The sequence below is a fragment of the Streptomyces sp. NPDC005574 genome (genome assembly GCF_040605435.1).
Classification (GTDB): domain Bacteria; phylum Actinomycetota; class Actinomycetes; order Streptomycetales; family Streptomycetaceae; genus Streptomyces.
Window position 1 is genome coordinate 1 of the sequence record NZ_JBEXCW010000049.1, and the last position, 50,547, is coordinate 50,547.

Annotated in this window: 44 protein-coding genes, 1 tRNA gene and 1 pseudogene; 23 read left to right on the forward strand and 23 right to left on the reverse strand. The window is 71.8% G+C overall.

The genetic code is table 11. The features are described 5' to 3' along the window. Window positions 1-374: 374 nt before the first annotated feature. Complete coding sequence (locus ABZT03_RS26885) at window positions 375-812, reverse strand: MarR family transcriptional regulator (protein ID WP_356043633.1); 438 nt, start codon at window positions 810-812, stop codon at window positions 375-377. 113 nt (window positions 813-925) lie between these two features. Here ABZT03_RS26885 and ABZT03_RS26890 point away from each other — a divergent pair, with 113 nt between their 5' ends. Further along, the gene (locus ABZT03_RS26890; protein ID WP_356043636.1) at window positions 926-1,948 is read left to right on the forward strand and encodes an NADP-dependent oxidoreductase; all 1,023 of its coding nucleotides are present in this window, start codon (window positions 926-928) and stop codon (window positions 1,946-1,948) included. 106 nt (window positions 1,949-2,054) lie between these two features. Here the strand turns inward: ABZT03_RS26890 and ABZT03_RS26895 are convergent, their stop codons facing one another. Next, the gene (locus ABZT03_RS26895) at window positions 2,055-3,206 is read right to left on the reverse strand and encodes a serine hydrolase domain-containing protein (protein WP_356043639.1); all 1,152 of its coding nucleotides are present in this window, start codon (window positions 3,204-3,206) and stop codon (window positions 2,055-2,057) included. Between the two features lie 326 nt (window positions 3,207-3,532). Here ABZT03_RS26895 and ABZT03_RS26900 point away from each other — a divergent pair, with 326 nt between their 5' ends. Next, window positions 3,533-4,348 carry an EI24 domain-containing protein gene (locus ABZT03_RS26900; protein WP_356043642.1) on the forward strand — a complete coding sequence of 272 codons (816 nt, stop codon included), beginning with the start codon at window positions 3,533-3,535 and terminating at the stop codon, window positions 4,346-4,348. On the opposite strand, the gene ABZT03_RS26905 is transcribed toward ABZT03_RS26900, so the two are convergent. Continuing rightward, the gene (locus ABZT03_RS26905; RefSeq protein WP_356043645.1) at window positions 4,329-5,591 is read right to left on the reverse strand and encodes a pyroglutamyl peptidase; all 1,263 of its coding nucleotides are present in this window, start codon (window positions 5,589-5,591) and stop codon (window positions 4,329-4,331) included. The genes ABZT03_RS26900 and ABZT03_RS26905 overlap by 20 nt on opposite strands. A gap of 118 nt (window positions 5,592-5,709) precedes the next feature. Next, window positions 5,710-6,285 carry a TetR/AcrR family transcriptional regulator gene (locus tag ABZT03_RS26910; protein WP_356043646.1) on the reverse strand — a complete coding sequence of 192 codons (576 nt, stop codon included), beginning with the start codon at window positions 6,283-6,285 and terminating at the stop codon, window positions 5,710-5,712. Window positions 6,286-6,388: 103 nt separating this feature from the next. Between ABZT03_RS26910 and ABZT03_RS26915 the strand changes: the two genes are divergently transcribed. After that, window positions 6,389-8,836 carry a glycoside hydrolase family 3 C-terminal domain-containing protein gene (locus ABZT03_RS26915; RefSeq protein WP_356043649.1) on the forward strand — a complete coding sequence of 816 codons (2,448 nt, stop codon included), beginning with the start codon at window positions 6,389-6,391 and terminating at the stop codon, window positions 8,834-8,836. Window positions 8,837-8,933: 97 nt separating this feature from the next. Here ABZT03_RS26915 and ABZT03_RS26920 read toward each other — a convergent pair whose 3' ends face one another. Together ABZT03_RS26920 and ABZT03_RS26925 are read right to left on the reverse strand one after the other, a co-directional pair. Next, complete coding sequence (locus tag ABZT03_RS26920) at window positions 8,934-9,905, reverse strand: aldose epimerase family protein (protein ID WP_356043652.1); 972 nt, start codon at window positions 9,903-9,905, stop codon at window positions 8,934-8,936. 37 nt (window positions 9,906-9,942) lie between these two features. After that, window positions 9,943-10,833, reverse strand: a complete 891-nt coding sequence (locus tag ABZT03_RS26925; RefSeq protein WP_356043654.1) for an SGNH/GDSL hydrolase family protein — start codon at window positions 10,831-10,833, stop codon at window positions 9,943-9,945. A 270-nt stretch (window positions 10,834-11,103) separates the two neighbouring features. Between ABZT03_RS26925 and ABZT03_RS26930 the strand changes: the two genes are divergently transcribed. Next, window positions 11,104-11,598: a DUF3145 domain-containing protein gene (locus ABZT03_RS26930; protein ID WP_356043656.1), complete on the forward strand. Its 495-nt coding sequence runs from the start codon at window positions 11,104-11,106 to the stop codon at window positions 11,596-11,598. Between the two features lie 96 nt (window positions 11,599-11,694). Here the strand turns inward: ABZT03_RS26930 and fabF are convergent, their stop codons facing one another. The 5 genes from fabF to fasR all read right to left on the reverse strand — a co-directional run bounded on the left by fabF (window position 11,695) and on the right by fasR (window position 16,672). Beyond that, window positions 11,695-12,966, reverse strand: coding sequence for a beta-ketoacyl-ACP synthase II (gene fabF / locus ABZT03_RS26935; protein WP_356043659.1), 1,272 nt, complete (start codon window positions 12,964-12,966; stop codon window positions 11,695-11,697). 100 nt (window positions 12,967-13,066) lie between these two features. Next, the gene (locus ABZT03_RS26940; protein WP_037735848.1) at window positions 13,067-13,315 is read right to left on the reverse strand and encodes an acyl carrier protein; all 249 of its coding nucleotides are present in this window, start codon (window positions 13,313-13,315) and stop codon (window positions 13,067-13,069) included. A 105-nt stretch (window positions 13,316-13,420) separates the two neighbouring features. Further along, on the reverse strand, window positions 13,421-14,416 hold the full coding sequence (locus ABZT03_RS26945; protein WP_356043662.1) for a ketoacyl-ACP synthase III: 996 nt from the start codon (window positions 14,414-14,416) through the stop codon (window positions 13,421-13,423). Between the two features lie 22 nt (window positions 14,417-14,438). Further along, entirely contained in the window at window positions 14,439-15,377 is a 939-nt protein-coding gene (locus ABZT03_RS26950; protein WP_356043664.1) for an ACP S-malonyltransferase, read from the reverse strand. 89 nt (window positions 15,378-15,466) lie between these two features. Then, window positions 15,467-16,672, reverse strand: a complete 1,206-nt coding sequence (gene fasR, locus ABZT03_RS26955) for a fatty acid biosynthesis transcriptional regulator FasR (RefSeq protein WP_356043666.1) — start codon at window positions 16,670-16,672, stop codon at window positions 15,467-15,469. 736 nt (window positions 16,673-17,408) lie between these two features. Between fasR and ABZT03_RS26960 the strand changes: the two genes are divergently transcribed. Then, window positions 17,409-18,062: a pirin family protein gene (locus ABZT03_RS26960; RefSeq protein WP_356043669.1), complete on the forward strand. Its 654-nt coding sequence runs from the start codon at window positions 17,409-17,411 to the stop codon at window positions 18,060-18,062. Here ABZT03_RS26960 and ABZT03_RS26965 read toward each other — a convergent pair. Together ABZT03_RS26965 and ABZT03_RS26970 are read right to left on the reverse strand one after the other, a co-directional pair. Continuing rightward, window positions 18,059-18,886, reverse strand: coding sequence for a serine hydrolase domain-containing protein (locus tag ABZT03_RS26965; protein WP_356043672.1), 828 nt, complete (start codon window positions 18,884-18,886; stop codon window positions 18,059-18,061). The genes ABZT03_RS26960 and ABZT03_RS26965 overlap by 4 nt on opposite strands. A gap of 18 nt (window positions 18,887-18,904) precedes the next feature. Further along, entirely contained in the window at window positions 18,905-19,372 is a 468-nt protein-coding gene (locus ABZT03_RS26970) for a GNAT family N-acetyltransferase (RefSeq protein WP_356043675.1), read from the reverse strand. A gap of 97 nt (window positions 19,373-19,469) precedes the next feature. Here ABZT03_RS26970 and ABZT03_RS26975 point away from each other — a divergent pair, with 97 nt between their 5' ends. Together ABZT03_RS26975 and ABZT03_RS26980 are read left to right on the forward strand one after the other, a co-directional pair. Then, complete coding sequence (locus tag ABZT03_RS26975) at window positions 19,470-19,934, forward strand: MerR family transcriptional regulator (RefSeq protein ID WP_356043678.1); 465 nt, start codon at window positions 19,470-19,472, stop codon at window positions 19,932-19,934. After that, on the forward strand, window positions 19,931-20,947 hold the full coding sequence (locus ABZT03_RS26980; protein WP_356043681.1) for an aldo/keto reductase: 1,017 nt from the start codon (window positions 19,931-19,933) through the stop codon (window positions 20,945-20,947). The genes ABZT03_RS26975 and ABZT03_RS26980 overlap by 4 nt, the downstream gene beginning before the upstream one ends. An 11-nt stretch (window positions 20,948-20,958) precedes the next feature. Here the strand turns inward: ABZT03_RS26980 and ABZT03_RS26985 are convergent, their stop codons facing one another. The 3 genes from ABZT03_RS26985 to ABZT03_RS26995 all read right to left on the reverse strand — a co-directional run bounded on the left by ABZT03_RS26985 (window position 20,959) and on the right by ABZT03_RS26995 (window position 23,831). Beyond that, a complete protein-coding gene (locus tag ABZT03_RS26985; protein WP_356043763.1) occupies window positions 20,959-21,813 on the reverse strand; it encodes a DUF4429 domain-containing protein in 855 nt (284 codons plus the stop codon). Between the two features lie 57 nt (window positions 21,814-21,870). Continuing rightward, window positions 21,871-23,088: an alpha/beta hydrolase gene (locus ABZT03_RS26990; protein WP_356043683.1), complete on the reverse strand. Its 1,218-nt coding sequence runs from the start codon at window positions 23,086-23,088 to the stop codon at window positions 21,871-21,873. Window positions 23,089-23,171: 83 nt separating this feature from the next. Continuing rightward, window positions 23,172-23,831, reverse strand: coding sequence for a TetR family transcriptional regulator (locus ABZT03_RS26995; RefSeq protein WP_356043686.1), 660 nt, complete (start codon window positions 23,829-23,831; stop codon window positions 23,172-23,174). Window positions 23,832-23,943: 112 nt separating this feature from the next. Between ABZT03_RS26995 and ABZT03_RS27000 the strand changes: the two genes are divergently transcribed. Then, window positions 23,944-25,563 (forward strand): MFS transporter, encoded by a 1,620-nt coding sequence (locus ABZT03_RS27000; RefSeq protein WP_356043689.1) that lies wholly within the window; start codon window positions 23,944-23,946, stop codon window positions 25,561-25,563. Window positions 25,564-25,879: 316 nt separating this feature from the next. Continuing rightward, window positions 25,880-26,191 carry a small hydrophobic protein gene (locus tag ABZT03_RS27005; protein ID WP_356043765.1) on the forward strand — a complete coding sequence of 104 codons (312 nt, stop codon included), beginning with the start codon at window positions 25,880-25,882 and terminating at the stop codon, window positions 26,189-26,191. 81 nt (window positions 26,192-26,272) lie between these two features. Here the strand turns inward: ABZT03_RS27005 and ABZT03_RS27010 are convergent. Together ABZT03_RS27010 and aceE are read right to left on the reverse strand one after the other, a co-directional pair. Then, a pseudogene (locus ABZT03_RS27010) lies at window positions 26,273-26,989 on the reverse strand (potassium channel family protein); the annotation flags it as partial. Between the two features lie 86 nt (window positions 26,990-27,075). Further along, window positions 27,076-29,808, reverse strand: coding sequence for a pyruvate dehydrogenase (acetyl-transferring), homodimeric type (gene aceE / locus ABZT03_RS27015; protein WP_356043691.1), 2,733 nt, complete (start codon window positions 29,806-29,808; stop codon window positions 27,076-27,078). 352 nt (window positions 29,809-30,160) lie between these two features. Here aceE and ABZT03_RS27020 point away from each other — a divergent pair, with 352 nt between their 5' ends. The 6 genes from ABZT03_RS27020 to ABZT03_RS27045 all read left to right on the forward strand — a co-directional run bounded on the left by ABZT03_RS27020 (window position 30,161) and on the right by ABZT03_RS27045 (window position 34,598). Then, the gene (locus ABZT03_RS27020; RefSeq protein ID WP_356043694.1) at window positions 30,161-30,598 is read left to right on the forward strand and encodes a DUF3052 domain-containing protein; all 438 of its coding nucleotides are present in this window, start codon (window positions 30,161-30,163) and stop codon (window positions 30,596-30,598) included. 115 nt (window positions 30,599-30,713) lie between these two features. Then, entirely contained in the window at window positions 30,714-31,172 is a 459-nt protein-coding gene (locus ABZT03_RS27025) for a peroxiredoxin (RefSeq protein ID WP_356043767.1), read from the forward strand. 113 nt (window positions 31,173-31,285) lie between these two features. After that, window positions 31,286-31,861 (forward strand): calcium homeostasis/redox stress adaptation protein, encoded by a 576-nt coding sequence (locus ABZT03_RS27030; protein WP_356043697.1) that lies wholly within the window; start codon window positions 31,286-31,288, stop codon window positions 31,859-31,861. A 96-nt stretch (window positions 31,862-31,957) separates the two neighbouring features. After that, window positions 31,958-32,533 carry a TerD family protein gene (locus ABZT03_RS27035; protein WP_356043700.1) on the forward strand — a complete coding sequence of 192 codons (576 nt, stop codon included), beginning with the start codon at window positions 31,958-31,960 and terminating at the stop codon, window positions 32,531-32,533. Window positions 32,534-32,581: 48 nt separating this feature from the next. Then, the gene (locus tag ABZT03_RS27040; protein WP_356043703.1) at window positions 32,582-33,724 is read left to right on the forward strand and encodes a DUF475 domain-containing protein; all 1,143 of its coding nucleotides are present in this window, start codon (window positions 32,582-32,584) and stop codon (window positions 33,722-33,724) included. Between the two features lie 136 nt (window positions 33,725-33,860). Next, window positions 33,861-34,598, forward strand: a complete 738-nt coding sequence (locus ABZT03_RS27045; protein WP_356043706.1) for a Tellurium resistance — start codon at window positions 33,861-33,863, stop codon at window positions 34,596-34,598. A gap of 183 nt (window positions 34,599-34,781) precedes the next feature. Here the strand turns inward: ABZT03_RS27045 and ABZT03_RS27050 are convergent, their stop codons facing one another. Then, on the reverse strand, window positions 34,782-35,594 hold the full coding sequence (locus ABZT03_RS27050; protein WP_356043708.1) for a TerD family protein: 813 nt from the start codon (window positions 35,592-35,594) through the stop codon (window positions 34,782-34,784). Between the two features lie 174 nt (window positions 35,595-35,768). Between ABZT03_RS27050 and ABZT03_RS27055 the strand changes: the two genes are divergently transcribed. Genes ABZT03_RS27055 through ABZT03_RS27065 form a run of 3 tightly spaced genes read left to right on the forward strand, consistent with a single transcriptional unit; the run spans window position 35,769 to window position 40,259 of the window. After that, complete coding sequence (locus ABZT03_RS27055) at window positions 35,769-36,935, forward strand: HpcH/HpaI aldolase/citrate lyase family protein (RefSeq protein WP_356043710.1); 1,167 nt, start codon at window positions 35,769-35,771, stop codon at window positions 36,933-36,935. Between the two features lie 25 nt (window positions 36,936-36,960). Continuing rightward, window positions 36,961-39,408 carry a phosphoribosyltransferase gene (locus tag ABZT03_RS27060; RefSeq protein ID WP_356043713.1) on the forward strand — a complete coding sequence of 816 codons (2,448 nt, stop codon included), beginning with the start codon at window positions 36,961-36,963 and terminating at the stop codon, window positions 39,406-39,408. Further along, window positions 39,408-40,259 carry an HAD family hydrolase gene (locus tag ABZT03_RS27065; RefSeq protein WP_356043716.1) on the forward strand — a complete coding sequence of 284 codons (852 nt, stop codon included), beginning with the start codon at window positions 39,408-39,410 and terminating at the stop codon, window positions 40,257-40,259. Before ABZT03_RS27060 ends, ABZT03_RS27065 begins: the two co-directional genes overlap by 1 nt. 256 nt (window positions 40,260-40,515) lie before the next feature. Here ABZT03_RS27065 and ABZT03_RS27070 read toward each other — a convergent pair whose 3' ends face one another. After that, the gene (locus tag ABZT03_RS27070; protein ID WP_356043719.1) at window positions 40,516-40,740 is read right to left on the reverse strand and encodes a zinc ribbon domain-containing protein; all 225 of its coding nucleotides are present in this window, start codon (window positions 40,738-40,740) and stop codon (window positions 40,516-40,518) included. A 1,499-nt stretch (window positions 40,741-42,239) separates the two neighbouring features. Between ABZT03_RS27070 and ABZT03_RS27075 the strand changes: the two genes are divergently transcribed. The 3 genes from ABZT03_RS27075 (at window position 42,240) to ABZT03_RS27085 (ending at window position 46,979) form a co-directional block, all read left to right on the forward strand. Beyond that, window positions 42,240-44,387: a transglycosylase domain-containing protein gene (locus ABZT03_RS27075; RefSeq protein ID WP_356043770.1), complete on the forward strand. Its 2,148-nt coding sequence runs from the start codon at window positions 42,240-42,242 to the stop codon at window positions 44,385-44,387. 41 nt (window positions 44,388-44,428) lie between these two features. Then, window positions 44,429-45,712, forward strand: a complete 1,284-nt coding sequence (locus ABZT03_RS27080; protein WP_356043721.1) for a hypothetical protein — start codon at window positions 44,429-44,431, stop codon at window positions 45,710-45,712. Between the two features lie 112 nt (window positions 45,713-45,824). Next, the gene (locus tag ABZT03_RS27085) at window positions 45,825-46,979 is read left to right on the forward strand and encodes an amidase domain-containing protein (RefSeq protein ID WP_356043724.1); all 1,155 of its coding nucleotides are present in this window, start codon (window positions 45,825-45,827) and stop codon (window positions 46,977-46,979) included. A 28-nt stretch (window positions 46,980-47,007) separates the two neighbouring features. On the opposite strand, the gene ABZT03_RS27090 is transcribed toward ABZT03_RS27085, so the two are convergent. Together ABZT03_RS27090 and ABZT03_RS27095 are read right to left on the reverse strand one after the other, a co-directional pair. Then, a complete protein-coding gene (locus ABZT03_RS27090) occupies window positions 47,008-48,393 on the reverse strand; it encodes a hypothetical protein (RefSeq protein ID WP_356043727.1) in 1,386 nt (461 codons plus the stop codon). Between the two features lie 80 nt (window positions 48,394-48,473). After that, window positions 48,474-49,232 carry a DUF4097 family beta strand repeat-containing protein gene (locus ABZT03_RS27095; RefSeq protein WP_356043730.1) on the reverse strand — a complete coding sequence of 253 codons (759 nt, stop codon included), beginning with the start codon at window positions 49,230-49,232 and terminating at the stop codon, window positions 48,474-48,476. 228 nt (window positions 49,233-49,460) lie between these two features. Here ABZT03_RS27095 and ABZT03_RS27100 point away from each other — a divergent pair. Continuing rightward, window positions 49,461-49,532: transfer RNA gene (locus ABZT03_RS27100), tRNA-Val, on the forward strand. A 42-nt stretch (window positions 49,533-49,574) separates the two neighbouring features. Here the strand turns inward: ABZT03_RS27100 and ABZT03_RS27105 are convergent. Next, window positions 49,575-49,901, reverse strand: coding sequence for a hypothetical protein (locus tag ABZT03_RS27105; RefSeq protein WP_356043732.1), 327 nt, complete (start codon window positions 49,899-49,901; stop codon window positions 49,575-49,577). A 152-nt stretch (window positions 49,902-50,053) separates the two neighbouring features. On the opposite strand from ABZT03_RS27105, the gene ABZT03_RS27110 reads away from it, so the two are divergent. Then, the gene (locus ABZT03_RS27110; protein ID WP_356043735.1) at window positions 50,054-50,284 is read left to right on the forward strand and encodes a DUF2277 domain-containing protein; all 231 of its coding nucleotides are present in this window, start codon (window positions 50,054-50,056) and stop codon (window positions 50,282-50,284) included. Window positions 50,285-50,547 lie beyond the last annotated feature (263 nt).

The following is a 50,547-nucleotide window of genomic DNA, read 5'->3' on the forward strand; positions in this document are numbered from 1 at the left end:
CGACCGGCCCCCGCCTGCCGCTGCGACCGGCCTGGGGGCGCCACTACGACCGGCCCCCGCCTGCCGCTACGACCGGCCCGCGCGTGCCGCTGCGACCGGCCTGGGGGCGCCACTACGACCGGCCCCCGCCTGCCGCTACGACTGGCTGTTGTGCCGCTGCGACCGGCCTTGGGGCGCGGCCCCGACCAGCCCGGCGTTGCCCGCTACGGCCCCCTGGCGTGCCGCTACGACCGGCCCAGGCGTGCCGCCACACCGAGGCCGACGTGCCGTCACACCGCCCCCCGACGTGCCGCCACACCGAGGCCCCCGTGCCGCCACCACCGACCCGGCCCCCGCCTCGCCCCCGTCGCGAAACCCCCCGCCGGGGCCGCCGCTCACGGTGCCAGCATCCGGCGTAGGAGATCCCGCAGGGACCCGCGTTCCTCGGCCGACAGGCCCGCCAGGGGCTCGCGGGCGAAGCGGAGGCCCTCTCGCAGGTCCCGGGCGATCCGGCGGCCCTCGTCCGTAGCCGCGGCCACCTTGACGCGCCGGTCGGTGGGGTCCGGCCGGCGTTCCACCAGGCCGCGTGACTCCAGCCGGTCCACGATGCCCGTGACGTTCGACGGCTCACACTTGAGTTTCCGGGCCAGCTTGCGCATGGGCAGCGGTTCCAGGGACAGCAGACTGAGGAGCCGCGCCTGCGCGCCGGTCAGCGCGTGCTCCGCGGCGGCGTCCTCGTAGTCCTCGTAGAAACGGGCCACGACGTCACCGATGAGTTCGACGACTTCCATGGTCAGGGGGTCGGTGCGGGCGGTCTGCCGAGGTGTGGCCATGACGTCCAGGATACCCGCTTACTTGACATCCTGAAATATTCAAGAGCATGGTTGTTTCAGGTACTGAAGTATTTTGGCCGAGCCCACCGCGGCCGGCCCGGAAAGGCGCTCTCATGACCGACACCCCCGCACTCCCCGCCACCGGCCGCGAATGGCACCTCGCCGCCCGCCCGGTCGGCTGGCCCAAGCCCGAGGACTTCTCCCTGGTCGAGGCGGAGATCCGGCAGCCCGGCCCCGGCGAGGTCCTGGTCCGTAACGCGTACCTCTCCGTCGACCCGTACATGCGCGGCCGGATGAGCGCCGCCAAGTCGTACGTCGCCCCCTACGAGCTGGGCAAGGCCATGCAGGGCGGTGCCGTGGGCGAGGTCGTCGCCTCGGACGCCGAGGGCGTCGCGCCCGGCGACCACGTGCTGCACTTCGGCGGCTGGCGCGAGTACGCCACCGTCGACGCCCGGCAGGCCGTCAAGGTCGACCCCGACGCCGCGCCCCTGTCGACGTACCTCGGCGTCCTCGGCATGACCGGCCTCACCGCCTACGCCGGTCTCCTGCGCACCGCCTCCTTCAAGGAGGGCGACTCCGTCTTCGTGTCCGGCGCGGCCGGCGCCGTGGGCAGCCAGGTCGGCCAGATCGCCAGGCTGAAGGGCGCCTCCCGGGTCATCGGTTCGGCCGGCTCCGACGAGAAGGTCAAGCTCCTGGTGGAGGAGTACGGCTTCGACGCCGCCTTCAACTACAAGAACGGCCCGGTCGGCGCGCAGCTCCGCGAGGCCGCCCCGGACGGTGTCGACGTCTACTTCGACAACGTCGGCGGCGACCACCTGGAGGCCGCCATCGGCTCGCTCAACCTGAAGGGCCGCATCGCGGTCTGCGGCATGATCTCGGTCTACAACAACACCGAGGCCGCCCCCGGCCCCAGGAACCTCGCCCGGCTGATCCAGACCCGCGGCCGTATCGAGGGCCTCCTCGTCGGCGACCACTACGACCTGCAGCCGCAGTTCGTCGAGGAGGTCGGCTCCTGGGTCCGCTCCGGCGAGCTCAAGTACCGCGAGACGGTCGTCGAGGGCGTCGACAACACCCTGGAGGCGTTCCTCGGCGTCCTGCGCGGCGACAACACCGGAAAGATGATCGTCAAGGTCTGACACCCGGCCCGGCTCCGGACGCGCCGGAGGCCGCATCCCCGGACACGCCGGAGGCCGCACCCCCGGACGTGGGGTGCGGCCTCCGCCGGCGGGTGGTGCGCGTCCGTCACATCGCGAGGGCAGCCCGGTGGACGGCGGACACCAGCCGCTCGTTCTCCGGCGCCGCCCCGCCCGGGAACGCCAGCCGGCGCCGCGTGTAGCCGTACGCGAGGCCGCTGCGCGGATCGGCGAACGCCTGCGAACCGCCCGCCCCGCTGTGCCCGAAGGACCCCGCCCCGAGGAACGGGTGCCAGGTGTCCGCCGTGGCCTGGAAACCGAGGCCGTACGACTTGTGGGCCCGCGCCACCAGGTCGTAGCCGACGGAGTGGATCTGCCCCACCTCGGCGACGGTGTCCGGCTTCAGCAGCGGCGGCCGTCCGTCCACCTCGCTGATCGCCGCCGCGTACATCCCGGCGAGCCCGCGGGCGGCGGCCACCCCGCCCGCCGACGCCGGTCCCCTGGCGCGTACGGCACGGGAGTTGGCGTAGTCCTCCAGGGCGACCGCGTCCGGCCCGTGCCGGTTGAACGCGATGGAGGACAGCGTGTGCGGCCCGGTCGGCTGCAGGTCGAGCAGGGCCTGCTGCGTCGGCGTCGGCGCCATCGGCTGCACACTGCGGAAACGCGGCTCCAGGGCGGCCGGCAGCCCCAGGAAGAAGTCCAGCCCGTACGGGGCGCGCACCCGCTCCTCGTAGACCTCCTGGAGCGTACGGCCGGTCGCGCGGCGGACGACCTCACCGGTCAGCGCGCCGATGACCAGCGCGTGGTAGCCGAAGGCCGTGCCGGGGCGCCAGAACGGGCGCTGCTCCGCGAGCCGCTCGGCGACGACCCGGTCGTCGGTCAGCTCCTGCGCCGTGAACCCGCCGTCGAGGCCGACCACTCCGGCGCGGTGCGCGACCAGGTCACGCAGGGTCAGCGTGCCCTTGCCCTCGGCCCCGAACTCGGGCCAGTAGTACGTCACCTTGCGGTCCGGCTCCAGCGTGCCGTCCTGCATCAGAAGGGCGACCACGAGGTGGGCGGCACCCTTGGTCGACGAGAACACGCCGTACAGCGTCTGGGCGTCGGTACCGTCCCCCGCCCACAGGTCGACCACCCTGCGTCCGTGCACGTAAGCGCACAACTGGCCCTCGTAGTCGGGGCGTTCCGATGCCACCAGCGCGGCGAACTCCTCGCGCACCGCCTCGAAGCCGTCCGCGACGCTGCCGTGGATCTCCTGCGTCATCCGCTCTCCTCACCTGAACCGCCCCGTGCGTGTGCCCTGTGAACCATGCCCGTCCGAGCTGGTGAACTCCCCTTTCGGCGTCCTTCGATCGGTACGGCGAGGCGTACCCGTTCGACTCAACAGCACGGGGGGAGAGTTCGTGTCACGCAAACCCGGATGGCGCAGCCCGAACGGTCCGGACGGGGCACGCCGGCACCGGCGCGGACGAACGGGACCCCGTCTCGGGTATGGCCCGGGGGCCACCGGCACGGGCGCCGCGCCGCCCTTCGGTGCCTCCTCGCACCGCCCCTCAGCGGCGGCCGGAGCGCCCCCGATAGAGTTTCCCCATGCGTGATCTCGGGGCGGGCTTCCACTACCTTCTGCAGGGCCAGCGATGGGTGGCACGGCACGGCAGGCAGTACGGGTTCGGGCTGCTCCCGGGCCTGATCACCCTGGTGCTCTACCTGGCCGCGCTGGTCTCGCTGGCGCTGTGGGGCGAGGACTTCGTGGGCTGGACGACCCCCTTCGCCGACGACTGGTCGAGCCCCTGGCAGGGACTCTTCCGCGGCTTCCTCACCGCGGTCCTGTTCGCCCTCGCCCTCCTGCTGTCGGTGCTCACCTTCACCGCCGTCACCCTGCTGATAGGGCAGCCCTTCTACGAGAACCTCTCCGAGAAGGTCGACCGTGACGTGTCCCCGGACGGCACCGCGCCCGAGTCCGGTCTGCCCCTGTGGCGCGAGCTGTGGATCTCGGCCCGCGACAGCGTCCGGATCGTCGTGCGCGCCCTGCTGTGGGCCGTGCTGCTGTTCGCGCTCGGCTTCGTCCCGTTCGTCGGCCAGACGGTCGTCCCGGTGATCGGGTTCTTCGTCACCGGGTTCTTCCTCACCGAGGAACTCACCGCCGTCGCGCTCCAGCGTCGGGGCGTCGACCTGCGGGAGCGCCTGACCCTGCTGCGCTCCCGCAAGACCCTGGTGTGGGGGTTCGGCACCCCGCTCGGCCTGTCCTTCCTGGTGCCGTTCGTCGCCGTGTTCCTGATGCCGGGAGCGGTCGCGGGCGCTACCCTCATGGCCCGCGACCTCCTGGGCGAGGACACCGCCGCCGGCGCCGGGGAGGACGGCGGCTCCGCCCCGGCCGACGAGGGGGTCAGCCGGCCGGCCGGCTGACCGCCACCGTCAGGATCGACCGGACCTGGGCGATGATGTCCAGCCGGTTCCGCACGAACTCCGGGTCGGTCACCGTCCCCGTCGCCGGATCGGTGTTCCCGGCGCCGAACTCCAGCACGGGCGTGTGCACATGCCCGCCCGGCAGCGTCTCCCGCAGTCCCAGCCGGTCCCGCAGCAGGGTCGCCCGGTAGGCGATCTCGTTGGAGAGGTAGTCCCCGCCGCCGCCCGCCCGGGCGGTGGAACCGGCCGTGGGCCCGTCCGGCCGTACGACGGGTGTGGTGCCTCCCGCCGGGATCTCGGTGACGGCGGTGTGGTCGTACACCGGGAAGCGCCCGGTGTCCGCCGCCACGATCGCCGCGTACGGCAGGGTCGTCGTCGTCCACTGGGGCTGCGAGGCCGGGTCGGCGACCGGCACGGTCCCGGTCAGGCCGACGGCGTCGTTGTCGGGGAAGCCGCCCCGCCAGGCCCCGTTGGTGCGCTCCACGTCGAACCGGCCGACCCGTCCCTGGCTCACCGTCGCGAACAGGTCCACCCGCGGCAGGTACGGCCGCAGTGTCCGCTCCACCGTGCCCTGCGTGAAGTCCTGCCAGCGCACCGGGAACACGGCCGTCTCGATCCGGGCCGGTCCGTCCGCCGTGCGGATCACCGTGCCGTCGAGGGCGAGCGCGGTCGCCCCGGACGGGTTCGAGATCCGCACGTCCCGGTCCAGCGTGAACGGGTCGAAGCCGGTGACCAGGATCCGCTTCACGCCCCCGCCGTGCGGGTACCGGATGGCGGTCTGCCCGCGCGAGGTCCGCTCCAGTGCGCCGAGCAGCGCGGCGCGCCGGGCGTCGCCGAGCGCGAACTTTGGCTGCCAGGCGCGTACTTCCCGGGTCATGGCGAGCCGCGCCCAGTACAGCGGCCGGTCGTCGTCCCGGCTGAGGTCGCCGCCCGCCGGTCCGCGTCCCTGCGCGCGGTCCACGGCCCGCCGCCACAGCGCCGCTCCCTCGTGCGCGACGAGGTGACGGGCGCGGGCGTAGGAGCGGGCCGAGCCGAGGGAGTGCGCGAACTCGGCCGCCGCGGCGTCGAATCCGGAGCGCCGCAGGATCTCCCGGGGTGCGGCCCGGTCGAGCCGCTGTTCCTCGACGGTGGTGGCCGGTGCGGTCTCGGCGGCGGCGGAATCGGTGGCGGCCGTGGTGGGGGTGGCCAGTCCCGCCAGCAGGGTCAGTCCGAGCATGCCGATCCGAAGTCGTATGGAGTGCAAGGGGGTTGGGTCCTTCCGTCGCTGTGGGGAGCGTGCTGCCGGACGGCGGCAGTATCGCGCGACGGAAGTGGTCCACGCCATGCCGTGTGACATGGGCGGCCGTGGGTGACGCGCGGGTTCAGCGCTCGCCGAGCAGGGTCAGGAAGTCGCGGAACGCGCCGGGCATGTCCACTGACTCGGGGTCCAGCAGCCACTGGTACTGCAGGCCGTCCATCACCGCGACCAGCAGCGGCGCCGTGCGTTCGGGGCTGAGGCCGTTGGGCAGGGTGTCGCCGTACTCCGCGCGCAGGGCCGACGCCATGCTCGCGCGGACCCGGGTGTAGCGCTCGGTGAAGTACTCCCGCGCCGGATGGCCCTCGGTGACGCTCTCGCCGAGCAGCGCGGAGAAGGTCTGGATGATGCCGGGGCGCATCGCGTTGTACTCGACCAGTGAGGAGAGCAGGTCGACCCGCCACTGGGTGTCCGGCAGGGCGTCCCACTGGTCCCGCTCCTCCAGGACGGCGACGAGCAGCGCGTCCTTGGTGGGGAAGTGGTGCAGCAGCCCCTGCTGGGTCAGCCCGACCCGCTCCGCGACCGCGGCCAGGCTCGCGCCCCGGTAACCGCGCTCGGCGATCACCTCCAGGGCCGCCCGGACGATCTCGGCGCGCCGCTCCTCGCTTCTGACCCTGGCGCTCATCCCGTCACGGTACGGCATCCCCGCCCCCTCCATGTAACGGCCGAATAACGAAACCTACCGTCCTACAGGTAACGGGTGCACGATGTGGGGACCGTACGGACTTCGACGAGGAGGCGCCTCGATGGCGGACACCCTGGGACCCCGCTCGACCCCGGCCGACGAGGCGCGCGAGGCGGTCGTCGCGGCGGCTCTCACCACCCTGGACCTCGACGCCAAGACCCGGCTGCTGGCAGGCCAGGACATGTGGTCCCTGCCCGCCCTGCCGGAGATCGGCCTGGACTCCCTGGTCATGTCCGACGGCCCGATCGGCGTCCGGGGCGTGCGCTGGACCGCCGACGACCCGTCCGTCGCCCTGCCCTCCCCGACCGCGCTCGCCGCCACCTGGGACCCCGCCCTGGCCCACCGCGCCGGCGTGCTGCTGGCCCAGGAGGCCCGCCGCAAGGGCGTCCACGTGCTCCTCGCGCCCACGGTCAACCTGCACCGCTCCCCGCTCGGCGGCCGCCACTTCGAGGCGTACAGCGAGGACCCCTACCTGACCGGCCGCATCGGCTCCGGATACGTCGGCGGAGTGCAGGAGGGCGGCGTCGGCACCACCGTCAAGCACTTCGTCGCCAACGACGCCGAGACGGACCGCTTCACCGTGAACAACCTGGTCGGCGAACGCCCCCTGCGCGAGCTGTACCTCGCTCCCTTCGAGCACATCGTCGAACACGCCCGCCCCTGGGGCGTGATGACCGCCTACAACACGGTCAACGGCACGACCATGACCGAGCACCACCGCCTGGTGAACGGGGTGCTGCGCGGCGAATGGGGCTTCGACGGCGTCAACGTCTCCGACTGGATGGCCGCCCGCTCCACCACCGGCGCCGTCCAGGGCGGTCTGGACGTGGCGATGCCCGGCCCGCGCACCGTGTACGGCGAGGCCCTCGCCCGAGCCGTGCGGGACGGCGAGGTCGAGGAGGCCACGGTCGACGAGGCCGTCCGCAACGTCCTGCGGCTCGCCGCCCGCGTCGGCATCCTCCGGGGCGCCGAACCGGCCGTCACCGTCCTCCCCGACCCCGTCGACGGGGTGGCCCTGGCCCGCGAGATCGCCCGCCGCTCCTTCGTCCTGGTCCGCAACGAGCGCGCCGCCCTCCCGCTGAAACCCGGAACGGTCGCCCTGATCGGCGCCGCCGCCCGCGACGCCCGCATCCTCGGCGGCGGCTCCGCCACCGTCTTCCCCGCCCGGACCGTGTCCCCGCTGGAGGGCCTCACCGCCGCCCTCCCCGAGGGCGCCCTCCGCTACGCCCTCGGCGCCGACCCCGTAACCGAACTCGGCGTCGCCGACCAGGGCTTCGCCCTGCGGGCCGTGTGCCGCGACGCCGGGGGGAACGTCATCGGCACCGCGTCCGCCCCCAGCGGCCACCTCCAGTGGATGGGCTCCGACCTCCCCGCCGGCGTCACCCACGAGTCGCTGCACAGCGTGGAACTGACCGGCACCTTCACCCCGCGCGCCGGCGGCCCGCACACCTTCGGCATCAAGGGCATCGGCGCCTTCACCCTCACCGTGGGCGGCACCACGTACTTCGACGGCGTCCAGCGTCCCGGGAAGGACGACCCCTTCGTCACCTTCTTCGGCGCCCCCGAGCCCCGCGCCCGCGTCGAACTCACCGCGGGCGAGCCGGTCGACGTCTCCCTCGCCCACGCCGTGGTCCTGCCCGACGACCTCTCGATCAAGGTCGTGACGTTCACCCTCGCCCACCAGGAACCCCGGCGCGACCCCGACGAGCTGATCGCCGAGGCCGTCGAGGCGGCCCGCGGCGCCGACACGGCCGTCGTCGTGGTCGCCACCACCGACCGCGTCGAGTCGGAGGGCTTCGACCGCACCGACCTCGCGCTGCCCGGCCGGCAGGACGACCTGGTCCGCGCCGTCGCCGCCGCCAACCCGAACACCGTGGTGGTCGTCAACTCCGGCTCCCCGGTGGAACTGCCGTGGCGCGAGGACGTCGCCGCCGTACTGCTGAGCTGGTTCCCCGGCCAGGAGGGCGGCGCGGCCCTCGCGGACGTGCTGACGGGCGCGCACGAACCCGGCGGCCGTCTGCCCACCACCTGGGGCTCCTTGGCCACCGCCCCGGTCACCCGGGTCGTCCCCACCGACGGTGAACTCGCCTACTACGAAGGGGTGTTCATCGGCTACCGCGCCTGGGAGAAAGAGGGCCGCACCCCCACGTACCCCTTCGGCCACGGGCTCGGCTACACCGACTGGACCTACGAGGCGGTCGAGACCCTGGGCACCGGCGTCCGGGTCCGCCTCCGCAACGACGGCACCCGCACCGGCCGTGAGGTCGTCCAGGTCTACCTCGCGCCCGCCGACCGCGACCCCGGGCGCCCACCGCGCCAGCTCGCCGGGTTCGCGACCGTGGAGGCCGGCCCCGGCGAGCGCGTCGAGGTCACCGTGGAACTTCCCCGGCGCGCCTTCGAGATCTGGGACGAGACGACCAACTCATGGTCGTTTGTGAAGGGTTCGTACGAGATCCAGGTGGGACGCTCGATCACGGACCGTCGGCTCACGGCGACTACTAACGTCTGATCCGGGGCAGGTCTCCCAGCGACAGCCCCGGCCCGGGACCTGACACCCGGGCCGGGGCTTGTGGCGCTCCGGGACCCGCGCGGGGCGCCCGGGGAGCTCAGCGCGCCGAGAAGCCGTACACCGTCTGAGACCGGAACACCCCGCCCGGCCGCAGCACCGTGCTCGGGAACTCCGGCCGGTGGGGGGAGTCGGGGAAGTGCTGGGTCTCCAGCGCCACACCGTCCCCGGGGGCGAACGGGCCGTCCAGGTGGTCCGCCGTGTACAGCTGCAGCCCCGGCTCGGTGGTGGCCACCGTCAGCACCCGCCCCGACTCCGGGTCGTGCAGCTCGGCCACCTCGACGGGCGTGTCCGTCACCCCCTTGTCGAGCACGAAGTTGTCGTCGTAGCCCGAACCGGTCCGCCGCGCCTCCCGGAAGTCGAAGCGCGTCCCCGTCACGTCCTCCAGCGCGCCGGTCGGGATCAGGTCCGCGTCGACCGGCGTACGGCGGGAGGCGGCGAGCCGCAGGACGTGGCCGCCCGCGTTCCCCGAGCCGGCGAGGTTCCAGTAGGCGTGGTTCGTCAGGTTCACCACGGTCGGCGCGTCCGTCACCGCCTCGTAGACGATCCGCAGCGCGCCCGACCCGTCGAGGGAGTACGTCACCGAGACCTCCAGCCGCCCCGGGAAGCCCTCCTCGCCGTCCGGGCTGACCCGGGTGAGCCGCACGCCGTACTCGACCGGGGCCACCTCCCACGCCCGCTTGTCGAAACCGTTCCCGCCGCCGTGCAGACAGTTCGGCCCGTCGTTGCGCGGCAGCTCGTGGGTCACCCCGTCCAGCGGGAGGCGGCCGCCCGCGATGCGGTTCGCGTACCGCCCGACCAGGGCGCCGAAGAACGGGCCCTGGTGCGCGAGATAGCCGTCCAGGCCGGCGAAGCCCAGCACCACGTTCCCGCCGCGCCCGTCCCGGTCCGGGACCTCCACCGACTGCACGATCCCGCCGTACGACAGGATCCCCACCCGGACGCCGGCCCGCTCCAGGGTCCAGCGGTGGACCGGGGTGCCGTCGGGAAGTGTGCCGAAGAGTTCGTTCATGTGCGAAACCCTAGGACACTCCTGCGGACACCCCGCGTCAGCCCTTCCCCGACGTCACCGCGCGGTAGGCGATCTCCGCCAGCCGCGCCTGGCCGTCCACACTCGGGTGGAACCAGTCCCAGTGGCTCAACTGGTCGGTGCCGAAGCGGTAGTCGTAGACCGCGCCACCGTCGAAACGGCACCGCTCGTCCTTCGCGCACACCTCCTCCAGCACCGCGTTGTACGCCTCCACCCGCTTCTGCACGGTGTCCCGGCGCAGCGTCGCCGCCGAGTCCAGGACGTCCGCGTCACCCAGCATCGACGGGCAGATGCCCAGCTTCCACACCTGCTTGCCCAGCGGGTTGGTACGCCCCTCGGACCACAGCCGCTTCAGGTTCGGCACGCTCGCCACATACACCTGGGCCCTGGGCAGGGTCCGGCGCAGCGTGCTCATCGCATCCTCGAACGAGGCGCGGAAGCCGGCCACCGAGGTCATCGCGGAGGTGCTCGCCCGGCAGGCGTCGTTCGCCCCCGCCATCACCGTGACCAGCTCCGGCCGGCGCGCCGCCGCCCGCGCCATCTGACCGGGCAGGTCCGCCATCCGCGCCCCGGTCACCGCGTAGTTCCAGCTGCGCTCGGCCGCCTTCCGCGCGCCCAGCAGCCGCACCGCGAGCGAGTCGACCCGGGTGCTGGCACCGGTCGCCCACGACACCTCCGGACAGTCCGTCAGGATCGCGCAGGCGTCGAAGCCGCGCGTGATGGAGTCCCCCACCGCCGCGACCGACCCGGGGCTGCGGTCCCAGGCCGGGGTGGGACTCGCCCGCGTGGCCTTCCGCGCCGCGGTCGGCCCGGCGGAGTCACCGCCCGCCGCGTCACAGCCACCGACGCCCAGGACGGCCGCGGCCAGGACGGCGAGCAGCGCCCGTGAACGGTGGCTCGGCTTCCGCATCCCCTGATCGTCCTCTCGGTCGGTGTGCACGGCCGGTCGTGGTTTCCTCCCCCTCCATGACAACGCGCGGGAGTTCCCGACCGGACCGCACGCGACAGCCGACGCCCGTACAAGCGTCCTGCCGGGTGAATGGCGGGCGGTCAACGGCACCGGGACCGACGGTACGTCACACTCCTTGCGCCGCCGCACGGTAGCCTCGCCATCAAACGTGGCTGCCCGCCACAGCCGTCCGCCAGTACGCAAGATGTCCCGCTCTGCCCGGAGGTCCCGGTGACGACACGTGGAGTTCTGTACGTGCACTCCGCGCCGCGCGCGCTGTGCCCGCACGTCGAGTGGGCCGTCGCCGGGGTGCTCGGCACGCGCGTCAACCTCGACTGGATCCGGCAGCCCGCCGCGCCCGGCACCTGGCGCTCGGAGTTCTCCTGGCAGGCCGAGGCCGGCACCGCCTCCAAGCTCGCCTCCGCGCTGCGCGGCTGGCACCTGCTGCGCTTCGAGGTCACCGCCGAGCCCTGCCCGACCGCCGAGGGCGAGCGCTACAGCTGCACCCCCGACCTCGGCATCTTCCACGCCGTCACCGGCATCCACGGCGACATCCTGATCCCCGAGGACCGGCTGCGGGCCGCCCTGCTCCGCTCCCAGCGCGGCGAGACGGACCTGGAGTCCGACCTGTCCAAGCTCCTCGGCAAGCCCTGGGACGACGAACTCGAGCCCTTCCGCTACGCGGGCGAGGGCGCACCGGTGCGCTGGCTGCACCAGGTGGTGTGACGAAACGCCCCGAGCGGCGACCGACCGGCAGGCGAACGAAACGGTGTGTGGCCCGCCCCCGGCCGGGGGCGGGCCACACACCGTTCACGGCACGGCTCAGATCGTGCGGAACGCCAGCACCACGTTGTGCCCGCCGAAGCCGAACGAGTCGTTCAGCGCGGCGATGCGGCCCTCGACGGGCAGCTTGCGCGCCTCGCCGCGGACGATGTCGGCGTTCGCCTCGGCCTCGGGGTCGATGTTCTCGACGTTGATGGTCGGCGGGGCCAGCCGGTTGTAGAGGGCGAGCACGGTCGCGACCGACTCGACGCCGCCCGCGCCACCCAGCAGGTGACCGGTCATCGACTTCGTCGCGGACACCGCGAAGTGGTCCGCGTCGTCGCCGAACACCTTCCGCAGCGCCTTCAGCTCGGCCACGTCACCGGCCGGCGTCGAGGTGGCGTGCGCGTTGACGTGCACGATCTCCGCCGGGTCCAGGTCGGTGTTGTCGAGCAGGTTCTGCAGGGCGTGCGAGATGCCGCGGCCCTCCGGCTCGGGCTGCACGATGTCGTGGCCGTCGGCGGAGATGCCCTGGCCCACCGCCTCGGCGTACACCCGGGCCCCGCGCTTGGCGGCGTGCTCGGCGGACTCCAGGACGATGACGCCGGCGCCCTCGCCGAGGACGAAGCCGTCACGGCCGGTGTCGTAGGGACGCGAGGCGCCCTGCGGGTCGTCGTTGTTCTTCGACATCGCCATCATGTTGCCGAAGGCGGCGATGGGCAGCGGGTGGATCGCCGCCTCCGTGCCACCGGCGACCACGACGTCGGCGCGGCCGGTACGGATCATCTCGATGGCGTAGCCGATGGCCTCGGCGCCCGACGCGCAGGCGGAGACCGGCGTGTGCACGCCCGCGCGGGCGCCCACGGCCAGACCCACGTTCGCGGAGGGGCCGTTGGGCATGAGCATGGGGACGGTGTGCGGGGAGACGCGGCGGACGCCCTTCTCCTTGAGCACGTCGTACTGGTCGAGCAGGGTCGTCACGCCGCCGATGCCGGAGGCGATGACGGCACCGAGCCGGTCGGGGTCGACGGAGCTGTCCTCACCGGCCCGGGCGGTGAAGCCGGCGTCGGCCCACGCCTCCTTGGCGGCGATCAGCGCGAACTGCGCCGAGCGGTCCAGACGGCGGGCCTGCGGCCGCGGAATGACCTCCGTCGGCTCCACGGCCACGGGGGCCGCGATACGGACGGCCTGCTCGGCCGCCCACTCCTGCTCCAGGGGCTTCACGCCGGACTTGCCGGCGATCAGGCCCTCCCAGGTCGAGGCTGCGTCGCCACCCAGCGGTGTGGTTGCGCCGATACCGGTGACGACCACGGTGCGATTGGTCGGGCTCACGGGAATTCATTCTCCATCGGATACGAGGGGGACAACCCCCGCGTAAGCGGGGACTACGGCGCCACCGCCGGGTGGCGGGGCAGACGGACCGATCCGGGGATCAGCCCTGGTGCTTGAGGATGTAGCTCGTCGCGTCACCGACGGTCTTGAGGTTCTTGACATCCTCGTCGGGGATCTTGACGTCGAAGCGCTCCTCGGCGGCGACGACGACCTCGACCATGGACAGCGAGTCGACGTCCAGGTCGTCGGTGAAGGACTTGTCCAGCTGGACGTCCTCAACCGGGATGCCGGCGATCTCGTTCACGATGTCGGCGAGACCGGCGACGATCTCTTCCTGAGTGGCGGCCATGTCAGGCGCTCCTTCGTTGGTGTTTCCAGAGGGTGTGGCGCCCGCCGCGGTCGGCGGCGGGTGGTGCTTCCGCCGTACCGGACCACAAGATCCGGCACGGAGTGCCTAGGGGAGGGTAACCACCGTGGCGGCGTACACGAGACCCGCCCCGAATCCGATGACGAGCGCGGTGTCGCCGCTCTTCGCCTCGCCGGTCGCCAGAAGCCGCTCCATCGCGAGCGGGATCGAGGCGGCCGAGGTGTTGCCGGTGGTGCGCACGTCACGGGCGACCGTGACGTGCTCCGGCAGCTTGAGAGTCTTCACCATCGAGTCGATGATCCGCTCGTTGGCCTGGTGCGGAATGAAGACGTCCAGGTCGCCCGAGGTGATCCCGGCCGCGTCCAGCGCCTGCTGGGCGACCTTCGCCATCTCGAACACGGCCCAGCGGAACACCGCCTGGCCCTCCTGCGTGATCGCCGGGAACTTGCCGGAGCTGTCGTACTCCGTCCACGGCACGGTCTGCTTGATGGTCTCGGACTTGTCGCCCTCCGAGCCCCAGACCGTCGGGCCGATCCCCGGCTCCTGGGCGGGACCCACGACGACCGCGCCGGCCCCGTCACCGAACAGGAAGGCCGTGGCCCGGTCCTCCAGGTCGGTCAGGTCGGAGAGCCGTTCGACGCCGATGACCAGGACGTACTCCGCGGAACCCTCGACGACCATGCCCTTGGCGAGGGTGAGGCCGTAGCCGAAGCCCGCGCAGCCGGCGGAGATGTCGAAGGCCGCGGCCTTGTTCGTACCCAGCTTGTCGGCGATCTCCGTCGCCACGGCCGGGGTCTGCTTGAAGTGCGAGACGGTCGAGACGATCACGCCACCGATCTGCTCGGCGGCGATACCCGCGTCGGCGATCGCCTTGCCCGACGCCTCGATCGACATCGCGGCGACGGTCTCCTCGTCGGAGGCCCAGTGCCGGGTCTGGATCCCGGAGCGCGAGCGGATCCACTCGTCGGACGAGTCGATCGTCTCGAGGATCACCTCGTTGGGCACGACCCGCGTCGGACGGTAGCCGCCCACACCGAGGATGCGCGCGTACGGGGCGCCCCTGCTGGGCTTGATCTTCGACATGATCGGTCGGCTCCTTAGGGGGTCAGGCGCCCGCCGCGTCAGCGGCAGAGTCGGTGGCCGAGGCGATCAGTTCGCGGGCCGCGTCGAGGTCGTCGGGGGTCTTCAGCGCGAGCGTCTTGACGCCGGGCAGCGCACGCTTGGCCAGCCCGGTGAGCGTTCCGCCGGGGCACACCTCCAGGAGGGCGGTGGCGCCGAGCTCCTGGAAGGTCTCCATGCACAGGTCCCAGCGGACCGGGTTGGCGACCTGGCCGACCAGCCGCTCCAGCACCTCGGTGCCGGTGGCGACGGCCCGGCCGTCCTTGTTCGAGACGTAGGCGACCTTCGGGTCGGCGGGCGCCAGCGACTCCGCGGCCTTGGCCAGCGCCTCGACCGCGGGAGCCATGTGGTGCGTGTGGAACGCCCCGGCGACCTTCAGCGCGACGACCCGGCGGACACCCTCCGGCGGGTCAGCCTCCAGCGCGGCGAGCTGCTCCAGGGTGCCGGCGGCCACGATCTGGCCGGCGCCGTTCACGTTCGCCGGGGTCAGGCCCAGCTTCTCCAAGTGCGCGACGCTGACCTCGGGGTCGCCGCCGAGCAGCGCCGACATGCCGGTCGCGGTGACCGCGGCGGCCTCGGCCATGGCCAGGCCGCGCTTGCGGACCAGGGCCAGCGCGGCGGTGTCGTCGAGCACGCCCGCGAAGACGGCCGCGGTGATCTCGCCGACGCTGTGGCCCGCGACGGCACCGGGAACCACGTCACCGAGCGCCGCGGCGGACAGGAGTCCGGCGGCCACGAGCAGCGGCTGGGCCACCGACGTGTCGCGGATCGCGTCCGCGTCGGCCTTCGTGCCGTAGTGGGCGAGGTCGAGTCCGATGGCGTCCGACCACGCGGCGACGCGGTCGGCGGCGCCGGGGAGTTCGAGCCAGGGAGTCAGGAAGCCGGGCGTCTGGGCGCCCTGGCCGGGAGCGACGAGTACGAGCACTCTCACACTCTCTCTTGTGGACGGCCTCGGCCGCCCGTGGGGACAGGGACGAAGAACAGGAGGGGGTTTTGTGGGCCCCCGACAAAAGCCTAGAGCTGGAGATCCCCGTCGGCCAGACGCCCCAGGATCAGCGCGATGCGCAGCGTGAACGCCGAACGCACGTCCGAGGGTGACCAACCGGTGACGTCAGTCACACGTCGGAGCCGGTAGCGCACGGTGTTCGGATGGACGAAGAGCATCCGGGCGGCGCCCTCCAGACTGCTCGCCTGTTCGAGATAGACGGACAGCGTCTCCAGCAGCGCGGACCCGGCCTCCTCCAGCGGTCTGTAGATCTCCTCCACCAACTGCTCGCGGGCCGAGGGGTCTCCGGCCATCGCCCGCTCCGGCAGCAGATCGTCCGCCAGCACCGGCCGCGGGGCGTCCTGCCAGGCCGTCCCCGCCTTCAGCCCGGCGGCCGCGGCCTGCGCGGACCGGGTCGCCGCGAGCAGGTCGGGCACCACCGGGCCCGCCACCACCGAACCCGCCGCGAACGGGCCGATCAACGACTTGGCGACCGCCAGCGGGTTGTCGCTGCCGCCCGCGATGACGACGAGCCGGTCCCCGAGCACACCGGTCAGGACCTGGAGCTTCGCATGCCGGGCGGCCCGCCGGATGGCCTCGACCGTCAGCTCCGAGTCGCCCTCCGGGGCGGTGCCGAGCACCACGCACACGTGCTCCGGGGAGTTCCAGCCGAGGGCCGCGGCCCGGCTGACGGCCCCCTCGTCGGCCTCCCCGCTGAGCACGGCGTTCACCACGAGCGACTCCAGCCGGGCGTCCCAGGCCCCACGGGCCTCGGCGGCCTGCGCATACACCTGGGCGGTCGCGAAGGCGATCTCCCGGGCGTACACGAGCAGCGCCTCGCGCAGCACCGACTCGTCCCCGGGCGCCGCGACCTCGTCGATCGCGGACTCCATGACCTCGATGGTGGTACGCACCATCTCCACCGTCTGCCGCAACGTGATGGCCCGCGTCAGCTCGCGCGGAGCCGTGCCGAACACGTCCGTGGAGATCGCCTGCGGGGCGTCCGGGTAACGGAACCACTCGGTGAACGCGGCGATGCCCGCCTGGGCGACCAGCCCGATCCAGGACCGGTTCTCCGGCGGCATCGCCCGGTACCACGACAACGTCTCGTCCATCCGCGCGATGGCCTGCGCGGCAAGACTTCCGGACGACCTCTCCAGCCGCTTCAGCGTCGCGGGGTGCGGATGGACGGCGGCCGCGGCGGCTTCGGGAGGATGGGCTTCGGGTTCGGGCACGGGACAAGACTGCCTTATCCGGACGCGCGGGTGCGCTGCCGGGTGGGTCGGGGCGCGCGTGCTGGACGGCTCGGTCGCCTTCGGGGGCGCGCGTGCTGGATGGCTCGGTCGCCTTCGGGGGCGCTCCAGCCGGTGCCGGGACGGCGATCGTGCTCAGCGCTGCGCGCCGCTGTGCTGGATGGCTCGGTCGCCTTCGGGGGCGCTCCAGCCGGTCCCGGGACGGCGATCGTGCTCAGCGCTGCGCGCCTCCGCGCGTTCACCGTCCCGGCACCGGCGCGCCCCCTGCGGCTCCCTCGCGGCCGACGCGTGGGGACAGTGGGGCTTGGTGGGCCCTTGGCCGGGGTCTTGCCGGGCGTGTGGGGTGCCGGGCGGCGCGCTCTCTGCGGCTTCCTCGCGGCCGGCGTGTGGGGGGCAGTGGGGTGTGGTGGGCCTTTGGCCGGGGTCTTGCCGGGCGTGTGGGGTGCCGGGCGGCGCGCTCTCTGCGGCTTCCTCGCGGCGGGCGTGTGGGGGGCAGTGGGGTGTGGTGGGCCTTTGGCCGGGGTCTTGCCGGGCGTGTGGGGTGCCGGGCGGCGCGCTCTCTGCGGCTTCCTCGCGGCGGGCGTGTGGGGGCAGTGGGGCGTGGTGGGCCCTTGGCGGGCGCGCGGTGAGGCAAGTGGGGCGTGGTGGGCCCTTGGCGGGCTCTACCCGGGCGTGTGGGATGCGGGGTGTTGTGCCCGGCAGGGCTACCGTGGGGTTCGTGATGGACGTGCGGCGCGCCGTGGAGCGCTACCGGGGTGGCGACGCCGAGGCTGGGATCGAGTCCTGGCACGCCTTCTCCTTCGGCCCGCACTACGACCCCGGCAACCTCCGCTTCGGCGCCGTGCTCGCCTGCAACGAGGAGCGGCTCGCTCCCGGCGCCGGCTTCGACGAGCATCCGCACAGCCACACCGAGATCGTGACCTGGGTGGTCGAGGGCGAGCTGACGCACCGCGACTCGCTCGGCCGGGAGAGCCTGGTGCGCCCCGGGGACGTGCAGCGGCTGAGCTCCGCGTCGGGCGTGCGGCACGTCGAGCGCAACGACGGCCCGGGCCCGCTGGTCTTCGTCCAGATGTGGCTGGCGCCGCTCACCCCGGGCGGCGACCCGTCGTACGAGACCGTCCGCGGCATCGCCGACTCCACGCCGTACGCCGTCCCGGAGGCGGGCGCGCTGCTGCACGTGCGGCGGCCGGCGGCGGGGGAGCGGACCGCGGTACCGGACGGCCGGCACGTCTACGTCCACGTCGTACGCGGCGAAGTGCGGCTCGACGACGAGGAGTTGGGGGCGGGCGACGCGGTCCGGATCACCGACGCCGAGGACGTCGAGGTGATCGCGGTGACCGCGGCCGAGCTGCTCGTGTGGGAGATGTCCTAGCGCGCGTCCCGGAGTTCGGCGAGGACCGCGTCCGTGAAGGCCGGCCACGCCTCGGTCGCCCAGGGGCCGAAGGCGCGGTCCGTGAGGGCCACGCAGGCCGCCCGCGCGTCCGGGTCGATCCACAGGAACGTACCGGACTGGCCGAAGTGGCCGAACGTCCGAGGGGAGGACGAAGTCCCCGTCCAGTGAGGCGACTTGGAGTCGCGGATCTCGAAGCCGAGGCCCCAGTCGTTGGGGTTCTGGTGGCCGTAGCCCGGCAGCACGCCCTTGGTCCCCGGGTACTGGACGGTCATCGCCGCCGCGACGGTCCGGGCGTCGAGGAGCCGGGGCGCCTGCACCTCCGCCGCGAACCGCAGCAGGTCGTCGACGGTGGACCGCCCGTCCTTCGCCGGGGAGCCCTCCAGCGAGGTCGACGTCATCCCCAGCGGCTCCAGCACCGCCTGCCGCAGGTACTCGGCGAACGGGATCTCGGTCGCCTTCGCGATGTGGTCCCCGAGCTGCTCGAACCCGGCGTTCGAGTACAGCCGCCGGTCGCCGGGCGGGGCCGTCACCCGGTGCTCGTCGAAGGCGAGGCCCGAGGTGTGCGCGAGGAGATGGCGCACCGTCGCCCCGGGCGGCCCGGCGGGCTCGTCGAGGTCGATCGCGCCCTCCTCGTGGGCGACCAGCGCCGCGTAGGCCGCGAGCGGCTTGGTGACCGACGCCAGCCGGAAGGGCTGCCCGGCCGGCCCGTGGGTGGCGAGGACCGTGCCGTCCGCGCGTACGACCCCCGCCGCAGCGGTGGGAACCGGCCAGTTCTCGATCAACGCGAGGCTCTGCAAGGACATGCCGAGGAGCCTAAGTGGTCACAGGGTCAGTCCCATGGCGGGGTCCGGTTTGCGGACGAAGCCGAGGGAGGCGTACAGGGGCTCCGCCTCGGCGGACGCGGTGAGCAGGACCTGTCCCGCCCCCCGCTCGCGGAACCAGGTCAGGAGTTCCTCCATGCAGGCGCGCGCGTATCCCCGGCGCCGGGCGTCCGGGTCGGTGGCGACACTGAAGACGTACCCGGCGCGCCCGCCCGGATTGGCCGCCTTCCCGATGCGGTAGTCGACCGTGCCGACCGCCAGGGCCGCGCACGCCTGCGGCCGGTCCGGGTGGCCGGCGACGAAGGCGGCGAAGTCCTCGTCCTCCGCGAGCCGCCGGCGCAGCGCCGGCAGCGCTTGCGCGTGCCACTCCGTACCGGGCTCCGCGCCCGCCATCGAATCGATCATCACCTGGCGCAGACGCAGGACTTCCACTGCGTCCTCGGGGGTGGCGCGGCGTACGAGACTCATGCACCGCACGGTAATCACCTGGCGGGTGGCGCGTCCTGGGGATTTCTTACCCGTCCTGCTTGCTTCGAGTGCGCTCCAAGCCCTTAGCGTGGAGGCCATGACGGTGACGGAGACCCCGGGTACCAGGACCGACAGCTGCGCGGCCCCGCCGCACCCCCACCGGCGCCCGCAAGGCCAGGACGCCTACACGATCAGCGAGGTCGTCGCCTTCACCGGTCTGACGGCCCACACCCTGCGCTGGTACGAGCGCATCGGCCTGATGCCGCACATCGACCGCTCGCACACCGGCCAGCGCCGCTACAGCAACCGCGACCTGGACTGGCTCGACCTCGTCGGCAAGCTGCGGCTGACCGGCATGCCGGTCGCCGACATGGTGCGGTACGCGGAGCTGGTGCGCGAGGGCGACCAGACCTACACCGAGCGCTTCGAGCTGCTGGAGGCGACCCGCCGCGACGTGCTCTCCCGGATCGACGAACTGCGGGACACGCTCGCGGTGCTCGACCGGAAGATCAGCTTCTACGCCGACGCGGGACGCGCCTACGAGAAGGAGAAAGTCGGATGACGCACGGCACGATCCCCACCGCACGGCTGGCCGGCGACGGACCCGAGGTGGGCGTGCAGGGCCTCGGCTGCATGGGCATGAGCTTCGCCTACGGCCCCTCGGACGCGGACCAGTCCCGCGCCACCCTGGAACGGGCGCTGGAACTCGGCGTGACCCTCTACGACACGGCGGACGCCTACGGCGCCGGTGAGAACGAGCGGTTCCTGTCCCCGTTCTTCAAGGCGCACCGCGACGAGGTCGTCATCGCCACGAAGTTCGCCCTGTCCATTCCGCCCGGCGAGCCGACCCGGCGGGTCGTCCGCAACGACCCGCCGTACATCCGCGAGGCCGTCGAGGCGAGCCTGCGGCGCCTGGACGTCGACGTCATCGACCTCTACTACATGCACCGCCGCGACGTGAACGTGCCGATCGAGGAGTCCGTCGGCACGATGGCCGAGCTGGTCCGCGAGGGCAAGGTCAAACACCTCGGGCTGAGCGAGGTCACCGCCGACGAGCTGCGGGCCGCGCACGCGGTGCACCCCATCGCCGCCCTGCAGTCGGAGTGGTCGCTGTTCAGCCGGGACATCGAGGCGTACGTCGTCCCGGCCGCCCGCGAACTGGGCGTGACCCTCGTGCCGTACTCGCCGCTCGGCCGCGGGTTCCTCACCGGCTCCTTCACCGACGCCGACCAGGACCTCGGCGCGGACGACTTCCGCCGCCAGCAGCCCCGCTTCACCGGGGACAACGCCGCCGCCAACGCGGCCCTGCTCGAACCGGTCCGCGCGGTCGCCGAGGCCCACGGCGCCTCGGCGGGCCAGACCGCCCTGGCGTGGGTCCAGCAGCGGGCGTCGGTGCACGGCCTGCCGGTGATCCCGATCCCGGGCACCCGCAAGCCGGGCCGGGTGGAGGAGAACACGGCGGCGACCCGCATCGAGCTGAGCGAGGACGAACTGTCCCTGCTGGAGCCGATAGCGGCCAAGGTGGCGGGCGACCGCTACGCGGACATGTCGTTCACCTCCGCCGGACGCGAGTAACCGCCCGGGGCCTACAGCTCGGCGAGGAGTTCCGCCTTCTTCACGGAGAACTCCTCGTCGGTGACGAGACCGGCCTCGTGCAGTTCTCCGAGGTGGCGGATGCGCTCGGCGATGTCGGCGGGGTCGCGGCGCGGCGCGGCCGGCACGGCGACCGTCCCGCGGGAGCGGACGGCGGCCAGCACCGCCGCGGCGAACGGCAGCGACTCGTGGACGGGCCCGTAGCCCAGGCCGAAGACGACCGAGGCGGGATCGTGGTCGGCCTGCGCCGCCTGCCCGGTGCCCGCCTCGCGCGGCACCAGACGCAGATGTCCCTCGAACACCTCGGGGGAGCGCCATTCGACGCCGCTCAGGTCGGCGACCGGGAAACTCTGGTCGCCGGCCTTCCACTTGGCGGAGGACGCGCCCGTCCAGAACCACCGGAAGCGGACGGTCTTCCCGTCGAAGGACGCCTTGCCGTCGTACGCCTTGAACTTCAGGGGCACCTCGGGGGCCGGCACCATGAACCGGTCGGCGGGCCCCGACTCGCCCAGCCGTGACCGCAGTTCGTCGGCATAGTACTCGGCGAGCGTCTCCCGCTCCCCGGACAGCACCAGCCGGTAGGGGTCGCAGCCCTCCCTGAGCTGTCCCGCCGCCGCCTCCATCAGCGGGTCGGCGCCGGGCCTCGGCTCGGCCCGCAGGACGACGGTGCCGCGCCGCCCGGGGGTCAGCGTCACCCCAGCGATCGCGTCCAGGGGGATACGGCGTTCCCCGAGGGCCTGGAAGAGCTTGGGGGTGCGTATCCCCCGTTCGTAGCGGATGAGCACGGAGTCGGAATCGAACTCCCAGGCGGCATGAAATCCGGCCAGTACGTCACCCATGCGGCTCATCGTATGTGGCACGAGCTCCTCCGTCCCCTCCCCGCGCGGACCGCGGTTTCTGCGCCTCTACGCGCGTCCGACCGTCGTCGTGCCGGACAAACCCTTCCAGCACCGGTTGTCCTCGTCCGCGCACACCACCGAGTGGTACGCGCCGACGCCGATCTCGGCGAAGTTCAGCAGGCTCGCCGTGCCCGGCTCGAAGTAGCCGCTGTGGCCTCGGGCACCCTGCGCCGACAGCACCCGCGCGCCGAAGCCCGAGGACACCGGATCTGCGCCGTGACCCAGCCCGCCGACCTCCAGGTACGGCACGTCCCGCACCCAGTCGGTGGCGTCCCGCATCGCCCACACCCGGGCCGAGGTGCGCAGCCGCTCGGCGTTCCCGGCACGCATGCCCGGGCTCGCGGCCACCGCTATGTCGGCCACGCGGTGCGGCAGGTCGTGCGCGGCCAGACCGCACACCACGGAGCCGTAGCTGTGGCAGAACAGCGAGACGGGCGCGTGGCCGGGCAGGCCGCGCAGCAGCGCGTTCAGCCGGACCGCGCCGTCCTCGGCGCGCATCGCGGTTGCCGAGTCGATGCCGAGCCCGTCGGGGGTGGTGTAGTCGGCCCACGCGATCACGGCCGTACGCGTGTCGGGACCGACGTCGCGCTCGGCCGCGTACAGCGCCTTGGCCATGCCGACGGGCGCGGAGTACCTGCGGTTGGTGCGCTGGAACGTGAGCAGGTCGGTGTCGACGCCGGGGACGACGACGGAGACCCGCTCGGCCCTGGACAGGCTGCCGAAGACCTCGGCGACCCGCCCCGAACCGGCCGGGTCGAAGGCGAGGATCTTGCGGTGCCCGCCCAGCAGCGCCTCGAAGCGGTTCATACGGCGGGCGGCGGCCTGCTGCCCGTCCTGCGAGAGGCGTGGGTCGTGCACGCGCCTGAGCTCGACCCGGCGGGCCTTGTCGAGCGCGAGACGGTTGGCGCGGTAGCGCAGGGCGACCGGGGCGCCGTTCATGTTGCCGACGGCGAGCGGGTAGCGGTGCGCGAGCCGGGCGCGCTCCTGCGCGGTGAGCGAGGCGAAGAACCGGCGGAGCACGTCGGGTGCCGCGTCCGGGTCCGGCAGCCGGTGGCCCTGGACGTGCCCGTGCTCCCATGCGGAGAGCGAGGTCTGGAGCGCGCCGGTCACCCGGTGGTGGCGCAGCGCGGTCCAGCCTGTGGTCGCCAGCATGACGAACACGACGGCCAGCGCGAGCAGTGCGCGCCAGACGTTCAGTTGCGGGGAGGTGTCGAAGGAAGTCACTGAAAGGACACACTAGGAGAACGAGAGGGTCTCGCGTTAACCAAGTGACGCGGATCACGGTTTCAGGGTCCGTGAGGAATTCCTCAGCCCGTACGCCAGTTCCCCAGCAGGGCAGGGCCCACCTGATCGAGGTAGGCGGCGGTCAACTCCCGCATGGCTTCGGTGCTGACCTCGTCGCCCACCGACCACTTGCGCTCGGTCACCCGGATCACGGCGCTGAAGACGGCGACCAGCAGGCGCGGCCGGGGGTCCGCCTCCACGTCCAGGCCCTCGCGCTCGGCGATGATGCGGGCGATCCGCTCCTCCAGTTCCGCCGAACGGCCGAGGTGCGCGGCGAGCAGCGCGGGCGTCGACTCGATCACCCGGTAGGTGCGCAGGTGGAGTTCGAGGGGTACGACCTGCTCGATGGCCTCCCCGATGGTGTGCCAGCTCTCCAGGACGGCCCGGCGCAGCGCCTCCAGCGGGGGTTCGTGCGGCGGGCGGGCCCGGACGGCCTCGGTGAAGTGGGACTCCGCGAGCCGAGGGGCGAAGAAGACCGCGTCCTCCTTGCTCGCGAAGTAGCGGAAGAAGGTGCGCTGCGAGACGTCGACGGCCTCGGCGATGTCGTCGACGGTCGTGCGCTCGTACCCCCGGTCCGTGAACAGGTCGAGGGCGGCCCGCAGCAGGGCGTCCCGGGTGCGCTGCTTCTTGCGTTCGCGCAGGCCCGGTCGCGGTACCGGCTGAGCGGCACCCACTGTCTCCATGCCTCTCCTCTTTACTGTTCCCCCTGCTCATGGCAAGGAGTCGGTGTCGTGACAGTTACCGACTTGTGAATTGCTTTGTCAACTGTCAGTCGCTGTCACTAGCATCGTACGTATGACTAGTCAGACCACCATCGGTACGGCGGGCCCGGGGGACACGGCACCGGCGGACCCGTCCGACCGGTCGCCGTCCTCCGGGCTGCGCGGCCATCCCTGGTTCACCCTCATCACGGTCGCCGTCGGAGTCATGATGGTGGCCCTCGACGGCACCATCGTGGCCATCGCCAACCCGGCCATCCAGAAGGACCTGAACGCCAGCTTCGCCGACGTCCAGTGGATCACCAACGGCTACTTCCTCGCCCTCGCGGTCTCCCTCATCACCGCGGGCAAGCTCGGTGACCGCTTCGGTCACCGCCAGACCTTCCTGATCGGCGTGGTCGGCTTCGCGGCCGCCTCCGGCGCCATCGGCCTGTCCGGCAGCATCGCGCTGGTCGTCACCTTCCGCGTCCTGCAGGGGCTGTTCGGCGCCCTGCTGATGCCGGCCGCGCTCGGCCTGCTCCGGGCCACCTTCCCCGCCGAGAAGCTCAACATGGCCATCGGCATCTGGGGCATGGTCATCGGCGCCTCCACCGCCGGCGGCCCGATCCTCGGCGGTGTGCTGGTCGAGCACGTCAACTGGCAGTCGGTGTTCTTCGTCAACGTGCCCGTCGGCGTCCTCGCGCTGGCCCTGGGCACGCTGATCCTGCTCGACCACCGCGCGCGGAACGCCCCCCGGTCCTTCGACATCCTCGGCATCGTGCTGCTGTCCGGCGCGATGTTCTGCCTGGTGTGGGCGCTCATCAAGGCGCCGGCCTGGGGCTGGGGCGACGGCCGCACCTGGACCTTCGTCGCCGTGTCCGCGGTGGGCTTCGCCGTCTTCTCCTTCTGGGAGACGAAGGTGAAGGAGCCGCTGATCCCGCTCGGACTCTTCCGCTCCGTGCCGCTGTCCGCGGGGGTGGTCCTCATGGTGCTGATGGCCATCGCCTTCATGGGCGGCCTCTTCTTCGTGACGTTCTACCTCCAGAACGTGCACGGTATGAGCCCGATCGACGCCGGTCTGCACCTGCTCCCGCTCACCGGGATGATGATCGTCGGTTCCCCGCTCGCGGGCGCGATGATCACCAGGCTCGGCCCGCGCATCCCGCTGGCCGGCGGCATGGCGGCCACCGCGATCGCCATGTACGGCATGTCCACCCTGAAGGTGGACACCGGCAGCGCCACCATGTCGCTCTGGTTCGCCCTGCTGGGCCTCGGCCTCGCCCCGGTCATGGTCGGCGCGACCGAGGTCATCGTCGGCAACGCGCCCATGGAGCTCTCCGGGGTCGCCGGCGGTCTCCAGCAGGCCGCGATGCAGATCGGCGGCAGTCTCGGTACGGCCGTCCTCGGCGCCGTCATGGCCTCCAAGGTGGACGGCGACCTCGCGGGCAACTGGGCGGACGCGGGCCTGCCGAAGCTCACCCCGGCCCAGCTGGACCAGGCGTCGGAGGCGGTCCAGGTCGGTGTGGCACCGGTGGCCAAGGGCACGCCCGAGGCGATCGCCGCGAAGATCGCGGACGTCGCGCACGACACCTTCATCTCCGGCATGAGCCTGGCGTCGCTGGTCGCCGCCGGGGTCGCGGCCGTCGCGGTGCTGGTCGCGCTGCTCACCAAGCGCGGCGAGAACGCGGAGGCGGGCGCGGGCGCCGCGCACATCTGACCCGGGGGCGGACTCCGCGTGGTCCCCGCGAACGGAGTTCGCCTATCAGGGTGACAAAGCTAAAGATTCCTCGCAGCCGGTACGCACCGCGGGTCACAGTGGGTCAAGCCCTCCGCAGGCATGTTCCGGGCACAAGTCCGGGCCGCTCGCGGCGCCTTGGAGGGCGGCCGGTGCTGCGGCGCGCTGCCGGAGGGGGGTGGCGCGCCGGCAGACCGGAAGGGGGCTCTCCCGGCCCCGGGGATGAACGGCGGAAGCCGGGGTACCCGCACCTCTGAACCCAGAGCGAACCCAACCAACCATGTGGTTCAGGGAGTTGATGATGGCGGGCTTCGGACACGGAACGCGCAATTACCCCCGCTCACGTAGCCGCACGAGGTCACGGAGCGGGCCGGACAGCGCGACGCTCGGAATCATCGGAGTCATCTGCGCGGTCGCCGGTTTCTTCGTGCTGGGGATCATCCTCGGCCCGGTGGCGGTCGTCTGCGGCTGGCTGGCCATGGGCCGCAGCTGGTCGGGCGGCAGCCGCTCGATCCCGGCCCTGGTCGCTCTCGTCCTGGGTGCGATCGACACGCTCCTGGCGATCATCTGGCTCGCCGGAGCGGCGACCCCGGGCAGCGGACTGTTCTGACCCGGGCGGGTGAATGACGGGCTCCCGGCGGATGGGCCGGGAGCCCACCCGTGTCCCGGTGAGGGCCGCCGCGGCCGGCGTGCGCAGCGCGGCGACCTCCGCCCGCAGCGCCCGTACCTCCGCCGTCAGCGCCTCGATGGCCTCCGTCTGACGGCGCTCGGTCACGTCGTCCTTCTCGAAGCGCGAGATGAACCACGCGGCGATGTTCGCGGTCACCACACCCAGCAGCGCGATCCCGGAGAGCATCAGCCCCACCGCGATCATGCGGCCCAGGCCGGTGGTCGGGGCGTGGTCGCCGTACCCCACGGTGGTCATGGTGGTGAACGACCACCACACCGCGTCACCCAGCGTCAGGATGTTCCCGTGCGGGGCCTCCCGCTCCACCGACAGCACCGCCAGCGAGCCGAACATCAGCAGCCCCACCACCGCGCCGGCGACATACGTGGTGAGCTGGATCTGCGAGGCCATCCGGGCCCGCCGCCCCACCAGCATCAGCGTGGAGACCAGGCGCAACAGCCGCAGCGGCTGGAGCAGCGGCAGCACCACCGCGCACAGGTCCAGCCAGTGCGTGCGCACGAACTCCCGGCGCCGCCGGGCCAGCCCCAGCCGTATCAGGTAGTCCGCCGCGAACGCCCCCCAGACCACCCACTCAACGAGCGTGCAGCCGGCGGTCAGTGAGCGCCCCGCCGAACTGTCCACGATCGGGACCGCGTAGGCGAGGGCGAACAGCAGGGCGAGCGCCAGCAGGGGCCGTTGGCTGAACTGTTCCCACCGGACCTGCGCCGACTGTTGCTCCATGCGCGCATCGTAGGGAACCCGCGAGGACCCGCGACGCGCGAGCGGCGGGGCCCACGGGCCCCGCCGCCGTCCTCAGCCGCGTGCGGCTACGCGTCGCCGCCGGCCGCGCCGGGGTCGGCCGCCGAGGCGTCGAGGAGCTGGTAGCGGTCGATCGCCTGCTTCAGCACCGACCGGTCCACCTTCCCTTCCTTCGCCAGTTCGGTCAGCACGCCCAGCACGATCGACTGCGCGTCGATGTGGAAGAAGCGCCGCGCCGCGCCGCGCGTGTCCGCGAACCCGAAGCCGTCCGCCCCGAGGGACTGGTACGTCCCCGGCACCCAGCGCGCGATCTGGTCCGGCACCGACCGCATCCAGTCCGACACCGCCACGAACGGCCCCTGGGCCCCGGCGAGCTTCCGCGTCACGTACGGCACCCGCTGCTCCTCCTCGGGGTGCAGCAGGTTGTGCCGCTCCACCTCGACGGCCTCGCGGCGCAGCTCGTTCCAGGAGGTCGCCGACCAGACGTCGGCGCGCACGTTCCACTCCTCGGCGAGGATCCGCTGCGCCTCGATCGCCCACGGCACCGCCACACCCGACGCGATGACCTGCGCCGGGATCGATCCCGAGGTGCCCTCGCTGAAGCGGTGGATGCCCTTGACGATGCCCTCGGCGTCCACGTTCTCCGGCTCGGCCGGGTGCTGGATGGGCTCGTTGTAGACGGTGAGGTAGTAGAAGACGTCCTCGCTGTCGGGCCCGTACATCCGGCGCAGGCCGTCCTGCACGATGTGTGCGATCTCGAAGCCGTACGCCGGGTCGTACGCCACACAGCCCGGGTTCGTGGAGGCCAGCAGCTGCGAGTGGCCGTCCGCGTGCTGGAGGCCCTCACCGGTCAGCGTGGTCCGGCCGGCCGTCGCACCGAGGACGAAACCGCGCGCCAACTGGTCGGCCATCTGCCAGAACTGGTCGCCGGTGCGCTGGAAACCGAACATGGAGTAGAAGACGTAGACCGGGATGAGCGGCTCGCCGTGCGTCGCGTAGGCCGAGCCCGCCGCGATCAGCGAGGCCGTGCAGCCGGCCTCCGAGATGCCGTCGTGCAGCATCTGCCCGGTCGGCGACTCCTTGTAGGCCAGGAGCAGCTCACGGTCGACCGACTCGTACTGCTGGCCCAGCGGGTTGTAGATCTTCGCACTCGGGAAGAAGGAGTCCATGCCGAACGTGCGGTACTCGTCCGGCGCGATCAGCACGAACCGCCTGCCGAGTTCCTTGTCCCGCATGAGGTCCTTGAGCAGCCGTACGAACGCCATGGTGGTGGCGATCGACTGCTGACCCGAGCCCTTCTTCACACTCGCGTACGTCTTGTCCCCGGGCAGGGCGAGGGGCTTCGCCCGCACCACACGCGTGGGGACGTACCCGCCGAGCCCCATCCGGCGGTCGTGCATGTACTGGATCTCCTCCGACTTCCGGCCCGGGTGGTAGTACGGCGGCGCGCCGGACTCCAGCTCCTTGTCGGTGATCGGCAGGTGCAGCCGGTCGCGGAAGCCCTTGAGGTCGTCGACCGTCAGCTTCTTCATCTGGTGGGTCGCGTTGCGGCCCTCGAAGTTCGGGCCCAGCGTCCAGCCCTTGACCGTCTTGGCGAGGATCACCGTCGGCTGGCCCTTGTGCGCCTTGGCCGCCGCGAACGCCGCGAAGATCTTCCGGTGGTCGTGGCCGCCGCGCCCCAGGTGCAGGATCTGGTCGTCGGTCATGTTCTCGACCATCGCGCGCAGCCGCTGGTCGTCACCGAAGAAGTGCTCGCGGATGTACGAGCCGGTCTCGGTGGCGTACGTCTGGAACTGGCCGTCGGGCGTGGTGTTCATCCGGTTGACCAGCACGCCGTCGCGGTCCTGCGCCAGCAGCGGGTCCCACGAGCGGTCCCAGATCAGCTTGATCACGTTCCAGCCGGCGCCCCGGAAGATCGACTCCAGCTCCTGGATGACCTTGCCGTTGCCGCGCACCGGGCCGTCCAGCCGCTGCAGGTTGCAGTTGACGACGAAGGTCAGGTTGTCCAGGCCCTCGCGGGCGGCGATGGACAGCTGGCCGAGCGACTCCGGCTCGTCCATCTCGCCGTCGCCGAGGAACGCCCACACGTGCGACTTCGAGGTGTCCGCGATCTCGCGCGCCTGCATGTAGCGGTTCATCCGGGCCTGGTAGATCGCGCCGATCGGGCCCAGGCCCATCGACACGGTCGGGAACTCCCAGAAGTCCGGCATCAGCCGCGGGTGCGGGTAGCTGGAGAGGCCGTAGGGCGCCTTCGACTTCTCCTGCCGGAACGCGTCCAGGTTCTGCTCGCTCAGCCGGTCCAGCAGGAACGCGCGGGCGTAGATGCCGGGGGAGGCGTGGCCCTGGAAGAAGACCTGGTCACCGCCGTCGCCCTCGTCCTTGCCGCGGAAGAAGTGGTTGAAGCCGACGTCGTAGAGAGAGGCCGAGGAGGCGAAGGTGGCGATGTGGCCGCCGACCCCGATGCCCGGCCGCTGGGCGCGGGAGACCATGACCGCGGCGTTCCACCGGGTCGCGTTGAGGACCTTCCGCTCGATCTCCTCGTTGCCCGGGAAGAACGGCTCGCTCTTGGTGGGGATGGTGTTGACGTAGTCCGTGCTGCGCATCTCCGGCACGGCCACGCGCTTCTCGCGGGCCCGCTCGATCAGCCGCAGCATCAGATAGCGGGCCCGCTCCCGGCCGCGCTCGTCCACGGCGGCGTCGAGGGAGTCGAGCCACTCCTGCGTTTCCTCGGGGTCGAAGTCAGGAACCTGACTCGGAAGGCCGCCAATGATGATCGGGTTGCGATCGGATCCGGAAGCCACGCTGTTCCTTACCTGTCAGAGGGCTGCTTTTCGCTGGCATTACGGCGTTCCTGCGCCGTTCCCCATCGTGTACCTCGGGGCGTCAAACGTCATCTCTACTAGGGGGTAACCGGATCTGCCGCATCAGGTCTGGTTCCCAAACACACAAACGGGGCAGAAAGGTGTGGTGTGCGTCACCTCGCATCCGGGCGGCGTGCCTGGAGTTGCGGCGACACGGCCCGGAAAGTCACCGTTTCGGCGGTCTGAAGGGCCGGGTACTTGCGCGATCCGCCCCGCCCGTGTGGACTACGGCCAATGCTTCGCGCACGCGCGTGGCTGAGACATTCACCGAAACAAGATCAGGAGGCAACCCGTGAGCGCGACCGCGGACCACGCGGAGGAGCGGACTAGCCCTGCCGTCAGGCTGGGATTCCAGCCCGAGCAGGTGGTCCAGGAGATCGGCTACGACGACGACGTAGACCAGGAACTCCGCGAGGCCATTGAGGAAGTCATCGGCAGTGATCTCGTGGACGAGGAATACGACGACGTCGCCGACGCCGTTGTCCTGTGGTTCCGCGACGACGACGGCGACCTGACCGACGTACTGGTGGATGCCATCACGTACATCGAGGAGGGTGGTTCGATCCTGCTGCTGACGCCGAAGACCGGCCGGGACGGCTACGTGGAGCCGAGCGACATCTCCGAAGCCGCGACGACGGCGGGGCTGTCCGCGTCGAAGAGCGTCAGTGTGGGCAAGGACTGGAGCGGCAGCCGGCTGGTGACTCCGAAGGCGGCCAAGTCCAAGAGGTGATCCTCCGCAAGACACCGGACGGGCCGACTCAGGTCGGCCCGTCCGTGAGCCCCGGTGACCCGCTGCGTAGGGTGTTCACTCACCCGAACAGCCCCACCGAAGGGACATGAAGGCGATGGCGATCCAGGTCGGCGACAAGGCCCCCGACTTCGAGCTCAAGGACAACCACGGCCGGACTGTTCGGCTGTCCGACTTCCGCGGCCACCAGAACGTCGTGCTGCTCTTCTACCCCTTCGCCTTCACCGGCGTGTGCACCGGCGAACTGTGCGAGCTGCGCGACAACCTGCCGCAGTTCTCCGACCGCGAGACACAGCTGCTCGCGGTGTCGAACGACTCCATCCACACCCTGCGCGTCTTCGCCGAGCAGGAGGGCCTGGAGTACCCGCTGCTGTCCGACTTCTGGCCGCACGGCGCCACCTCGCGCGCCTACGGGGTCTTCGACGAGGACAAGGGCTGCGCGGTGCGCGGGACCTTCGTCATCGACAAGGAGGGCGTGGTGCGCTGGACGGTCGTCAACGGCCTGCCGGACGCCCGCGACCTGAACGAGTACGTCAAGGCGCTCGACACCCTGTGATTCTTCGGCTCCAAGCCCTGCGTGGGGCGGGAACCCGTCACTAGGATCGAATCGTTGATCCGATATCCGACGTACGGCGGGGCTCCCCGCCCCTGGACATCATTGGAGGACTCGTGGGAGTCAGCCTCAGCAAGGGCGGCAACGTTTCCCTGACCAAGGAGGCCCCGGGCCTGACCGCGGTCATCGTCGGTCTGGGGTGGGACGTCCGCACCACCACCGGCACCGACTTCGACCTCGACGCCAGCGCCATCCTGACGAACGCCGAGGGCAAGGTCAGCAGCGACGCCAACTTCGTGTTCTTCAACAACCTCAAGAGCCCGGACGGCTCGGTGGAGCACACCGGCGACAACATCACCGGTGAGGGCGAGGGCGACGACGAGCAGATCAAGATCAACCTCGCCGGTGTCCCGGCCGACGTGGAGAAGATCGTCTTCCCGGTCTCGATCTACGACGCCGAGAACCGCCAGCAGTCCTTCGGCCAGGTCCGCAACGCGTTCATCCGCGTGGTGAACCAGGCGGGCGAGGCGGAGATCGCCCGCTACGACCTCTCCGAGGACGCCTCCACGGAGACCGCCATGGTCTTCGGCGAGCTGTACCGGCACGGCGCGGAATGGAAGTTCCGTGCCATCGGCCAGGGGTACGCCTCGGGCCTGCGCGGCATCGCGCAGGACTTCGGCGTCAACGTCTGAGCCCGAGCACCGCACCGTCCGGCGCCGCACCCCTCGTGCGGCGCCGGACGCGCAGGACAACCCAGGTAGGTACCGTCTCGGGGAGGGACCAGCAGCATGGGCGTCACGCTTGCCAAGGGAGGCAATGTCTCCCTGTCCAAGGCCGCTCCGAACCTCACACAGGTGATGGTCGGGCTCGGCTGGGACGCGCGCTCCACCACCGGAGCCGCCTTCGACCTCGACGCCAGCGCACTGCTGTGCAACGGCGGGCGGGTGCTGGGCGACGAGTGGTTCGTCTTCTACAACCAGCTCAAGAGCCCGGACGGCTCGGTGGAGCACACCGGCGACAACCTCACCGGCGAGGGCGAGGGCGACGACGAGTCGCTCCTGGTCGACCTGGTCAAGGTGCCGGCCCACTGCGACAAGATCGTCTTCCCCGTCTCGATCCATGACGCGGACGCGCGGGGCCAGACGTTCGGGCAGGTCAGCAACGCGTTCATCCGGGTCGTCAACCAGGCCGACGGCCAGGAACTCGCACGCTACGACCTGAGCGAGGACGCCTCCACCGAAACCGCCATGATCTTCGGCGAGCTCTACCGCTACCAGGGCGAGTGGAAGTTCAGGGCCGTAGGGCAGGGGTACGCGTCGGGGCTGCGGGGCATCGCTCTAGACTTCGGAGTCAACGTTTCGTAAAGCCGAGTACGGCGCGGGGGAGACCCGTACCTACGGATTGGGTAGCCAGTGCTTCTGAAAACCTTCGGCTGGTCGTTCGCGATCACCGCGCTCGGCCTGGTCGCAGCGGTCCTCTACGGGGGGTGGGAAGCCTTCGGCATCGTGGCTATCCTCACCGTTCTGGAGATCTCGCTGTCGTTCGACAACGCGGTGGTCAACGCCGGAATCCTGAAGAAGATGAGTGCCTTCTGGCAGAAGATCTTCCTCACGGTCGGCGTCCTCATCGCCGTGTTCGGCATGCGACTGGTCTTTCCCGTCGTCATCGTGGCCATCAGCGCCAAGATCGGTCCGATCGACGCGGTCGACCTCGCGCTGAACGACAAGGACCACTACCAGCAGCTCGTCACCGACGCCCACCCGTCGATCGCGGCCTTCGGCGGCATGTTCCTGCTGATGATCTTCCTCGACTTCATCTTCGAGGACCGGGACATCAAGTGGCTGGCCTGGCTGGAGCGGCCGCTGGCCAAGCTCGGCAAGGTCGACATGCTGTCGGTCTGCATCGCCCTGATCGTCCTGCTGGTCACGTCCTTCACCTTCGCCACCCACGCCCACCAGCACGGCGGCGCCCACGTCGACAAGGCGCAGACGGTCCTGATCTCCGGGATCGCCGGCCTGATCACGTACATGATCGTCGGTGGTCTCTCCGGCTACTTCGAGGACCGGCTCGAAGAGGAGGAGGAACGCGAGCACGAGGAGGAGGAAGAGGCCGCGCGCGCCGGCAAGGAGCGCTCGGCGGTCACCCTGGCCGGCAAGGCCGCGTTCTTCATGTTCCTCTACCTGGAGGTCCTGGACGCGTCGTTCTCCTTCGACGGCGTGATCGGCGCCTTCGCCATCACCAACGACATCGTCCTGATGGCCCTGGGCCTCGGCATCGGCGCGATGTACGTCCGGTCGCTCACCGTCTACCTGGTCCGCCAGGGCACCCTCGACGACTACGTCTACCTGGAGCACGGCGCGCACTACGCGATCGGCGCGCTGGCAGTGATCCTCATGGTCACGATCCAGTACCAGATCAACGAGGTCATCACCGGCCTCGTCGGCGTGGTGCTGATCGCCTGGTCCTTCTGGTCGTCGGTGCGCCGCAACAACGCACTGGCAGCGGCAGAGGGAAAAGCGACGGGCTCGGACGAGAAGACTGAGGTCTCGGTCTAGGGCGAAACAGGCCTGAGAGCCGCTTCCCGGTGTGAACCGGGCTTCAGTGCGGAACGCTCTGTGCGGGGCGGCCGGCGAGGAGAACTCCTGCGCCGGCCGCCCCGCCGGGGTTTTCAACGGGACGGTGGGGGCGGGCATGGGTTTTCTCGACGGGCTCTGGCGTGGCCGCGAGGCCGACTTCGACACGGGCAGCGCGGCGAGCAACGCGATAGAGCTGACCAAGCGGCACCACCAGGTGTCGCTCACCAAGCAGGGCGCGGCCACCGGGCACCTGCGCGTCAACCTGAACTGGCGGATGCGCACGTCCGACATCGGCGGCTCACCGCGCGAGAGCCTGCTGCGGCATCCCTTCAAGGCGCTCAAGCCGCCCGAGGTCATCGGGCACAGCCAGAGCATGGTCAACGTCGACCTCGACCTCGGCTGCCTGTACGAGCTGGTGGACGGCACCAAGGGCGTGGTCCAGCCGCTCGGCGGCTACCTCGGCGAGATCAACGCGCCGCCGTTCGTCAAGCTCAGCGGGGACGACCGGTTCGGTTCGGCGTCCGGCGAGACGATGTACGTCAACCTCGACCACCGCGACCAGATCAAGCGGCTGCTGGTCTTCGTCTACATCTACGACCAGACGCCCGCCTTCGACCGCACCCACGCCGTCGTCACGCTCTACCCGAGCAACGGCCCCCGGATCGAGATCGGCCTCGACGAACGCCACCCCCAGGCCCGCTCCTGCGCGGTCGTCATGATCGAGAACGTCAAGGGGGAACTGGTCGTGCGGCGCGAGGTGAAGTTCGTGTACGGCTTCCAGGCGGAGCTGGACCGGCTGTACGGCTGGGGCCTGCAGTGGGGGCGCGGCTACAAGGCCAAGGCGGACCGCTGACACGGAGCGCCGGGCTGTCTGGCGTTGAACTGCCGGGGCTTGATTTGTGGGGTGCCGAGCTGCCGGGCTGTGAGCTGCCGGGCTCCGGGCGCCGGTGCTGCCGTGCCCCGGGCCACCAAAAAGCCGAGCGCCCGGCGTCCGGGCCGGAGGACGCGGCCCGGCGCCCGGGCCGGACGACGGGCCCTAGCGGCCGATGAACTGCGGGCCCTGCGGTGGCAGCCGGAAGTCCGGGTTGGCGACCGTCGTCACCGGCTGCGGATAGCCGTAGCCGGACCGCGCGGCCGCCGGGGCCGCCGTCTGCGGATAGCCGTACGCCGGCTGCCCCGCGGTCTGGGGATAGCCGTAGGCCGGCTGCGTGGGCACCCCAGGCGGCTGCTCGGGGGGCAGCGGGCGCGCGGGCTCGGGGGCCGTCCACCGGGGCGGCTGGACCTCGCCGGGCTCCTCCAGGGCCTCCGACTCGTCGACCGAGATGCCGAAGTCGGTGGCCAGGCCCTTCAGGCCGTTGGAGTAGCCCTCACCCAGCGCCCGGAACTTCCAGCCCTCCCCGCGGCGGTACAGCTCGCCGCAGATCAGGGCGGTCTCCTGGCCCGTCTCCGGCTTGATGTCGAAGCGGGCCAGCGGCTCACCGTCGGCGACGGCGGCGTCGTACAGCAGGATCTGCAGGTCACGCACCCGGTCGAAGGTGACGCCGTCCGCCGAGGCCACCAGCAGGATCTGGCCGACTCCCGACTCGACACCGGCCAGATCCGTCTGGATCGTGTCGGTCAGGCCCTCGGCGACCCGCTTCTTGCCGAGCCGCCACACCTTCCCGGCGGGATGCCTGGGCTGGTTGTAGAACACGAAGTCCTCGTCGGAGCGCACACGGCCGTCGGGGCCGAGGAGCAGCGCCGAGGCGTCCACATCCGGAACCCCCTGCCCCGGTGTCCAGCGCAGCACGGCGCGCACCGTGGTGGCCTCGAGCGGGACGTTCGACCCTTTCAGCATCGCGTGCGTCATGCGGTCATCCTGCCCTCTCGGTCCTGATCACGACAATGCGGGGTACGCGCATGGTCATGGCCGGGTTACCTGAAATTCATGCCCGGCGGGAACCCCTGACATGGATCCCTACGTACTATTACCGGCCACCTGTGGACAGTCCACAGGAACCGACCGATCACCACGGGGAGTGCAATGCGTCATTTCGGGCATATCGCCCCGGAGGTGCGGCAGCGCCTGTTCCACCGGGAGCCCTGCGAGTTCACCGCGGACTCACCGGCCCGGCTGCTCGCCGTGGCCCTGGGCGCCACGCTGTACAGTCCGGCCACGCGGCCGAGGCTCGCCGACGACATCGTCAAGCAGACCGGTCGCGGTGTGGTCTCGATGGTGCTGTGCCTGGAGGACTCGATCGGCGACGAGGACGTCGCGGACGCCGAGGAGAACCTCGTCCGGCAGTTCACGGAACTCGCCGCCGGCCCCGCGACCGACCTGCCGCTGCTGTTCATCCGCGTGCGGGTGCCCGAGCAGATCCCCGACCTCGTCCGGCGGCTCGGTCCGGCCGTCCGGCTGCTGTCCGGGTTCGTGCTGCCGAAGTTCACCGAGGAACGCGGCATCCCCTTCCTGGAGGCCATGGCGAACGCCGAGGCCGACAGCGGCCGGCGCCTGTTCGGCATGCCCGTCCTCGAATCGCCCGAGCTGCTGTACCGCGAGTCGCGGGTGGAGACCCTGGAGGGCATCTCCCGCGCCGTCGACAAGTACCGCGACCGGGTGCTCGCGCTGCGCCTCGGCGTCACCGACTTCTGCTCCTCCTACGGCCTGCGCCGCGCCCCCGACATGACGGCCTACGACGTCCAGGTCGTCGCCTCCGTGATCGCCGACGTGGTGAACATGCTGGGGCGGGCCGACGGCACCGGGTTCACGGTGACCGGGCCGGTGTGGGAGTACTTCCGCGTCCAGGAGCGCATGTTCAAGCCGCAGCTGCGCCGCAGCCCCTTCCTGGACGGACAGGCCGAGGAACTGCGCGAGGCGCTCCTGGAGCACGCCATGGACGGACTGCTGCGCGAGATCTCCCTCGACCGGGCCAACGGCCTGCTCGGCAAGACCTGCATCCACCCCTCCCACGTGCTCCCGGTGCACGCGCTGTCCGTGGTCAGCCACGAGGAGTTCAGCGACGCCCAGGACATCCTGCGGCCGGAACGCTGCGGCGGGGGCGTGCTGAGGTCGGCGTACACGAACAAGATGAACGAGGTGAAACCGCACCGGGCCTGGGCCGAGCGGACCGTGCTCCGTGCCGAGGTCTTCGGCGTGGCCAACGAGGACATCGGCTTCGTGGAGCTCCTCGCGGCCGGAATTCCCGGCTGAGAAACCGCAGAACACCAAGGGACGCATGAACAACGCAGGGAACAACGGGGTCTGGTCGGGCAGCTGGGTCGCCGAGCGGCTCGGAGTCGAGCTCGCGGGCGACGAGGAGCTGACCGGCCTGCTGGGGATGGCGCTGCGCCGCAACCCCAAGCGGGCGCATCTGCTCGTATCGAACGTGCTCGGCAAACACGTGCCGCAGTCACCGTCCGTGGTCTACGGCCACGGGTTCGCGCTCGGCCGCCGGGTGCGCGAGCTGCTGGGCGCCGAAGAGGCCCGCGGGGCGGTCGTCCTCGGATACGCGGAGACCGCCACGGGGCTCGGTCACTCGGTCGCCGACGGGCTGGGCCCGGCGCCCTACCTGCACTCCACCCGCCGGCCGGTGCCGGGCGTGGCCGCGGCGGGCGGCTTCGAGGAGTCCCACTCGCACGCCACCTCGCACCTGCTGCTGCCAGAGGACCCGGCGCTGCTGGTGGGCGACGGCCCGCTGGTGCTGGTCGACGACGAGTTCTCCACCGGGAACACCGTCCTGAACACGATCCGCGACCTGCACGAGCGCTACCCGCGCGGACGCTACGTCGTGGTCGCCCTGGTCGACATGCGCTCGGCGGCGGACGCGGACCGGCTCCGGAACTTCGCGCGGGAGATCGGCGCCCGGGTCGACCTGGTCGCCGCCGCCTCGGGCACCGTACGGCTGCCGGACGGGGTGCTGGAGAAGGGGCAGGAGCTGGTCGCGCGGTACGAAGCGGCCGCCGCACCCGCGGAGCGGTCCCACGGCCGGGTCGCGCGCGTCGAGCTGTGCTGGCCCCGCGGCCTGCCCGACGGCGGACGGCACGGCTTCACCCCCGCGCACCGCGCCCGCCTGGAGGGCGCCCTGCCCGCGATGGCCGCCCGGCTCGCGGAGGCGCTGCCCGCCGGCGCCCGCCGGGTGCTCGTGCTCGGCTTCGAGGAGCTGATGTACGCGCCGCTCAGGCTGGCCCGCGAGCTGGAGCAGGTCACCGACGCCGACGTGCGCTACTCCACCACCACCCGCTCACCCGTCCTCGCGGTCGACGACCCCGGCTACGCGATACGCAGCCGCATCGTCTTCCCCGCCCACGACGACCCCGCCGACGGCCCCGGGGAGCGCTACGCCTACAACGTCGCCGGCGCCGGCTTCGACGCCGTCATCGCCGTCGTCGACTCGGTCGCCGACACCCCCGCACTGCACGCGCCGGACGGCCTGCTGTCCCGGCTCGCCGCGCACGCCCCGCACGTCCTGCTCGCGGTCGTGCCCTCGTACGCGCCCGAGCCCCTGTACGTACCCGAAAGGCCCGCCATGCTGCCCGAGCCCCTCCGCGGCCCCGCCTTCTCCTCGTATCCACCCGAAGAGGTCGGCTGGCTGCTGCGGGACCTGTCGGACGTGACGCTGGAGGCGCCGACCGAGGAGCGCGAGGAGGCCATCCAGAGCGGCGGCGCGCACTACGCCGAGTCGCTGCCGGTGGAGTACCAGCCCAGCGAGCAGTACCAGGAGCTGTTCCACTCGGCACTGGAGGCGTCCGCGGCGCGCATCGCGCAGGCGGTCGGCGCCGTCACCGAGCTCGTGCTCACCGAGCGCTCACCCCGCCCGGTGCTGGTGTCGCTGGCCCGCGCGGGCACACCCGTCGGCGTCCTGATGCGCCGCTGGGCCCGGTTCCGGCACGGCCTCGACCTGCCGCACTACGCCGTGTCGATCGTCCGCGGCCGCGGCATCGACGCCAACGCGCTGCGCTGGCTGGCCGCCCACCACGACCCCGGGGACGTCGTGTTCGTGGACGGCTGGACCGGCAAGGGCGCCATCACCCGCGAACTCGCCGAGGCGATCGAGGAGTTCGAGGCGTCCGACGGCATCACCGGCTTCGACCCGGAGATCGCCGTACTCGCCGACCCGGGTTCCTGCGTGCGGACCTACGGCACCCGTGAGGACTTCCTCATCCCCTCCGCCTGCCTCAACTCCACGGTCTCCGGCCTGATCTCGCGGACCGTGCTGCGCGCCGACCTCGTCGGGCCGCACGACTTCCACGGCGCGAAGTTCTACCGCGAACTCGCCGGAGCCGACGTCTCGACGGACTTCCTGGACGCCGTGGCCGCCCGCTTCCCGGAGGTCTCCGACACGGTCGACGCTCAGGTCAAGGAGCTGCTGGCGGCCGACCGCGCCCCCACCTGGAAGGGCTGGGCGGCCGTCGAGCGCATCAGCGAGGAGTACGGCATCCACGACGTGAACCTCGTCAAGCCGGGCGTCGGCGAGACCACCCGGGTGCTGCTGCGCCGGGTGCCGTGGAAGATCCTGGCGCGGGCCGGAGCGGGCGCCGACCTGGACCACGTCCGTCTGCTGGCCGGCCAGCGGGGCGTACCGGTGGAAGAGGTCGACGACCTGCCGTACACCTGTGTCGGGCTGATCCACCCCCGCTACACCCGCGGCGCGACCGGCGCCGACGGCAAGGCGGTGACGGTCTGATGCCGGTGCTGGTGGCGAGCGACCTCGACCGTACGCTCATCTACTCCGCGGCGGCCCTGGCGCTGACCATGCCCGACCCGCGGGCGCCCCGGCTGCTGTGCGTGGAGGTCCACGAGAGCCGGCCGCTGTCGTTCATGACGGAGACCTCCGCGGGCCTGCTCACCGAACTCGGCGACGAGGCGGTGTTCGTGCCGACGACGACCCGCACCCGCAAGCAGTACCAGCGCATCAACCTGCCCGGCCCCGCGCCGACCTACGTGATCTGCGCCAACGGCGGCCACCTGCTCGTGGACGGGGTGTCCGACCCGGACTGGCACGCCCGGGTCACCGCCCGGCTGGCCGAGGAGTGCGCCCCGCTCGACGAGGTGCGCGCCCACCTGGAGGCGACGGCCGACCCGCTCTGGGTGCGCAAGCACCGGATCGCCGAGGACCTCTTCGCCTACCTCGTCGTCGAACGAGAGCTGCTGCCGGAGGAGTGGGTCAAGGAGCTCGCCGTGTGGGCGGAGGGCCGCGGCTGGACGGTGTCGCTGCAGGGCCGCAAGATCTACGCCGTGCCGAAGCCGCTCACCAAGAGCGCGGCCGTGCGGGAGGTCGCCCGTCGCACCGGCGCCGAACTCACCCTCACCGCCGGTGACTCCCTGCTCGACGCCGACCTGCTGCTGGCGGCGGACCGGGGCTGGCGCCCCGGCCACGGTGAGCTGGCCGACGGCGGCTGGACGGCACCGGCCGTCAGCGCGCTGCCCGAGCGGGGCGTGCTGGCCGGGGAGCGGATCCTGCGCGAGTTCCTGCGGGCGACGCGGAACGCGGACCGTGCGGGGCGGGAGGGCTCGGGCCCTTCGGACCCGGGCTGAGCGGACCAGTCCCTTCGGACCCGGGCTGGCGGACCAGTCCCTTCGGACCCGGGCTGAGCGGACCGGCCGGTTCGCTCAGCCCGGTCCGGCAGGAGCGGACCCGGCGGGTTCAACGGGTCCAGCAGTTCAGCGGGTTCCGCTGGGCGAGCCGGCTCGCCCAGGGGGGCGAACCGGCCAGACCGGCCCAAGCGGGAGCGTCGGGCACGAAAGCTGAAAATCTGCTGAATAAATCACAGCCCGCCCGGCCCGGGGCGGGTCAGCCGCAGCAGCCCCCTCCGCAGCAGCCGCCCCCGCCGCCGCCCGCGCGGGGCGCCGGTGCGGCGGACGACGCGGAGGAGCCGCCGACGGCCACCGTGGACAGCAGCTTTACCGTGTCACCATGCCCGGAGGGGCAGGTCGCGGGGTCGGCGGAGGCCGCCATCGGGCGGCTCAGTTCGAAGGTGTCACCGCAGGTCCGGCACCTGTACTCGTAGCGAGGCATGCGCCCAGGTTAACGGGAACGACCGCCCCGGAGAGTTGCGTGCCTCACAGCGTCTGCTTCTGTCCGCACTCCGATCGAACTATTCGAAAAAATCGCTGGTAATTTGTGGATGCCGCGAGGAGGCCGCAAGGCCGGGGGACATCAGGGGGTTCGCAGCCGAGACGTCGGCCGCTGCATCTACCCGCGCGAGCAAGACAAGTGCGGAGGGAGACGCAGTCGTGACCGAGGCAGGGCAGGGGGAAGGCGCCGAGGGGGGTCGGGAGCCGCACGGCGACCGGTCGGCGCCGCGACGGCCGCGGCGTCGCCATGCGGAGGAGGACGCCCGCACCGAAGCCCCATCCCCGCAGGAGGTGCCGCCGCCCGCGGACGCGACCATGCAGCTCAACGTCGACGCGCTGCGGGCGAATCCGGCGTTGCGGATGGACCCGGCCGCCTCGACCGAGCCGACGGATCCGGCCGAGCCGCGGGCCGAGAACGACCCGCAGGCGTCGAAGAACGACCCTCGGCCGCGGACGCGCGGGCAGGAGCACTCCGACCCGCTGGTGCGACCCCGTCCGCGTACGGGCGCCGACCCGCAGGCGGGTTCCCGTCGCCGGGCGGAGCCGGACCCGCAGGCGCCGTCCGATCCACAGCCCGGGTCCCGTCGCCGGGCCGGGTCGGACCCGCAGGCGTCGTCCGGCGCCCAGGCCGGGCCCCGCCCGCCGAAGCAGCCGAACCCGCCGGCCGGGACGCGCCGTCGGAGCGAGGCGCCCGCGCAGGCGCCGGCCGACCCGCCGCCGCCCGCGGACGCGACCATGCAGCTCAACGTGGACGCGCTGCGGGCGAACCCGGCGTTGCGGATGAACCCGGACGAACCGTCCGATGCCCAGGCGCGCGCCCGCGGGCAGAGAAACGTCCCTCCGCAGGCACAAGCACAGCCGCGAGCACAGCCGCAGCCGCAGGCCAAGGCCGACCCCCCGGCCACGGCGCGTCCGCAGGCGAGGCGTCGCCCACCTGAGCAGTCAGTCGCGCCGGAGCGGTCAGCCGCGCCTGAGCAGTCCGTCCCGCAGGAGCGGTCCGACGCGCAGGCGAAGTCCCGCCCGCCGGTGCGGCCCCGCCCCCAGTCGGCCTCCGGCGATCCGCTGGTCCGGCCCCGTCCGCGGCCGAACGCCGACCCGTCGGGAAGGCGCCGCCCGCAGGAACAGCCCGACTCGCAGGTCACGTCCTCGCGGGAGCCGTCCGGCCCGCGGGCCGGACGCGGCCGGCAGGGGCAACCCGGCCCGCATGCCGGGTCCCGCCCGCACGGACCCGACTCGCACGTCACGTCCGGTTCGCGCGAGCAGCCCGGCCCGGCGGCCCCGCAACACCGTCAGGGCGAGGTGGACGCTCAGGGGCCCGCCGACCCGCCGCCCCCGGCGGACGCGACCATGCAGCTCAAGGTCGACGCGCTGCGGGCCGATCCGTCGTTGCGGCCGGACCTCGCCGAGCCCGCCGACCCGCCGCCCCCGGCGGACGCCACCATGCAGCTCAAGGTCGACGCGCTGCGGGCGCTCCACACGCCGGAGCCCGGCCGGCAGCCCACCCGGCACAAGACGCCCTCGCCCTCGCTGCGTTCCCGCGTGACCGCGGCCGTGGGGCCGAGGCTGGACCCGTTGATCACCGGTCTGGCGCCGCTCGCGCACTTCCTGGCGCCGTACGCCCGCAAGCTGCGGCCGCACTACCCGCGGCCCGGCCGCACCGACTGGCGGCGCTGGGTGCCGTCCTGGCGGCAGTCGATCGGTGCCGTCCTGGCGTCCGTGGGGCTGAGTAGTCTGCTGCTGGTCGTGGCGTACGCCGCCACGGACATACCGGACAACCTCAACTCGTACGCCACCCAGCAGGACAACGTCTACTTCTGGTCCGACGGGACCCCGATGGCCCGCACCGGCTGGGTGCAGCGGCAGGCGATGCCGCTCAAGGACATACCCGAGGACGTCCGCTGGGCGGTGCTGGCCGCGGAGAACGCGAGCTTCTACTCCGATCCCGGCATATCCGTCAGCGGCATCGGCCGCGCCCTGTGGCGCACCGTGGGTGAGGGCGACACCCAGGGCGGTTCCACCATCACCCAGCAGTACGTGAAGAACGTCTACCTGAACCAGAACCGGTCGGTGGGCCGCAAGTTCACCGAGGCGATGATCTCGCTCAAGCTCGACAACAAGATGAGCAAGGACAAGATCCTCGAGGGCTACCTCAACACCAGCTGGTTCGGCCGCGGCACCTACGGCATGCAGCGCGCCGCCCAGGCGTACTACGGCAAGGACGTGAGCGAACTCAACGTGAGCGAGGCCGCCTTCCTGGCCTCCCTGCTCAAGGGCGCCGGCCTCTACGACCCCGTGCTCAGCAAGGCCAACCACGACCGGGCCGTCGAACGCTGGTCGTGGATCCTCGACCGCATGGTGGACCTCGGCAAGCTGTCCCCGACCGAGCGGGCCAGGTACAGGACGTTCCCCGAGCCGCTCAAGCAGTCGCGGACCTACGACACCGGCAAGCAGAGCGACTACCTGGTCGAACTCGCCACCCAGTACGCGAAGAAGACCGCCCACATCTCCGACAAGGACTTCGACCTGGGCGGCTACCAGATCTACACCACGTTCGACCGCAAGCGGGAGACCGAGCTCACCGACGCCGTGGCCAAGGCCCGCAAGGCCGCGAAGAAGACCGACCCGGGCATCGCGAAGAGCGCGCACTACGGGGCCTCCTCGGTCTCCGCCGACGGGCGGATACTCGCCGTCTACGGCGGCCCCGACCACCGTACGCAGGGCTACAACGAGTCCAACGCGACCACCGTCCCGGCCGGTTCCGCCTTCCTGCCCTTCGTCTACGCCGCCGCCCTCGACCACGGGGTCACCAAGACCCGCGACGGGAGCACCGCCCCGGTCACCCCGGAGTCGGTCTACGACGGCGACGACGACATCCCGGTCACCACACCCGAGGGCCCCTACTGGGACCGCGCCGGCAAGGTGGTGACCGCCCGCAACGACGGCAAGAAGTCGTGGGGGCGGATCAGTCTGCGCACGGCGCTCGCCCAGTCGGTGAACACGCCGTTCATGCAGCTCGGCATGGACACCGGCCTGGCGAACGTGCGCAATACCGCGGAGGCGGCCGGACTCCTGCCGTCCAGCTTCGGGCGGCAGGTGCCCGAACTGTCCATGGGCAGCGCCACCCCCAGCGCGCTGCGCATGGCCAGCGGCTACGCCACCTTCGCCGCGGGCGGCCGGCACACCGAGCCGTACTCGGTCAGCCGGATCACCCGCAACGGCTCCGGCGTCGCGCTCGACCGGCCGAGGCCGGTCCGGGCGATCACCGCCGAGACCGCCGGCGCGGTCACCCAGGCGCTGCGGGACTCCTTCCGCGCCGCCCACCCCGCCGACGCGCCCGCCACCGCGGACGTGGCCGGCAAGGCCGGCACCACCCAGGACGACACCGCCGCCTGGTACGTCGGCACGAACAAGTCCGTGTCGACGGCCGTCGTCGTCTACCGGATCGACCTGAGCAAGAGCCTGCAGCCCCTGCCGCTGAAGGGCGTGGCCGGATCCCCGTCCCTCCCGACCGGCTCCCCGGCGACGGAGGGAGAGCCGTCCGACGTGCCCTACGGAATCTGGTCCGGCGCCATGAGCCCACTCGGCTGACCACCGACAGCGCACCCGCACCCTCCCAGAATGAGCCGCACATGAAGCCTCGTACGACGGCGCCATCCGGCCGGCGCCGCAGAGCACGCGCACCACGCCGGACCCCGCGGCCGGGGTTCCTCACCCTGGCCGCTCTCCTCGTCGTGGCCTCGCTGGTCGCCGGCTACCTGGCGCTGCACCGCTCCGACGGCACCACGCCCACCGCGTCCTCGGGCGACGGCAAGGCGGGCAGGGCGAGCCGGGAGCCCGCGTGGGACGGGAAGACCAAGGTGCTCGGGGACGGCTCCACCTCGTACACCGGCCCGCAGAGCGGCGAGTTGAAGGCCGTACCGCTCAAGCCGGGGGAGAAGCCGCCCCAGTTCGTCGTCTTCTCCTGGGACGGCGCGCTCCAGGGCGACGACGAACTCTTCTCGCACTACCGGGAGCTGGCGAAGGAGTACAACGCCCACATGACCTTCTTCCTCACCGGCATCTACCTGCTGCCGAAGAGCAAGAAAGACCTGTACTCCCCGCCGATGCACGCCAAGGGCTCCTCGGCGATCAGCTTCCCCACCGACGAGCACATCCGCACCACGCTGGAGCAGCTCGCCAAGGCGTGGGACGAGGGCAACGAGATCGGCACCCACTTCAACGGCCACTTCTGCGGCGCCAAGGGCGGCGGCGACTGGAGCGTCCAGCAGTGGAAGAGCGAGATCGACCAGTTCTACTCCTTCGTGGAGCACTGGAAGACCAACACCGGCTACACCGACCTCGACCCGCTGCCCTTCGACTTCAAAAAGGAGGTCACCGGTGGCCGCGCGCCCTGCCTTGAGGGCCAGCCCAACCTCCTGAAGGCGGCGAAGAGTTACGGCTGGCGCTACGACGCCAGCTCCACCGGTGACTTCCAGATATGGCCCAAGAAGAAGAACGGCCTGTGGGACTTCCCGCTCCAACTGCTCCCCTACGACGGCGGCAAGTACCAGGGTTTGTCCATGGACTTCAACTTCCTCTACAACCAGTCCGAGGGCGAGACGCAGGGCGACCCGGGCAAGTTCCCGCAGTGGGAGCAGCAGACCGTCGCCTCCTACATGGCCGGCTTCAACCGCGTCTACTACGGCAGCCGGGCCCCGCTGTTCATCGGCAACCACTTCGAGGACTGGAACGGCGGCATCTACATGAAGTCCATCGACCAGGTCATCAAGAGCGTGTGCTCCAAGAAGGGCGTCAAGTGCGTGTCCTTCAGGGAGCTGTCGGACTGGATGGACGTGCAGAAGCCGGAGACCCTGGAACGGCTGCGCAGCCTCGACCCGGCGCAGTCCCCCGACTGGTCCACGGTCGTGGAGTAACCAAACCTCAACCTCAACCCTCTTCACAACCCGCACACAGGGCATGCGAAGATGCGCTTCCCGGCGTCCCCAATGCCGGTGAAGAGGGGAATCTTCAGTGAAGTCAAGGAAATTGAGCCGTACGCGGCGCCGCGCCACCATACTCGGGGCGGCCGCCGCCTCCGTCGTCGCCGGAGTGGCGCTGCTGCCCAACTGGAGCGCCGGTGCGGCCGTCGTCGACGACCCCACGGTCGACGCGCAGACGAAGGCCACCTTCCAGAAGCTGGCCGACGCGGTCTTCACCGACCGTACGGACGCGCTGGTCGAGGGCGCGCACGGACGCGGCGGCAAGCCGCTGACCGGCGGTTTCTCCGGCGACGTCAAGGTGTCCGCCAGCACCGCCCGGACCGAGGACGCGGCCCTGTCCACGCTGGGCCGGCGCAAGGACCAGCTGGCTAAGGCCGGCGAGAAGTACAGCAGGGCCAACACCACCGTCACCCTGAACGCCACGCGCGTGACGGGCCGTACGGCCAAGGCCGCGGTCACCGAGACCACGACCCTGACCTACGCGCAGGCCCGCGGCGGCGCGCCGAGGACCACCGGCTTCCAGGCCCGGCACGAGCTGACCTTCAAGGCCGACCAGCAGGGCACCTGGCAGCTCACCGACGTCGAGGACACCGATCAGGGTGGTCTCGCGGTGAACACGCTCTCCAAGCCGGTGTCCGTCAAGGCGACCACCGCCGACGACACCATGCCGGACGCCCCGCGCGCGGCCACCACCCGCAACCCGGTCGCCGTCCCGAAGACCGGCACCGCCTATGACTACAAGGCGATGGCGGCCTACGCCGAGAAGTACTGGAACGTCTACAACAAGGACTACCCGGACTACAACGGCCACGCCGACGGCGGCGACTGCACCAACTTCGTCAGCCAGTCCCTCAAGGCGGGCGGCTGGAAGCACGTCCCCGGCTACGTCTACGACTACACCAAGTGGTTCGGCAACGCCGACATCCAGTCGGACTCGTTCGTCGGCGTCAACGAGTGGTCCTGGTTCGCCCAGAACTCCAAGCGGACCACCAGCCTCGCCAACGTCTACCAGCTCGAGGTCGGCGACGTCCTCCAGATGGACTTCGACAGGGACGGGTCCAAGGACCACACGATGATCGTCACGGCCAAGAGCGGCGGCGTGCCCTACGTGACGTACCACTCGAACAACACGTTCCGCAGGTCGGTGGCGAGCCTCGTCGCCTCCTACCCGAACGCGGCGTACTACGCCTACCGCACCTGACCGGTGCCCTCCGGGGCGGGGGCCGGACTCAGTGGCCGGCTCCCCGCTCCTCCCGGATCTGCGACACCACCCGCGCGACGGACTGCCGTACGGCCTCCGTCTCCACGAGGAAGTGCCAGTAGTCCGGGTGGCGGCCCTCCAGGGTGGCGACCGCCCGGTCCAGCCGGGCGACCGCGTCGTCCAGCGGGCGCGCCTGCCGCGGATCGGGCGTGTTGCGGCCGGCCATGGCCAGCCGCTGCGCGTCCCGGATCGCGAACCGCGTGCGGTCGATCTCCTGCTGCGGGTCCTTCTGCACGGCGTTCAGCCGGCGCAGCCGGTCGCCGGCCGCGGACACCGACTCGTCGGTGGTGTTCAGCAGCGCCCGCGCCGTGGACAGCAGCGCGGTGGCGTCCGGCCAGCGCTGCGCGTCCCGCGCGGCCTGCGCCTCCTTCAGCTTCAGCTCCGCCTGCCGTACGTTCTCCCCGGCCAGCTCCGGCACGTGCTGGAGGTCCTGCCAGCACTCCGCCGCGAACCGCCGCCGCAGCTCGCTCAGCACGGGCTCGACCTGACCCGCGCGCGTGGTCAGCGCCTCGGCGCGGGTGCGCAGCGAGACGAGCCGGTGGTCGGTCTCCGCGGCCCGCTCCGGCAGCCGCCCGGCCTCCACCCGCACCGCCTCGGCCTCCCGGGCCACCCGCTCGGCCCGTTCCAGCGTCCCCGGGACGCCGTGCTGCCCGGCGCCCTGGTTCAGCTTGGTCAGCTCGGGCGCGAGGGCGGCCAGCCGGGCCGCGAGATCGTCCGCGGTCAGCCCCGACGCGCGGACCGTGTCCAGGGCGTTCGAGGCGGCCAGCAGACCCTGCCGGGCGCGCTCCACCGCGGGCGCCAGCCGGGCGAGCTGCGTCTCCGCCTTGCCGAGCAGCGGCCCGAGCCCGTCGCTGAAGCGGTCCAGTTCCTGCTTGACGCGGCCGAGCTCGTCCTTCGCGGCGGTCAGCCGGGTGCGCGCCTGGGCCGCGGTGTGGGCCTCCAGGTCGTCACGGTCGAGGTCGTGCGCGTCGACGGCGTCGATGTACCGGCTGCTGGCCTCGTCGACCCGTCCGCCGATCGCCTCGAAGTCGGCGACCGCGCGCCGCGCGGCCGGCGAGTCGTCGACGGCGGTGATCGTCTCGATGGAGATCCGCAGATCGCGCTGGGCGGTGTCCAGCTCGTAGAACGCGGCGGCGGCGGCGTCCTTCGCGGCCTGCGCCTCGGCCCGCTGGCTCTCGGCCCGCCCGCCGAACCAGCGCCGGGTGCCGCCGCCGGCGAACGCGGCGGGCAGCGCGAGGGCGAGAACGAGGGGCAGGGCGACCAGGGCGAGGGTGTCGCCCAGGGCCCCGCGCGCGGGACCGTGCTGTGCGCGCGGCACCGACGGCGAGTACGGCTGCGCAGAAGTCGCCGTCACATCCCTCTCCCGTGCTTCGTTCGTCGTGGCCGGTGCCTGGTGTCATTCTCCCACCGGTTACAGACGAACACACGGGCCGGTCAGTTCGCGGTACGGACCGTGACTTTGCCGTCTCCGGTGCGGGCGGACACCACGTGCGCGCTGGAGTCGTCCCGGGGCACGGACACGTCCACTCCTCCGTCGCCGGTCTCGGTGCTGACCCGGTAGGTGGCCCGGGGCAGCGCGACGGTGACCGAGCCGTCCCCGCTGTGCGACTCCACCAGGTCCGGTACGGCGCCGAGTTGGAGGTGCACGGAGCCGTCCTGGGTGAAGGTGCGCACCCGCCGCGAGGAGACGTCGGCGCGCACCGACCCGTCGCCGGTGCGCAGTTCCAGCGGTCCGGTGGAGTCGCTGACGCGCACGGAGCCGTCGCCGGTACGGATGCTCAGCGGCTGCGTGAACCCGCTCGCCCGCACGCTCCCGTCCCCGTCCTCGACCTTCACGGCGACTCCGGCGGGCACCTCGATCCGGTGCCGGGCCGAGCAGTCGGCGATCACGCCGGAGCACTTCACCCGCAGCACCAGCCGGTCGTCCTTCATGGACCAGGTCACCCGGGGCTCCTTGCCGAGGGTGACGCTGCCCTGCCACCACCGGGTGACCGCGACCGTGCCCGCCTTGTGGGAGCCGGCCGCGACGATCTCCAGCGCCGAGTCGTCGGAGTCGACGGTGAGGGTCCGGCCGTGCAGGGCGAACGCCCGGTGGTCGGGGTGCTTGTCGTCGCCCGCGGACGCGCCGCAGGCGGTGGCACCGGCGAGGAGCACCCCGACGGCTCCCGCGACGGCGGCGGCGCGGACGGACACGGATCGGACCATGAGAATCCCCCTGGGATCGGCCCGCCTCCGGTCTCCTCCTGAGCCGGACCGCGAAGCCTCTACGACCGTACGGAGACGGGTCGCGCCGGAGGATCCGGCGGCCTCCCGGATACGGGGTGGGGAAAACCCCCGCACGAGTGCGCCCGGCGGTGCGGGTCGGGGCGCGAAACGGGTTCGGGACCGGGGGCCGGGCAATGTAGGCTGTCGACTCGTCCCGGGTGCGTAGCTCAGGGGTAGAGCGCCTGCCTTACAAGCAGGATGTCGGCGGTTCGAAACCGTCCGCGCCCACACATGACAGGACCCCGGCCGACGGCCGGGGTCCTGTCGCGTTCACGAGCCCTGTGTGTGCTTCAGCTTCGACCGGGCGTCGACGCGCTTCGCCGCCACGACCTCCGCCCAGAAGCGGTGGCAGCTCACGAAGACCGCGAGTTCGTGCTCGCGCTGCCGCAGCTTCTCCACCTCGGCCTGCTCGTCGGCCGTCCAGCCGGGGGAGGCGGGGCGTTCCACCTTGCGCCAGCCGTTGTCGTCACTGAACCCGTCCACGGCCTCGACCGACCAGGGAAGCCGCTTGAGCAGGGCCGACAGCTCGGCCCGGACCTGGTGCAGCTCCTCCTGACCGGCGAGGAGGTCACTCGGAAAGTCATAGGTCGTAGCCACCCGGCAATGGTACGCCTGTTCGATTTTGGGTGGCGAGTTCCTTCCCGGGGTTCATGCGAACGGGTGTACGTGGCGGTCGGGTTGGCGGGGTCGCCTCGGGCGAGGGGGAGGAGAGGCTCGGCAAAACGGTCGTCCGGGGTGAGACTGGGGACATGTGCCGGAGCATCAAGACCCTTCGCCCGCCCGTTCTGCCCGAGGAGGCGACGGAGACCGACATCCGGGCCGCCGCGCTGCAGTACGTACGGAAGGTTTCCGGGTTTCGGGCGCCCGCCGCGCACAACCAGGAGGTGTTCGACCGTGCCGTCGATGTGATCGCGGAGGCCACGGCGGAGCTGTTGGCGGGGCTGGAGGTACGGGGGCAGGGCGGGCGTCGGGCGGGGTAGGCGGGGCCCTCCGGGTGGGGTGGGGTCGCTGCGCAGTTCCCCGCGCCCCTGTGGGGGTGGTTGGCGTCGTGTGTCGCGTGTGGGTTGGTGGGGTCGCTGCGCAGTTCCCCGCGCCCCTGTGGGGGTGGTTGGCGTCGTGTGTCGTGTGCGGGTTGGTGGGGGCTTGGCGCGCAGTTCCCCGCGCCCCTGTGGGGGTGGTTGGCGTCGTGTGTCGCGTGCGGGTTGGTGGGGGCTTGGCGCGCAGTTCCCCGCGCCCCTGTGGG

What these genes read in the sequence shown, in the direction of transcription:
- ABZT03_RS26940 (WP_037735848.1), bottom strand. Translation starts at nt 13,315, where the DNA reads ATGGCCGCCACTCAGGAAGAGATCGTCGCCGGTCTCGCCGACATCGTG.
- ABZT03_RS26970 (WP_356043675.1), bottom strand. Translation starts at nt 19,372, where the DNA reads ATGAGTCTCGTACGCCGCGCCACCCCCGAGGACGCAGTGGAAGTCCTG.
- ABZT03_RS27000 (WP_356043689.1), top strand. Translation starts at nt 23,944, where the DNA reads ATGACTAGTCAGACCACCATCGGTACGGCGGGCCCGGGGGACACGGCA.
- ABZT03_RS27075 (WP_356043770.1), top strand. Translation starts at nt 42,240, where the DNA reads ATGCAGCTCAAGGTCGACGCGCTGCGGGCGCTCCACACGCCGGAGCCC.
- ABZT03_RS27060 (WP_356043713.1), top strand. Translation starts at nt 36,961, where the DNA reads ATGAACAACGCAGGGAACAACGGGGTCTGGTCGGGCAGCTGGGTCGCC.
- ABZT03_RS27080 (WP_356043721.1), top strand. Translation starts at nt 44,429, where the DNA reads ATGAAGCCTCGTACGACGGCGCCATCCGGCCGGCGCCGCAGAGCACGC.
- ABZT03_RS26885 (WP_356043633.1), bottom strand. Translation starts at nt 812, where the DNA reads ATGGCCACACCTCGGCAGACCGCCCGCACCGACCCCCTGACCATGGAA.
- ABZT03_RS27070 (WP_356043719.1), bottom strand. Translation starts at nt 40,740, where the DNA reads ATGCCTCGCTACGAGTACAGGTGCCGGACCTGCGGTGACACCTTCGAA.
- ABZT03_RS27055 (WP_356043710.1), top strand. Translation starts at nt 35,769, where the DNA reads ATGCGTCATTTCGGGCATATCGCCCCGGAGGTGCGGCAGCGCCTGTTC.
- ABZT03_RS26915 (WP_356043649.1), top strand. Translation starts at nt 6,389, where the DNA reads ATGGCGGACACCCTGGGACCCCGCTCGACCCCGGCCGACGAGGCGCGC.
- ABZT03_RS27005 (WP_356043765.1), top strand. Translation starts at nt 25,880, where the DNA reads ATGATGGCGGGCTTCGGACACGGAACGCGCAATTACCCCCGCTCACGT.
- ABZT03_RS27025 (WP_356043767.1), top strand. Translation starts at nt 30,714, where the DNA reads ATGGCGATCCAGGTCGGCGACAAGGCCCCCGACTTCGAGCTCAAGGAC.
- ABZT03_RS26980 (WP_356043681.1), top strand. Translation starts at nt 19,931, where the DNA reads ATGACGCACGGCACGATCCCCACCGCACGGCTGGCCGGCGACGGACCC.
- ABZT03_RS26995 (WP_356043686.1), bottom strand. Translation starts at nt 23,831, where the DNA reads ATGGAGACAGTGGGTGCCGCTCAGCCGGTACCGCGACCGGGCCTGCGC.
- ABZT03_RS26895 (WP_356043639.1), bottom strand. Translation starts at nt 3,206, where the DNA reads ATGACGCAGGAGATCCACGGCAGCGTCGCGGACGGCTTCGAGGCGGTG.
- ABZT03_RS26900 (WP_356043642.1), top strand. Translation starts at nt 3,533, where the DNA reads ATGCGTGATCTCGGGGCGGGCTTCCACTACCTTCTGCAGGGCCAGCGA.
- ABZT03_RS26910 (WP_356043646.1), bottom strand. Translation starts at nt 6,285, where the DNA reads ATGCCGTACCGTGACGGGATGAGCGCCAGGGTCAGAAGCGAGGAGCGG.
- ABZT03_RS27110 (WP_356043735.1), top strand. Translation starts at nt 50,054, where the DNA reads ATGTGCCGGAGCATCAAGACCCTTCGCCCGCCCGTTCTGCCCGAGGAG.
- ABZT03_RS26925 (WP_356043654.1), bottom strand. Translation starts at nt 10,833, where the DNA reads ATGCGGAAGCCGAGCCACCGTTCACGGGCGCTGCTCGCCGTCCTGGCC.
- ABZT03_RS27045 (WP_356043706.1), top strand. Translation starts at nt 33,861, where the DNA reads ATGGGTTTTCTCGACGGGCTCTGGCGTGGCCGCGAGGCCGACTTCGAC.
- ABZT03_RS27035 (WP_356043700.1), top strand. Translation starts at nt 31,958, where the DNA reads ATGGGCGTCACGCTTGCCAAGGGAGGCAATGTCTCCCTGTCCAAGGCC.
- ABZT03_RS26975 (WP_356043678.1), top strand. Translation starts at nt 19,470, where the DNA reads ATGACGGTGACGGAGACCCCGGGTACCAGGACCGACAGCTGCGCGGCC.
- ABZT03_RS26965 (WP_356043672.1), bottom strand. Translation starts at nt 18,886, where the DNA reads ATGTCCTTGCAGAGCCTCGCGTTGATCGAGAACTGGCCGGTTCCCACC.
- ABZT03_RS26890 (WP_356043636.1), top strand. Translation starts at nt 926, where the DNA reads ATGACCGACACCCCCGCACTCCCCGCCACCGGCCGCGAATGGCACCTC.
- ABZT03_RS26920 (WP_356043652.1), bottom strand. Translation starts at nt 9,905, where the DNA reads ATGAACGAACTCTTCGGCACACTTCCCGACGGCACCCCGGTCCACCGC.
- ABZT03_RS26985 (WP_356043763.1), bottom strand. Translation starts at nt 21,813, where the DNA reads ATGAGCCGCATGGGTGACGTACTGGCCGGATTTCATGCCGCCTGGGAG.
- ABZT03_RS27065 (WP_356043716.1), top strand. Translation starts at nt 39,408, where the DNA reads ATGCCGGTGCTGGTGGCGAGCGACCTCGACCGTACGCTCATCTACTCC.
- ABZT03_RS26945 (WP_356043662.1), bottom strand. Translation starts at nt 14,416, where the DNA reads ATGTCGAAGATCAAGCCCAGCAGGGGCGCCCCGTACGCGCGCATCCTC.
- ABZT03_RS27050 (WP_356043708.1), bottom strand. Translation starts at nt 35,594, where the DNA reads ATGACGCACGCGATGCTGAAAGGGTCGAACGTCCCGCTCGAGGCCACC.